The organism is Lysinibacillus sp. Y5S-8, from assembly GCF_036894365.1.
In the GTDB taxonomy this organism is placed as follows: Bacteria; Bacillota; Bacilli; order Bacillales_A; family Planococcaceae; genus Lysinibacillus; species Lysinibacillus fusiformis_D.
This window is the reverse complement of record NZ_CP145889.1, coordinates 1,158,084-1,215,754: the sequence shown is the minus strand read 5'-3', so window position 1 is coordinate 1,215,754 and position 57,671 is coordinate 1,158,084. Positions and strand designations below refer to the sequence as shown.

At 38.8% G+C, this 57,671-nt stretch carries 53 protein-coding genes (1 of these 53 only partly in view); 2 read left to right on the top strand and 51 right to left on the bottom strand.

The genetic code is table 11. The features are described from left to right. Window positions 1-95 precede the first annotated feature (95 nt). The 21 genes from recA to V6670_RS05555 all read right to left on the bottom strand — a co-directional run bounded on the left by recA (window position 96) and on the right by V6670_RS05555 (window position 22,967). Window positions 96-1,160 carry a recombinase RecA gene (gene recA / locus V6670_RS05655; RefSeq protein ID WP_036121272.1) on the bottom strand — a complete coding sequence of 355 codons (1,065 nt, stop codon included), beginning with the start codon at window positions 1,158-1,160 and terminating at the stop codon, window positions 96-98. A gap of 158 nt (window positions 1,161-1,318) precedes the next feature. Further along, window positions 1,319-2,578: a competence/damage-inducible protein A gene (locus V6670_RS05650; RefSeq protein ID WP_058843925.1), complete on the bottom strand. Its 1,260-nt coding sequence runs from the start codon at window positions 2,576-2,578 to the stop codon at window positions 1,319-1,321. A 17-nt stretch (window positions 2,579-2,595) separates the two neighbouring features. Next, the gene (pgsA, locus tag V6670_RS05645; RefSeq protein ID WP_330493462.1) at window positions 2,596-3,174 is read right to left on the bottom strand and encodes a CDP-diacylglycerol--glycerol-3-phosphate 3-phosphatidyltransferase; all 579 of its coding nucleotides are present in this window, start codon (window positions 3,172-3,174) and stop codon (window positions 2,596-2,598) included. Between the two features lie 47 nt (window positions 3,175-3,221). Continuing rightward, window positions 3,222-4,151, bottom strand: coding sequence for a RodZ domain-containing protein (locus V6670_RS05640; protein ID WP_186436101.1), 930 nt, complete (start codon window positions 4,149-4,151; stop codon window positions 3,222-3,224). Between the two features lie 16 nt (window positions 4,152-4,167). After that, window positions 4,168-4,953 (bottom strand): DUF3388 domain-containing protein, encoded by a 786-nt coding sequence (locus V6670_RS05635; RefSeq protein ID WP_008178931.1) that lies wholly within the window; start codon window positions 4,951-4,953, stop codon window positions 4,168-4,170. Between the two features lie 217 nt (window positions 4,954-5,170). Continuing rightward, window positions 5,171-5,428, bottom strand: coding sequence for a DUF3243 domain-containing protein (locus V6670_RS05630; protein ID WP_004224939.1), 258 nt, complete (start codon window positions 5,426-5,428; stop codon window positions 5,171-5,173). Between the two features lie 43 nt (window positions 5,429-5,471). Beyond that, a complete protein-coding gene (locus tag V6670_RS05625) occupies window positions 5,472-6,200 on the bottom strand; it encodes an SDR family oxidoreductase (protein ID WP_338653040.1) in 729 nt (242 codons plus the stop codon). Beyond that, a complete protein-coding gene (locus tag V6670_RS05620) occupies window positions 6,197-7,498 on the bottom strand; it encodes a pitrilysin family protein (RefSeq protein WP_338653039.1) in 1,302 nt (433 codons plus the stop codon). The genes V6670_RS05625 and V6670_RS05620 overlap by 4 nt, the downstream gene beginning before the upstream one ends. Beyond that, window positions 7,495-8,766, bottom strand: coding sequence for a pitrilysin family protein (locus V6670_RS05615; protein WP_058843927.1), 1,272 nt, complete (start codon window positions 8,764-8,766; stop codon window positions 7,495-7,497). The genes V6670_RS05620 and V6670_RS05615 overlap by 4 nt, the downstream gene beginning before the upstream one ends. 175 nt (window positions 8,767-8,941) lie before the next feature. Next, window positions 8,942-9,901, bottom strand: a complete 960-nt coding sequence (locus V6670_RS05610) for an ABC transporter permease (RefSeq protein ID WP_036121312.1) — start codon at window positions 9,899-9,901, stop codon at window positions 8,942-8,944. Window position 9,902: 1 nt separating this feature from the next. After that, complete coding sequence (locus V6670_RS05605; RefSeq protein WP_036121315.1) at window positions 9,903-10,949, bottom strand: ABC transporter permease; 1,047 nt, start codon at window positions 10,947-10,949, stop codon at window positions 9,903-9,905. After that, the gene (locus V6670_RS05600; protein ID WP_141903490.1) at window positions 10,949-12,496 is read right to left on the bottom strand and encodes an ABC transporter ATP-binding protein; all 1,548 of its coding nucleotides are present in this window, start codon (window positions 12,494-12,496) and stop codon (window positions 10,949-10,951) included. The genes V6670_RS05605 and V6670_RS05600 overlap by 1 nt, the downstream gene beginning before the upstream one ends. A 357-nt stretch (window positions 12,497-12,853) precedes the next feature. Beyond that, window positions 12,854-13,936 (bottom strand): BMP family protein, encoded by a 1,083-nt coding sequence (locus V6670_RS05595; protein ID WP_338653038.1) that lies wholly within the window; start codon window positions 13,934-13,936, stop codon window positions 12,854-12,856. A gap of 54 nt (window positions 13,937-13,990) precedes the next feature. Further along, window positions 13,991-14,719: a GntR family transcriptional regulator gene (locus V6670_RS05590; protein ID WP_036121324.1), complete on the bottom strand. Its 729-nt coding sequence runs from the start codon at window positions 14,717-14,719 to the stop codon at window positions 13,991-13,993. A gap of 201 nt (window positions 14,720-14,920) precedes the next feature. Further along, entirely contained in the window at window positions 14,921-17,209 is a 2,289-nt protein-coding gene (locus tag V6670_RS05585) for a DNA translocase FtsK (RefSeq protein WP_338653037.1), read from the bottom strand. A 154-nt stretch (window positions 17,210-17,363) separates the two neighbouring features. Then, on the bottom strand, window positions 17,364-19,031 hold the full coding sequence (locus tag V6670_RS05580; protein ID WP_036121329.1) for a ribonuclease J: 1,668 nt from the start codon (window positions 19,029-19,031) through the stop codon (window positions 17,364-17,366). 266 nt (window positions 19,032-19,297) lie between these two features. Beyond that, window positions 19,298-20,197: a 4-hydroxy-tetrahydrodipicolinate synthase gene (dapA, locus tag V6670_RS05575; RefSeq protein WP_058843932.1), complete on the bottom strand. Its 900-nt coding sequence runs from the start codon at window positions 20,195-20,197 to the stop codon at window positions 19,298-19,300. Window positions 20,198-20,210: 13 nt separating this feature from the next. Beyond that, window positions 20,211-21,248, bottom strand: coding sequence for an aspartate-semialdehyde dehydrogenase (locus tag V6670_RS05570; RefSeq protein WP_058843933.1), 1,038 nt, complete (start codon window positions 21,246-21,248; stop codon window positions 20,211-20,213). 82 nt (window positions 21,249-21,330) lie between these two features. Continuing rightward, on the bottom strand, window positions 21,331-21,921 hold the full coding sequence (locus V6670_RS05565) for a dipicolinate synthase subunit B (protein WP_089932009.1): 591 nt from the start codon (window positions 21,919-21,921) through the stop codon (window positions 21,331-21,333). Next, entirely contained in the window at window positions 21,915-22,694 is a 780-nt protein-coding gene (locus V6670_RS05560; RefSeq protein WP_036121339.1) for an NAD(P)-dependent oxidoreductase, read from the bottom strand. Before V6670_RS05560 ends, V6670_RS05565 begins: the two co-directional genes overlap by 7 nt. A 9-nt stretch (window positions 22,695-22,703) precedes the next feature. After that, window positions 22,704-22,967 carry a sporulation protein, YlmC/YmxH family gene (locus V6670_RS05555; RefSeq protein ID WP_036121342.1) on the bottom strand — a complete coding sequence of 88 codons (264 nt, stop codon included), beginning with the start codon at window positions 22,965-22,967 and terminating at the stop codon, window positions 22,704-22,706. A 141-nt stretch (window positions 22,968-23,108) separates the two neighbouring features. On the opposite strand from V6670_RS05555, the gene V6670_RS05550 reads away from it, so the two are divergent. Continuing rightward, entirely contained in the window at window positions 23,109-23,486 is a 378-nt protein-coding gene (locus V6670_RS05550) for a GntR family transcriptional regulator (RefSeq protein WP_338653028.1), read from the top strand. Between the two features lie 141 nt (window positions 23,487-23,627). Beyond that, window positions 23,628-23,939 (top strand): ATP-binding cassette domain-containing protein, encoded by a 312-nt coding sequence (locus tag V6670_RS05545; protein WP_338653026.1) that lies wholly within the window; start codon window positions 23,628-23,630, stop codon window positions 23,937-23,939. A gap of 958 nt (window positions 23,940-24,897) precedes the next feature. Here the strand turns inward: V6670_RS05545 and V6670_RS05540 are convergent. The 30 genes from V6670_RS05540 to V6670_RS05395 form a co-directional block, all read right to left on the bottom strand. Next, window positions 24,898-25,392, bottom strand: a complete 495-nt coding sequence (locus V6670_RS05540) for a pyridoxamine 5'-phosphate oxidase family protein (RefSeq protein WP_036121345.1) — start codon at window positions 25,390-25,392, stop codon at window positions 24,898-24,900. Between the two features lie 11 nt (window positions 25,393-25,403). After that, window positions 25,404-26,186 carry an ABC transporter ATP-binding protein gene (locus tag V6670_RS05535; RefSeq protein ID WP_089932007.1) on the bottom strand — a complete coding sequence of 261 codons (783 nt, stop codon included), beginning with the start codon at window positions 26,184-26,186 and terminating at the stop codon, window positions 25,404-25,406. Beyond that, window positions 26,186-27,178, bottom strand: coding sequence for an iron ABC transporter permease (locus V6670_RS05530; protein ID WP_036121351.1), 993 nt, complete (start codon window positions 27,176-27,178; stop codon window positions 26,186-26,188). Before V6670_RS05530 ends, V6670_RS05535 begins: the two co-directional genes overlap by 1 nt. 17 nt (window positions 27,179-27,195) lie before the next feature. After that, window positions 27,196-28,191 carry an ABC transporter substrate-binding protein gene (locus tag V6670_RS05525; RefSeq protein ID WP_141903483.1) on the bottom strand — a complete coding sequence of 332 codons (996 nt, stop codon included), beginning with the start codon at window positions 28,189-28,191 and terminating at the stop codon, window positions 27,196-27,198. A gap of 783 nt (window positions 28,192-28,974) precedes the next feature. Further along, window positions 28,975-30,198 (bottom strand): pitrilysin family protein, encoded by a 1,224-nt coding sequence (locus V6670_RS05520; RefSeq protein ID WP_141903482.1) that lies wholly within the window; start codon window positions 30,196-30,198, stop codon window positions 28,975-28,977. A 91-nt stretch (window positions 30,199-30,289) separates the two neighbouring features. Further along, entirely contained in the window at window positions 30,290-32,404 is a 2,115-nt protein-coding gene (gene pnp / locus V6670_RS05515; RefSeq protein WP_338653018.1) for a polyribonucleotide nucleotidyltransferase, read from the bottom strand. A gap of 900 nt (window positions 32,405-33,304) precedes the next feature. After that, window positions 33,305-33,820, bottom strand: a complete 516-nt coding sequence (locus V6670_RS05510) for a DoxX family protein (RefSeq protein ID WP_036121376.1) — start codon at window positions 33,818-33,820, stop codon at window positions 33,305-33,307. A 458-nt stretch (window positions 33,821-34,278) separates the two neighbouring features. Next, window positions 34,279-34,548, bottom strand: a complete 270-nt coding sequence (gene rpsO, locus V6670_RS05505) for a 30S ribosomal protein S15 (RefSeq protein ID WP_036121378.1) — start codon at window positions 34,546-34,548, stop codon at window positions 34,279-34,281. A 174-nt stretch (window positions 34,549-34,722) separates the two neighbouring features. Next, window positions 34,723-35,670 carry a riboflavin biosynthesis protein RibF gene (ribF, locus tag V6670_RS05500; protein WP_141903479.1) on the bottom strand — a complete coding sequence of 316 codons (948 nt, stop codon included), beginning with the start codon at window positions 35,668-35,670 and terminating at the stop codon, window positions 34,723-34,725. Window positions 35,671-35,682: 12 nt separating this feature from the next. Further along, window positions 35,683-36,594, bottom strand: a complete 912-nt coding sequence (gene truB, locus V6670_RS05495; RefSeq protein WP_338653013.1) for a tRNA pseudouridine(55) synthase TruB — start codon at window positions 36,592-36,594, stop codon at window positions 35,683-35,685. Window positions 36,595-36,705: 111 nt separating this feature from the next. After that, window positions 36,706-37,047, bottom strand: a complete 342-nt coding sequence (gene rbfA / locus V6670_RS05490; RefSeq protein ID WP_036121387.1) for a 30S ribosome-binding factor RbfA — start codon at window positions 37,045-37,047, stop codon at window positions 36,706-36,708. A 78-nt stretch (window positions 37,048-37,125) separates the two neighbouring features. Beyond that, a complete protein-coding gene (locus V6670_RS05485; RefSeq protein WP_036121391.1) occupies window positions 37,126-37,404 on the bottom strand; it encodes a DUF503 domain-containing protein in 279 nt (92 codons plus the stop codon). Then, complete coding sequence (gene infB, locus V6670_RS05480) at window positions 37,404-39,695, bottom strand: translation initiation factor IF-2 (RefSeq protein ID WP_338653009.1); 2,292 nt, start codon at window positions 39,693-39,695, stop codon at window positions 37,404-37,406. Before infB ends, V6670_RS05485 begins: the two co-directional genes overlap by 1 nt. A gap of 14 nt (window positions 39,696-39,709) precedes the next feature. Then, entirely contained in the window at window positions 39,710-40,018 is a 309-nt protein-coding gene (locus tag V6670_RS05475; RefSeq protein ID WP_036121397.1) for a YlxQ family RNA-binding protein, read from the bottom strand. Then, window positions 40,015-40,293, bottom strand: a complete 279-nt coding sequence (locus tag V6670_RS05470; protein WP_036121399.1) for a YlxR family protein — start codon at window positions 40,291-40,293, stop codon at window positions 40,015-40,017. Before V6670_RS05470 ends, V6670_RS05475 begins: the two co-directional genes overlap by 4 nt. 136 nt (window positions 40,294-40,429) lie before the next feature. After that, a complete protein-coding gene (nusA, locus tag V6670_RS05465) occupies window positions 40,430-41,569 on the bottom strand; it encodes a transcription termination factor NusA (protein WP_058843511.1) in 1,140 nt (379 codons plus the stop codon). Window positions 41,570-41,593: 24 nt separating this feature from the next. Continuing rightward, window positions 41,594-42,070 carry a ribosome maturation factor RimP gene (gene rimP / locus V6670_RS05460; RefSeq protein ID WP_036121405.1) on the bottom strand — a complete coding sequence of 159 codons (477 nt, stop codon included), beginning with the start codon at window positions 42,068-42,070 and terminating at the stop codon, window positions 41,594-41,596. 334 nt (window positions 42,071-42,404) lie between these two features. Beyond that, window positions 42,405-46,736 (bottom strand): PolC-type DNA polymerase III, encoded by a 4,332-nt coding sequence (locus tag V6670_RS05455; protein WP_089932000.1) that lies wholly within the window; start codon window positions 46,734-46,736, stop codon window positions 42,405-42,407. Between the two features lie 269 nt (window positions 46,737-47,005). Further along, window positions 47,006-48,712: a proline--tRNA ligase gene (locus V6670_RS05450; protein WP_338653006.1), complete on the bottom strand. Its 1,707-nt coding sequence runs from the start codon at window positions 48,710-48,712 to the stop codon at window positions 47,006-47,008. Window positions 48,713-48,843: 131 nt separating this feature from the next. Next, window positions 48,844-50,106: an RIP metalloprotease RseP gene (rseP, locus tag V6670_RS05445; RefSeq protein WP_141903475.1), complete on the bottom strand. Its 1,263-nt coding sequence runs from the start codon at window positions 50,104-50,106 to the stop codon at window positions 48,844-48,846. Between the two features lie 46 nt (window positions 50,107-50,152). Beyond that, complete coding sequence (gene dxr, locus V6670_RS05440; RefSeq protein ID WP_338653004.1) at window positions 50,153-51,298, bottom strand: 1-deoxy-D-xylulose-5-phosphate reductoisomerase; 1,146 nt, start codon at window positions 51,296-51,298, stop codon at window positions 50,153-50,155. A 63-nt stretch (window positions 51,299-51,361) separates the two neighbouring features. Continuing rightward, window positions 51,362-52,162: a phosphatidate cytidylyltransferase gene (locus V6670_RS05435; protein WP_036124178.1), complete on the bottom strand. Its 801-nt coding sequence runs from the start codon at window positions 52,160-52,162 to the stop codon at window positions 51,362-51,364. After that, window positions 52,159-52,953, bottom strand: a complete 795-nt coding sequence (locus tag V6670_RS05430) for an isoprenyl transferase (protein WP_036124181.1) — start codon at window positions 52,951-52,953, stop codon at window positions 52,159-52,161. The genes V6670_RS05435 and V6670_RS05430 overlap by 4 nt, the downstream gene beginning before the upstream one ends. A gap of 310 nt (window positions 52,954-53,263) precedes the next feature. After that, window positions 53,264-53,821 (bottom strand): ribosome recycling factor, encoded by a 558-nt coding sequence (frr, locus tag V6670_RS05425; protein WP_036124184.1) that lies wholly within the window; start codon window positions 53,819-53,821, stop codon window positions 53,264-53,266. Then, window positions 53,821-54,546 carry a UMP kinase gene (gene pyrH, locus V6670_RS05420; protein WP_036124188.1) on the bottom strand — a complete coding sequence of 242 codons (726 nt, stop codon included), beginning with the start codon at window positions 54,544-54,546 and terminating at the stop codon, window positions 53,821-53,823. The genes frr and pyrH overlap by 1 nt, the downstream gene beginning before the upstream one ends. Before the next feature lie 213 nt (window positions 54,547-54,759). Beyond that, entirely contained in the window at window positions 54,760-55,647 is an 888-nt protein-coding gene (gene tsf / locus V6670_RS05415) for a translation elongation factor Ts (protein ID WP_036124190.1), read from the bottom strand. 99 nt (window positions 55,648-55,746) lie between these two features. Further along, window positions 55,747-56,466: a 30S ribosomal protein S2 gene (gene rpsB, locus V6670_RS05410; protein WP_004269262.1), complete on the bottom strand. Its 720-nt coding sequence runs from the start codon at window positions 56,464-56,466 to the stop codon at window positions 55,747-55,749. Window positions 56,467-56,622: 156 nt separating this feature from the next. Continuing rightward, entirely contained in the window at window positions 56,623-57,207 is a 585-nt protein-coding gene (locus tag V6670_RS05405) for a hypothetical protein (RefSeq protein ID WP_141903473.1), read from the bottom strand. A 9-nt stretch (window positions 57,208-57,216) separates the two neighbouring features. After that, window positions 57,217-57,525 (bottom strand): hypothetical protein, encoded by a 309-nt coding sequence (locus tag V6670_RS05400; RefSeq protein WP_036124197.1) that lies wholly within the window; start codon window positions 57,523-57,525, stop codon window positions 57,217-57,219. 23 nt (window positions 57,526-57,548) lie between these two features. Then, window positions 57,549-57,671, bottom strand: the final stretch of a protein-coding gene (locus V6670_RS05395) for a FliA/WhiG family RNA polymerase sigma factor (RefSeq protein WP_036124200.1). It continues 648 nt past the right edge of the window; 123 of the gene's 771 nt are visible here — the last part of the coding sequence; its start codon lies off the right edge, out of view; its stop codon occupies window positions 57,549-57,551.

Genomic DNA, 57,671 nt, shown 5'->3' with positions numbered 1-57,671 from the left:
GGCATAGAGCCTCTCTCTTATTATGTGTAAAAATTGAAGATTATAGACAAAAAAATGCATTGTCCCCTTAAATAAAGCGGGAACAATGCAATCGTTTATTTTTCTTCTTCAAGAAGCAACATTAATTCGTCATCCATCTCTTCTTCATCATGTGCCGCAATTGTATAAGAAGAAGCCGCGATACCATAAGAAGCTCGAATTTTATTAGCGATTTCTTCTAAAACAGCTACATTTTCTTTTAAATACTGTTTAGCATTTTCTCGACCTTGACCTAGGCGTTCGTCACCATATGCATACCAAGAACCACTTTTTTGCACAATATCTAATTCTACACCTAAATCAACTGTTTCGCCTTCTTTAGAAATTCCTTCTCCATACATAATATCTACCTCAGCTGTACGGAAAGGTGGCGCTACTTTATTTTTAACAATTTTAATTTTTGTACGGTTACCAACAATATCATTACCTTGTTTAATTGCTTCTGCACGACGCACTTCTAAACGAACAGAGCTATAGAATTTCAGCGCACGTCCACCTGGTGTTGTTTCTGGGTTTCCGAACATGACACCAATTTTTTCACGAATTTGGTTAATGAAAATAGCAATCGTTTTTGATTTATTAATCGAACCTGAAAGCTTACGTAATGCTTGAGACATCAAACGTGCTTGTAAGCCGACATGAGAGTCACCCATATCGCCTTCAATTTCTGCTTTTGGCACTAAGGCAGCAACAGAGTCAATAACAATAATATCAATAGCACCACTACGCACTAATGCTTCTGCAATTTCAAGTGCTTGCTCCCCTGTATCTGGCTGTGATAATAATAGCTCATCAATATTAACACCTAATTTTTGTGCATAGATTGGGTCTAATGCATGCTCTGCATCGATAAATGCTGCTTGTCCACCTGTTGCCTGCACTTCTGCAATAGCATGTAGAGCAACTGTTGTTTTACCAGATGATTCAGGACCATATACTTCGATAATACGTCCACGTGGATAACCACCTACGCCTAATGCTGCATCAAGTGCTAGCGAACCACTTGAAGATGTCGCAATTTCTAAATCGGTTCTTTCACCAAGTTTCATGATGGAACCTTTACCAAAATTCTTTTCAATTTGTTTTAGAGCCTGTTCTAAGGCTGCTTTACGATCACTCATTCATTTTCCTCCTTCGAAAACTGTTCACTGTTTTTATCTATCTCTACTATACTTGTTTTTGAGAAAACGCGCAAGAAAAAAGCGAACATTTATTCGATTTTTCTTCAAAATAAAAATTTGGATAGTTTTCCTCTACCCAAATTTCTATTTCACTCTATTTAATATCGTTTTGTATAACCGCGTTCTTCTAAAAGCTGCATTAAATAATGACATGTAAATTTCACCGCACGTAGTCGATTTGTATTTCGCATGCCTGATAAATGCAGTAAATAAGTAAGTGGCTCCTCATCATTGATAGCAATACCAATCCAAACCGTACCTACTGGCTGGTGATCATGCGCTGTCGGACCAGCTTCTCCTGTAAGACCAATTCCAATATTAGTAGCAAACTTTTCGCGAACAGCACTTGCCATTGCCGCCGCACACTCACTGCTAACAACACCATGTGTATCAATTAATTCTTTTGAAATGCCAAGCTGTTTTATCTTTGCATCAGCAGCATAGGTAACAACGCCACCAATCAGTGCATTGCCTACCCCAGGAATTTCCGCAAGCTCGGATTGAAATAACCCAGCTGTTAAACTTTCTGCGGCAGCAATGGTTAACTGATTATCAAGTAGCATTTCTACCGTTTTAGAGGCAAGAGAGTCGTCATCTACACCATATTGATAATCTCCCACAAGTGCCTGTATCTCAGCAACCTTTGTAGCTATAAGCTGTTGAGCTTCCTGCTCTGTAGCCGCTTTAGCTGTAACACGTAATGTTACTTCTCCATCAGAGGCAAGTGGGGCAACTGTAGGATTTGTTTGGGCATCTAGAATGTCTTGAACTCTTACCTCAAGCTCTGCTTCACCAATCCCATAGAAACGCATCACATGTGATGCAATGATCCCTCCATCATTAAGCATCGCAGCAAGCTTTGGTTTCGCTTCAAATTGAAACATAGGTTCCAGCTCTTTTGGTGGTCCTGGAAGTAAAATATAGGTGCGATCATTTTTTGTGAAAATCATACCAGGCGCCATTCCATGGTGGTTGGCTAGCACTTCACTGCCAGCTAAAATTAATGCCTGTTTCCGATTATTCTCCGTCATTGGACGTCCTCGTTTGGCAAAAAATTGCTCAATATACGTTAATGCTACATCATCAGACTCAAGCGAAACACCAAGATGACGAGCAATCGTTTCCTTCGTTAAATCATCTTTCGTAGGTCCAAGTCCTCCCGAAAAAATAATTAAATCGGCACGAGTCTCCGCCACTTCAATAGCCTGTTCTAAACGTTTCGTATTATCGCCTACTACCGTATGATAAAAAACGTTGATACCAAGCTCGGATAATTGACTTGAGATAAATCTCGCATTTGTATTCGTAATTTGACCTAATAATAGTTCTGAGCCAACCGCAAGAATTTCAGCATTCATGATCCACAAGACCTTTCTTATTTAGACTCAAGTAAAACACGTCGATTTAGATAGAAATAATCCCACCCAGACCAAAGCGTAAAGAACAATGCAATATAGAGCATGATCGTATCAAATGGAATACCAAACAGTGTAAAGATTGTATTGTGTAAAAGAGCAGCAGCAATCGCTACAATTTGTGCCCAAGTTTTGATTTTACCGAGCTGATTAGCAGCAACAACTTCTCCCTCACCTGCCAAAATCAAACGTAAGCCAGTTACGGCAAATTCACGGCTAATAATAATGATGATTACCCAGGCAGGTGCCATATCAAGTTCTACCATTAAAATGAAGGCTGCTGAAACCAGTAATTTATCAGCTAAGGGATCTAAAAATTTCCCAAATGTTGTCACAAGATTATACTTACGTGCATAATAACCATCCACCCAATCTGTTGTTGAAGCAAAGATAAAAATAAGTGCACCTATAAAATGGTGGATCGGCATCTCAGCGCCAAATAGTGTCAAAGTTCCCCAGTGGAAATCAAACATCATCACGATGACAAAAAATGGAATAAGCAAAATTCGAGAGATGGTAATTTTATTTGGAATGTTCATTTTTCTAACACCTTTCATGATGAAAGAAAGTAGCCATCACCTGATGACTACTGTTCTTTATTGAAATTGATGACGATATTTTGCGTTACAATCTGCTGTGCATACGGTAGAAGTTCGTCATTAATATAGATTTTAGCCTGCGTTGAATTACCAAGACGGACACGTACATAGTTTTGTGTTGTAGCATCAAACTCAACTACTTCTCCAGCATTATAGACACGTGTGTCCGTTAATAATTCTTGTTGCTGTTGGTTGCGAATACCCACAAATGTAGGACCTGATACTTCGATTTTAATTTTCATTGTATCTGTACCTGTTAAGGTATAAGAAGTAGTCGCCCCATCCGCCTCAACCGTCCCTGCGGAAATTGTTTGCTTCATCTCTTCTGTTTGATCAGTTTGATCTTCATCAGTTGGTGTTTCCTCTGTAGAGTTTGTATCTTCTTTATCTTTTTTCTGTGCATCCTTATTTTCTTTGTCTTTTTTATCCTTTTCACTATCAATTGGTTTAATATTAGTATCATATTCCATTTCAGGAGTAGTATTTTCTACTTCGCTTGTCCCTGAACTATTTTTAGATTGCCATAGTATCCATATGGCCACAATGATTACAACGATAAATAAAGCTACAATGATTTTTGGCATAGCCTCCATCATTTTATTCGAAGGGCCTTTCGTTACTTTTCTTCTACTTGGACTATTCGTCATCGATTGACTTACTTGGTCATTTGGAGTACTCGGTAGTTCTTTTTTATAAGTCTCTAAAATTTCCTCTGCGTTCAAACCAACAGCTTCTGCATACTGCTTAATAAAAGCTCGTACATAAAACGAACCAGGCATAATGGAATAATTGCCTTCTTCAATTCCTACTAAATAACGCTTTTGAATTTTCGTTATTTCTTGTAAATCGTCTAAGCTGTAGCCTTTAGACAGTCTCGCCTCTTTCAGTCGAGTACCTAATTCTGCCACTAATAACACCTACTTTAACATCAAATTAAAAATTAAATCCTCCAAATGAATCGGATTCGGACATGTGATTTTTTTCCATTATTTCATAAGTAATTTCTTCATCCGTGTGATGACGTAATTCAATGATATAATCAAAATCCTCTATTTTATATTCTGAATGCTGCACAAACATATCTGGATGCTCAACAACTTTAATGCATGGCATATTCATCATTTCACGCACTAATTGCAAATGTCGCTCATCAGATGAACGCCGAGTCACAATACCATCTAAAATAAAAATATTGTTACGACTAAATTCGTCTCCCACAAGTTTATTACGAACAGTTTGTTTAATCATTGTAGACGATAAGAAAATCCATTTTTTATTGGCACAAACACTTGCAGCTACAATGGATTCAGTTTTTCCAACGCGTGGCATACCACGAATACCAATCAGCTTATGTCCTTCTTTTTTAAAAAGCTCTGCCATAAAATCGACTAAAATACCAAGTTCGTCTCTTACGAAGTGGAAAGTGTTTTTTTCGTCTGCATCTCGAGGAATATAACGACCATGCCGAATAGCTAGGCGGTCACGAAGTTTTGGTTGTCGAAATTTGGTTACGTTAATATGTTCCATTGTCGAAACAATTGTACGAAAACGTTCAATCGCCTCATCATTGTCTGTATGCACTAACATACCACGTCGGTCCTCATCGACACCATTTATTGATATAATATTGACACGAAGCATCCCTAAAAGTGAAGCAATATCTCCTAATAATCCAGGGCGATTCACCTGAATTTCATATTCAAAGTACCAATCGCTCAACACACTCGTTCCCTTCCTATTAGTTAACGTAAAAAATCCTTTATAAGTTCCATCATAGCTGATTTTTTATGTAATGGAAAGTTAGAATACATGGAATTACGGCGTTATTTACTAATTTTTTTTGATGCATGTAGATTAGGCTTACATACGTTCCCTTTTTCGTAGATAAATAGCTTTTTTATATAGAAAAAAGAGGAGATTGGCTCTCCTCTTTTATTTACTGCACATGCTTATTTTGTACAAGCTTAATGACACAATTCGCTAATGCATGCTTCTCATCTTCAGAGGCAACGCCCCATAAATCCGACAGCACTCGCTCTTGTTCGTTTTTAGGGTCGACATTTGTCGCTAAATATTCCCCAATTTGGACAGCAGCCGTTTGAATCATTTTCTTCGGCATACCACTCGATTCAGCTTGCATAACGTTTTGTCCTAAAAACGATGTCCATTTTTGCCAGTTTTCTAAAATGGTCATATTTCCTCCTCCTTTACACATGTAGTATGTGCAAAAAAGAATATTATATGTACCAACCGCCATTTAATCGTATGATTTGTCCTGTCACATAATCTGCTTTACCAGACAAATAAAAACGTATCATTTCAGCTACATCCTTTGTCTGACCAATAGTACCTAAAGGAATATCTTCTAAAATATAATTAAGTTCTTCTTGATTTAAATGGCTGTTCATTGACGTATTTATAAACCCTGGAGCAACAGCATTTACTCGAATACGGGATAGTGCCGCTTCTTTTGCATAGGATTTGACAAAAGCATGTTGTGCTCCCTTAACGGTTGCATAAAGTGCCTCACCCGCTGAGCCAGCCTCTCCCCAAATGGAGCCAATGAATAATACATAGCTCACCTCATGCTTACGCAGTTTCTCAGACAGTAAAGCTGTCAGTCGCATTGGATTTTGAACGTGGACACGCCATAAAGCATCCATATCCTCCACTGTTGTATCTTCGAGCAGCGAATAATGTGCCTGCCCATTTGCAAAGACAATGGCCTGCACATTAAAAATTTGCGCGGCTACCATTTCCGCTCCTGTTAAAATAGAAAAATCCCCCTGCACAAGCATAAACTCTTGTGCAGGGAAGGTTTTAGAAAGCGAATCACATAATTTATGTGCCGCATTTTTATTATTCGAATAATGCACATAGATGGACCATCCGTCTTCTGCAAGACTTTGACAAATGGCACGACCAATCTCACCTGATGCGCCTAAAACAAGGACATATTTTTTCACTGTGCTCCCTGCTTGCTTGGCAAAATTTTAAAGACTGTTTGTTGGGATTCTCCTTGAATAGAAGTAAAGGCTTTGTGTAAATCCTCTATTGTTAATGTTTCAAGAACTGGTACCACATCAAACAAATTCATGTCATTAAAGGAATAACGTGTAAATTGGTTTGCGATAAATTCAATCGAATTTAATGCTCGTAGGAAGAAGCCAATTTTTTTACGTTTTATACGTTCCAAACCAGCACTATCCAATTGGCTATTCCCCTCATATTTCGCTAATTCTTCTTTTATCGCTTGCGCCAATTTATCAGGCTCTGCTGAATCCGAACCAATCATGGCAAAACCAAAGCCATTTTCTAACGTAAAATCAAATGCATATGTCTCATCGATTAAACCTTCTTCATAGACACGTTCATAAAAATTAGATGTACGGCCAAAAATAAGTTCAAGCGCGATTTGAACAGACAGCTCATGCTTTAACATATCCTGTCCTGATAAATTCGTATCCTTTGCTTTCAAACCAACATAAATTTTAGGCTTTTGTACATCCATATTTAATGTACGTTCTTTAATCGCTACGTCTGTTGGTTCTGTATTAAAGAAACGTTGAATTGGTGTTGGCTCTGGGAACTCTTTTTTACCTTGATTGTCACGAATAAAAGTCATCATTTCCTCTGGCTCTACAGCGCCAATGACAAATAATAACATATTTGAAGGATGATAAAACGTATTGTAGCACGTATATAAATGCTCTGCTGTAATGCCGTCAATCGATTCAATCGTTCCTGCTATATCAATTTTTACAGGATGTTGATGATACATATTTTCAATCGTACCAAAATATAGACGCCAGTCTGGTTGATCATCATACATCGTAATTTCTTGCCCAATAATTCCTTTTTCTTTGTTGACAGTAGCTTCTGTAAAGTATGGCTCTTGCACAAAATTCAATAAAGTTTCTGTGCTCTTATATATATTGTCAGTAGATGAGAATAAATAAGCCGTGCGTGTGAACGATGTAAAGGCATTCGCCGAAGCACCATATTCGCTAAATTTTTGAAAAACATCACCATCTTCTTTTTCGAACATTTTATGCTCTAAAAAGTGTGCAATACCATCTGGCACTGTAATACTTTCCGTTTCACCGATTGGTACAAACGTACGATCAACAGAGCCGTACTTTGTTGTAAATGTTACAAATGTTTTGGAAAAGCCCTTTTTTGGTAAAATATATACATCTAAGCCATTGTCTAGTTTTTCATAGTAAAGTGTTTCATCTAGTTGTTTAAATTCAATTGTTTTCATTGTGCGGCTTGCTCCTTTCCACATAAGAAATAGACCGCTTCAAGCTGCACTTGCTTAGCCATTGCAACCACGTCTTCCTTTGTTACAGCTTTCCATTTATTTGCCCAAGCTTCAACAGAGAATTCCTCAGGTAAATCTTTATATTGGTCAAAAATTTCAATTTGTCCACGCGCAGAATCCAAGGACTCTTTTAGCTGATTTGTCAGCATAGCCTTTGTTTGCTCCAGCTCTAAATCTGTAATGTCTCCAGCCTGCATGACTGCAAGTTGTTCTTTAATTAAAGACAATGCTTTTTCTTCATTTTTAGCTTCAATCCCAGAAACAACAAACAGAAGACCGTAATGCGATGCATAGGAGCTTGATGCGTAATAAGCAAGACTCTCTTTCTCACGCACATTCATAAATAATTTAGCATGAGGATAGCCTCCAAAAATGCCATTAAAAATCTGCATTTTAGCAAAATCAGCATCTCCAAATCGGATAGGCGTGCTAAAGCCAATATGAAGCTTACCTTGTTTCATTTCATGCTGTTCTCTTACGTAATCATTGTCAGGATGCTGTTGTGGTAATACTGCTGGCACTTCCTCTGGTGTGCGATCATTAAATGGTAGCGCTTTTTTTAATTTCGCTACAAGTTCCTCTTCATTAATGTCTCCAGCAACATAAATATCTATTTTGTCGTTAGCGAGCATGGATTGGTATGCCTCAAATAAAGAAGCAGGCGTAATTTTTTGAATTTCTTCTACGCTACCATTAGCCGAAATCGATGCAGGCTCGTTTGGTCTCAAGATTTGTTGTAAACGGAACTGAGCAAAACGAGATTTATCATCAAAAATAGATTCAATCCGTTGAATGACTGTTTTCTTCTCCCGTTCTACAATCGATTCCTTAAAGACACCGTTTTCTAAATTAGGCTCAAAAATAGCTGTGTGCAATAAACCAAGTACGTCGTTTAAGACACTTGTATTTGCTAGATAATGATCATTCACAGTCTCCACATTCATTAGCACCGTATGTTCATTACCTCGTTTTGATGTATCAAAATATAAAACAGTACCATATAAATCATCTAAAAAGCTACGGAAAGCAGCAGTTGTTTTATATTTAGCATTACTATGCTGTAGTACATTGGTTAACACTGTACGTTCCGATGCACTTTTAGCAGTTAATGCTCTTCTCCATTTAATCGAAAAATTTACGGTTTTAAATTGGGTTGTTTGTCGGATATGCAAATTGACACCTTTTGCAAAAGGTATTGTTTTAAACATATGAAACCCTCCTATCCTTCTTAATATAACGATGTACTACACATACTATACATGTCTATTGTCTATAATTGCAAAAAGAATCCAAAGTATGTATGGGAAAAATTAAAAAATACACCAATTTCATATGTAAAAAAAGACTGAGCATCGTTCACTCAGTCTTTTTGATTCATTTTTCTTAACGTTTACCTTTAATATAAGGCTGTCCACTTGCTTTTGGAGCATTCGCTTTACCAATAAAGCCTGCTAAAGCAAGGATTGTTAAGACGTATGGTAAAATTTGTAGATAAACGGCTGGTACATTCTCGATGAATGGAATTTGACTTCCTGCAATACTTAATGTTTGCGCTAAACCGAAGAATAAGGCTGCTCCTAATGCACCAATTGGATGCCATTTCCCGAAAATCATAGCGGCAATGGCCATGAAACCTTGTCCAGCAATTGTTGCATGCGAAAAGTCATGTGTAATTGTTTGTGCATAGACTGCACCACCAAGACCACCTAATGCCCCAGAAATAACAACGGCAATATAGCGCATTTTATTAACATTAATCCCCATTGTATCCGCCGCCATTGGGTGTTCACCCACAGCACGTAAACGCAAGCCGAATGGTGTTTTATAGATAATAAACCAAGCACCAATGGCTACCGCAAATGCTAAAATAGATGTGCTGTAAACATCATGGAACAATAAAGGACCAAAGAATGGAATATCCTCTAAATAAGGAATACCGAAACGGTCGATTGGACGTGTAATCATATCCGTTTGACCTTTATCATAAATCATTTTAACTAAGAAAACTGTAGCAGCTAAGCCAAGTAAGTTAATGGCTACACCTGAAACTGTTTGATCGGCACGGAAAGAGATCGAAGCAACCGCATGGAAAAGAGAGAAAATCCCACCAATAATCATAGCTGCTAACATCGCTACCCAAATCGTTGCCACACCTAATGATGAAGCGAATTCTAAATTGACAAAAATACCAACAAAAGCACCAACAATCATTAAGCCTTCTAGCCCGATGTTGACTACACCAGAGCGTTCAGAGAATACTCCACCGATAGCAGTAAAAATCAAAGGTGTTGCATAAAGAATCGCTGAAGGGATGATGAAATATAACATTTCTAAAAAGCTCATGTTATTGTCCCTCCTTTTTCTTGCTCAGCTTTTGTAAGCCTACTCGAATAATATAGCCTGATGCAACGAAGAAGATAATCAATGCGATGATAATCGATACGATTTCTTCTGGAATACCCGCAGCATTTGGCATATTTAATGCACCATATTTTAATGAACCGAATAGTGATGCCCCAAACACTACCCCAAGTGGTGTATTCGCACCAAGTAGCGCAACGGCGATACCGTCAAAACCGATTCCTGTAAAGCCAGGTTTAATAGATGCGTTTTGGAATGTACCTAAAGCTTCCATCGCACCACCTAGACCTGCAAACATTCCTGAAATCGTCATAGCTAAAATAATATTTTTATTAACACTCATACCTGCATAATCGGCAGCATTTTTGTTAAAACCTACTGCTTTTAGCTCGTATCCACGTGTTGTTTTTTCTAAGATGAACCACATAACTACTACCATTAATAGTGCAACAATGATCCCATAGTGAAGACTTGAATTGTCTGTAAGCTCTCTTAAAAACGGAGAACGTAAAGAAGCTGATTCATGTATACGTTCTGTTTTAAAGCTTCCATCGGACAATTTTTTAATCACTGCGTTGGCAATATAAAGCGCAGTATAGTTGAGCATAATTGTCGCAATAACTTCATGGACTTTAAATTTCGCTTTTAAGAAACCTGCAATAAAGGCCCAAAATGCACCTGCAGCTGCAGCAGCAAGTAATGCCAATGGTAAGTGAATGACTTTAGGTAGCTCAAATGCGTACCCTACCCAAGCTGCTGCTAGCCAACCTAAAATCAGCTGACCCTCAACCCCAATATTGAACAGTCCTGTGCGGAATGCAAATGCTACTGCAAGACCTGCCAAAATATAAGGTGTTATTTGACGAATTGTGTTCCCAATTGAATATGAATCTCCAAAAATACCTGTCCAAAGAGCAATATAACCTTCTACTGGGTCATAGCCACTGACTACCATAACGATAGCCCCTACAATTAAACCGATAATGATAGAGATGATAGGAACGAGTAGATTAATGACACGATTTGACATTAGTCGTTCCCCTCCTTCGCATCATGCTTATTATTTTTTTTACTTTGCCCTGCCATAAGTAAGCCTAGCTCTTGTTCTGTTGTTTCTTTTGGATTTAACTCATCTACTATTTGTCCATCATAAATAACAGCAATACGATCCGATACATTCATGACCTCATCTAATTCAAATGAGATTAACAGAACAGCTTTTCCTTTATCACGTTGCTCAATGAGACGAGAGTGAATGAATTCAATAGCCCCTACGTCAAGTCCACGTGTTGGTAGAGCAGCAATTAATAAATCTGGATTACGGTCGATTTCACGACCGATAATAGCTTTTTGTTGGTTACCTCCAGATAATGCACGAGCTGGTGTCATTTCACCATTACCTGTACGCACATCATACTCTTCAATGATTTGACGAGCTTTTTCCGACACTTTTTTATAATCCATGACAAAGCCCTTTGCAATTGGAGATTGGTAATACGTTTGCAGTGCAATATTATGACCAATCGGGAAATCTAACACTAAACCATGTTTATGACGGTCTTGTGGGATATGACCAACACCTTCCTCTGTAATTTTACGAGGCTTCATATTGGTAATATCTTTGCCATTTAACTTAACTGTCCCACTTTTGATTTTACGTAGTCCTGTAATGGCTTCGATTAATTCGGACTGACCGTTACCATCGATACCAGCTATACCTACGATTTCACCTCTGCGAACATTTAAGTTCAAACCTTTTACCTTATCAATATCTCGGTAATCCGTTACTATCAACTTTTCAATCGATAGCACTTCTTCAGTTGGGTTTGCGTCAATTTTTTCTGTTTTAAATTCAACTTGACGGCCAACCATCATTTCAGCCAATTGATCAGGATTTGTGGCAGCGGTTACAACAGTGCCAATCCCTTCTCCTTTACGGATAATCGTCACACGATCTGAAACTTCCATAATTTCTTTTAGCTTATGCGTAATTAAAATAATAGATTTACCTTCTGCAATCAGTCGACGCATAATTTGAATTAATTCTGTAATCTCTTGTGGTGTTAATGAAGCCGTGGGTTCATCAAAAATTAAAATTTCGGCACCACGATACAATGTTTTTAATATTTCAACACGTTGTTGCATACCAACTGTGATGTCCTCGATTTTGGCATTTGGATCAACATCCAATCCATATTTTTCAGAAAGTGCGTGTACTTTCTTCGCCGCATCTTTTATATTGACAATCCCCATTTTAGTAGGCTCCGTGCCTAAAATAATGTTTTCTGTAACTGTAAAGTTTTCTACCAACATAAAGTGCTGATGCACCATGCCAATTCCTAAATCATTGGCAACATTCGGGTTTGTAATTTTTACAGCCTTCCCACGAACGCGAATTTCGCCACCCTCTGGTTGATATAAACCAAAAAGGACGTTCATCAAAGTCGATTTACCTGCACCATTTTCACCAAGCAATGCATGGATTTCGCCTTGTTTCAGTTGGAGGGTGATGTTATTATTCGCCACGAAACTCCCGAATTCTTTACGGATTCCAAGCATCTCAATCACATATTCCAAAATTGTCACTCCCTTAATAGGCACTTATTAAGTATTTTCGCCTTAGCGTATAGTATCTGCTGCTACATGATTGATGGTACAGATAAGCCATACGTCCAGTAGTAAATTTCTACCAGAGGCTAGAATTATTGCTTGATCTAAACCCACCTATAGAGGTAGTTGTTTTGCTAAATTAATACAGGAAAGGTCATCGTTAGAAACCTTTCTTCTATTAACTTATTACCATCATAATTTACCTCTATAAGATTTCTATAAATCTAGTTAAATAGAGTATTGCGAATAATCTAAATATAACGATAGATTGAAAAATCATCATAAGGTCCTTCTAAAAGTCCCTTATGATGATCAAGAGTTGAATTATTTTTCCACTTTTTCTGGAACTTTGATTTCACCCTTAGCAATTTTCTCTTTATATTCATCAATTACTTTTTGTACATCTTCTGGAATCGCACCACGAGAATCTGCAAGTTTAACACCGTCTTCAGCTAAACCATAAGTAAGTGTTTCTCCGCCTGGGAAATCACCATTCTTCGCTCTATTTGAAATATCTACTACTGCTGTATTAACACCTTTTAACATAGAAGTTAATGTTACGTTTGTTTTATCGTCTACTTTACCTTCTTCATATTGGTCAGCATCTACACCAATTACCCAAATATTTGCTTCAGGATCTTTTTTCTTACGTTCTTTTGCTTCAGAGAATACACCGTTACCAGTCGCACCAGCAGCGTGGAAGATTACATCAACACCTGATGAGAACATACCGCTTGCTGTAATTTTACCAACATCCGCTTTATCAAATGCACCTGTGTATTTATCTTCGATGATGATATCTGGGTTTACAGCTTTCGCCCCTTCAAGGAATCCAGCTTCAAAGCGATTAATAACTGGGATATCTACGCCACCTACGAAACCGATTTTACCTGATTTAGACATTTTCGCTGCCGCTACACCCGCTAAGAAAGCACCTTCTTGCTCTTTGAACAATACTGATACTACGTTGTCTGCTTTTACTTCAGCATCAATGATTGCAAATTGGCCATCTGGATTTTCCTCAGAAATTGCAGCCATTGCATCTTCCATCATATAGCCAATACCGAAAATTAAATTGAAGTCACGACGTAATAATGCATTTAAATTTGAATCATAGTCTGCATCTGATTTTGATTGTAGGTAATCAAAACCATCACCTTTTGATAAGCCGTGCTCTTTACCGTAAGCTTGTACACCTTCCCATGCAGATTGGTTGAATGATTTGTCATCAACGCCACCTACGTCAGTCACCATTGCTACTGAGAAAGTTTCTTCTGTGTTGTCGCCGCCTGAAGCATTGTCATTGTCTTTTGCAGGTTTTTCGTCGTCTTTCGTACCACAAGCACCTAAAATAGCACTTGCCGCTAATACTGATGTTAATACTAAACCAAATTTACGTTTTTTCATTTAATTAACCCCCCAAAGGTATTGTAATTAGCAGGAAAAAAATTTAGAAATGTTCTACACCCGTTTACGAACTACATGGAAGCTGAATTTATCAGCTCGGAAATAATTTTTTGAATAGAGCACTACTTGATCATGATCATCGTAATGCAACTGCTTTAACACTAAAAGAGCTGTTTCACGTCCACAATTTAAAATCGGTGAGGCTTGTTCATGATACCCAATTGGATCAATATACGTTACAGCATAGGCTACATGAATTTTGCCTGATTGCTCTAAAGCAGAGAACAGTGAAACTTCTTTTTTTTCGACAAAGTCAGTAGGCAGGAAGCTTGCCGGTAGCCTGTCTATGCAGTAAACTACTGGCTCACCATCCGCTGTTCTGACACGTTCAATCGTGAGTATTTTATCGTCGCCATCACATTGGAAGCGTTTTAAATCTTCTTCAGAAGGTGTGTGCTCAGTTGCCTTTAAAAAACGGGAACCCGGCTCCATACCTGCTGTTTCGATCATAGAAGAAATGCTCGATAGATGCTCGATGCCTGATGTAAACAACGGCTTAGGATTGACAAAAGTCCCAACCCCATGTCGGCGCACAATCACATTTTCCTCTTCCAACAGTCGAAGAGCTTCTCTAAGAGTAGCTCGACTGACTCCTAGTGATTTCGATAATTCAAACTCTGAAGGCAGCTTTTCATTTTCTTTAAAAATGCCAGCCTCAATGTCAGATTTTAAACGATCGATAACTTGAAGATAGAGATGACGATGATCTGCTTTAATAGTCACATATATCACCACCAAATCAGAGATCAGACATCTGATGTACAACATTCCTACTAATCGTTCATAAATATAACATTTTTGCAGAATGAAATAAACAGTTTTGAATAAAATCTGTTATAGAATTCATTCTTTCTTCATTTTCTTTGCAAATATTTGGACAAATATACAGTAGTTCTCACCATTTTGACATTCAGCTTTTTTTGCTTAGTTATCATATTGGTGAATAAGTACTTGACGAGGCTTACTGCCCTCTGGTGGCCCTACAACCCCACGTTGCTCCATTTGATCGACAATACGTGCAGCCCTTGAATAGCCAATACGGAAGCGACGTTGCAGCATGGAAACGGATGCTGTTTGCATATTGACAACTAATTGGACAGCTTCATCATATAATTCATCCGTTTCCTCTAAAATGGTTTCTTCTTCGGTAGGAATCATCTCCTCCTGATACTGCGCTTTTTGCTGTTCTATAACAAAATGAACGACTGCCTCCACTTCTTGATCCGATAAAAAGGCACCTTGCACTCTTTTCGGTTTGGAAGCGCCCGCAGGTAAAAATAACATATCACCCCGCCCAAGTAGGCGCTCAGCTCCACCCATATCTAAAATCGTTCTTGAATCGATGGCTGACGAAACGGCAAAAGCAATTCTCGATGGAATATTCGCTTTAATAACACCTGTCAAAACGTCTACACTTGGTCGTTGTGTTGCAATAATCAAATGAATCCCTGCTGCACGTGCCATTTGAGCTAATCGTGTAATAGAATCCTCAACATCACTTGATGCGACCATCATCAAATCTGCTAACTCATCCACTATGACTACAATATAAGGTAGCTTTGGATTTTTTTCCTCTGTTTGTTCATTCACTTTTTGAACATGTGCATTGTAGCCCTCAATATTTCGTGTACCTGTATGAGAGAATAAGTCATAGCGACGTTCCATTTCAGATACCACTTTTTTCAGTGCTTGCGAAGCTTTACGTGCATCTGTTACGACAGGAGCCAATAAATGAGGAATGCCATTATAAACGTTGAGCTCCACCATTTTTGGGTCGATCATCATAAGTTTTACTTCATGCGGTTTTGTACGCATTAGTATGGATACAACGATGCCATTTATACAAACACTTTTCCCACTGCCTGTTGAACCAGCTACAAGTAAATGTGGCATTTTATTGAGTTCGGCTAGTACAGCTTGTCCTGTAATATCACGCCCGAAGGCTACTTGTAATAATGCTTCTGGTTTCGCACCATCCTTCGATTCTAATACCTCTCGAAGCGTGACAATGGCTACTTCGCTATTAGGTACTTCAATACCTATCGCCGATTTTCCAGGGATTGGGGCTTCCATCCGAATATCTTTAGCCGCTAGTGCTAACGCAAGGTCATCTTGCAGATTGACAATTTTACTTACTTTCACACCTATATCTGGCAAGATTTCATATTTTGTGACAGCTGGTCCTAAATGCACTTGTGTTACCTTTGCTTTTACACCAAAGCTTTGTAATGTTTGCTCAAGCTTTTTGGCATTCGCTTGGATAACTGAATATTCACCACTTTGATCATGTTGAGGTGGTAGTTGTAATAGGTTATAAGACGGTAGCTGATAGTCTGCATTTTCCACTGCATCTGTACCTTGGATATGAACCTCATCCGCTGCTTCTTCTACTTCATTTTCCATCACAGGCGTATCATACACAGCTCTTTCCTGAGAGACATTTTGCGTAAAAGCGGAGATAATCGGCTCATGAGGTATTTCCTCCTCTTGTTCAGGCACATCCGTAATTTGATTTACAGCCGCAACCTCATCTCCACTTTCTACCCTTGAGCGGCGATTGTTTGGTTTTTTCGGTGTGTTTTTCTTTTTATCATGATGCTTTTTTTTCCATTTGCCAAATAGATCTGGTGTTTTTTCTGCTAAATATGGCACTAATGCTTTGCCAGTGACAAGTATGAGCCCAATAAAGAAGATTACCCAAGCAACAACTTTTGCACCCGAGGCTTCAAATAATACATGAAGCCCACTAAATAAAAGGGCGCCAATCATCCCACCTCCCAGAGCATTGCTGCGATGAATAATGCCATCTGTATTGATTAATATTCGCCACGATTCACGTAGCACAGAATCAGATAATAGACCACCTGATTTCGATAACTGTTCAAATAATATGCCATGACTAAAAATCGTTAAGCTCATAATAATGAGTACCATGCCAAGTATTAATCGATCCTTCATACTGACTTTTTTACGGCCAATCATCATTAACAATGCAACAAATATAAGCATAAATGGAACAGCAAAGTGTAAATTACCTAAAAGAAACATTGCGATATTTTCTAGAATCCGACCAATCATGCCAAATTCAAAAATCATAATGACTGCTAATGCGATTAAAAGCAGTCCTAAAATTTCATACATAAGCGGATGCATATCTTTTTTTTCAGTTGTCGCTTTACTTTTAGTCACTTTTTTTCTTTTACTAACTGCCATCTATTTCACCTTCTTCTGCAATCCATTTTATATATGTAGCGAATCATAACATGTAGAACTTGCGTATTTCAAAAAAAGGATTTTCCACCGCAATTGGGAGAAAATCCTTTTTCATCTACTTTTTCCTCAAAGCCTTTACGATGAGCTCGTTCAATTAATATTCCATAATAATTGGAATAATCATTGGACGACGTTTTGTTTTTTGGAATAAATACGTATTGAGTGTATCTCGAATTTCTTGTTTAATATTCGTCCATTCAAATGTATCTTTCCCAACATATTTTTCAATCACATTTTTTGCAATGTCAGATGCCTCAATCATTAATTCCTCTGATTCTCGTACATAGACAAAGCCTCGTGATAAAATTTCTGGGCCAGAGGCAATTTTCTTTTGTGCTCGATTTAATGTCACGACTACAATGAAAATACCATCCTGCGATAATAATTTACGATCACGAAGTACAATATTTCCTACATCGCCTACACCGATACCGTCAATTAATACGTTACCAGCTTGTACACGACCACTCATGCGCATTTTATTATTTTTGTATTCTACGATATCCCCTTTATCGGCGATAAAGATTTGTGATTTTTGCATACCGAGCTGTTGCGCTAACTTCGAGTGGGCAATGAGCATACGATATTCACCTTGGACAGGAATAAAATACTTTGGCTGCATTAAATTCAGCATCAGCTTCAAATCTTCCTGACTACCATGTCCTGATACGTGGACATTTTTGCTAGAAGTCAAAATTTCAGCGCCGGCTTTTGACATAGAGTTCATCGTATTAGCCATTTGTACTTCCATGCCAGGAGAAGGTGTAAATGTAATTAACACCGTATCACCTTGTTTAATTTTAATGTCACGATGGTGCTTACGGACAATTTTTTCTAATGCATCTAGAGGCTCTCCTCTATTGCCAGTTGTAATAATGATAATTTCATCATCTTGATATTTTTGCATTTCTGAAATTGGAATAATTGTATCTTCTTCAACTGTTAAATAACCAAGCTGTACACCTAAATCAACAGCTTTTTCCAATGGCTTACCAACAATCACAACTTTACGGAATGATTTTTGGGCTTGGGCAAAAACTTGCTGAATACGAATAAAATTCGATGCATAGACAGCTACTAAAATACGACCTGGTGCTGAGTGGAATGTTTTTGATAATTGCTCTTCAATCACAATTTCCGATGTCGTATAGCCTGGTCGTTCAGCTTCGCAAGACTCAGATAATAGAATAAAGACGCCGTCTTCCCCTAACTGTGCCATTTTTGCTAAATCAGGTTTAAATTTACCTGTCGCTGACTGATCGAATTTAAACTCTCCTGTATGAACAATCGCGCCTTCAGATGTATGGAACACTACCCCTAACGAATCGGGAATACTATGTGTTGTGTGGAAGAATGTTACATACGTTGAGTTAAAATTCATACGACTACGGTTTGTTACTTCGAAAAATTTCACCTGATGTGGTGCAGGTAATTCTTTTAAATGTTCCTTTGCTAATGCAATGGTTAATTTCGATCCGTACACAGGTGCCTTTATTTTTTGTAAAACATAGGCAATAGAGCCGATCGCATCTTCATGACCATGTGTTAAGAAAATACCTTTCACACGTTCTTTATTTTCTTCTAAGTACGTAATGTCAGGAATCACGATATCTATACCTAGCATCTCATCTTCTGGGAACATTAAGCCACTATCCACTACAAATAGCTCTTCATCAATTTCTACTACGTACATTGCTTTCCCAATTTCGCCTACACCCCCAAGAGGGATGATACGAATCAATTCATTTTTCTTTTTTGTCAATTTATTTCCTCCTAAAAAATATCCCGAACAGCAACCACTTAACATTTATTATACGGTTTGCAAAGCTTTTGCACAAATTAAAAATACATGTTTCACGTTGGAAATAGATTTTCTTATGATTTGCTTATTGCTAGTAGATGGAAAAACAAATATTGGATACCTTGTACGAATAGAGTCAATCAAGTATTTTTAAGGATGAGAAGTGATGAATGGATGTTTATAGCATACAAAAACGAGGCCGATAGAGTTATCAGCCTCGTTGCTCATTATCGAAAATTTTTCGCTTTTTCTTGGTACGTATCCCAAATTCGGTCAAAGTTCTCTTTTTCTTCATCTGTCATTTCCATCATTGGCAGACGTACATTGAGTGTATCAAAGCCTAACTTTGTCATCGCATATTTAATAGGCGATGGGTTCGGTTGAGCGAACAGCGCACGTACTAAAGGTAATAATGCTCGGTGAATTTTGGCTGCTAGCTTATGATTTCCTTCTTCAAACGCTTTAATCATTAATTGCATATCGTTGCCTACAACATGGGCTGCTACAGAAATAACGCCTGCTCCGCCTATGGCCATTAACGGTAATGTTAAACCATCATCCCCACTATACACTAAGAAGTCATCATCTGGATCAATGTTCTCTATAACATCTCCCATCTGATCTAAGTTACCACTCGCTTCTTTAATCCAAGCAATGTTTGGAATCTTGCTTAAAGCAACAGAAGTTTCATAGGCAACATTGACACCTGTACGCCCAGGGACATTATAGAGCATAACAGGTAGACTTGTTTGTTTAGCGATGGTTTCAAAGTGAGCGAAAATACCACGTTGATTCGGCTTATTATAGTATGGAGCTACAAGCATAATACCGTCTGCTCCATTTTCTTCTGCTTTATGAGTCATCGCTATCGAGTAGGCTGTTTCATTGTCCCCTGTACCTGCAATAACGGGTACGCGCCCTGCTACTTTCTCCACTGTAAAGCGCACAACCTCGATTTTTTCCTCAGTAGACATTGTTGGGTTTTCAGAAGTCGTACCACAGGCAACGATACAATCTGTACCGTTGTCTATCAAATGATTAATAATACGTTCTAGTTCTGGATAATTAATCGTGCCATCATCTTTGAACGGCGTAATCATAGCCGTTCCAATTCGACCTAAATTCATCCTTACACCCCTCTTATAGTAAGTTATCCTCAAGCATTGCTTCTGCAATTTGGATAGAGTTTAATGCGGCGCCTTTTAATAAATTGTCAGAAACGATCCATAGATGGAATCCTTTATTGTTGTCTAAATCTTGACGGATACGTCCTACAAAAGTAGCGTCTTCCCCTTCTGCATAAATAGGCATTGGGTAAGTTTGTGTTGCAATATCATCTTGTAATACTACACCTGGTGCATTGCGTAATACGTCAAAAATCTCTTGGATTGACGCTTCTTTCTCTACCTCAATATAAACAGATTCAGAGTGACCTGAAACGACTGGAACACGAACGCAAGTAGCAGCTACTTTTAGCTCTGGTGCATGCATGATTTTTTTCGTCTCATTAATCATTTTCATTTCTTCGTATGTAAATCCATTATCTGTGAATTTATCGATTTGTGGAATGACATTGCGTGCTATTGGGTAATGACGTTTATCACTACCAGACGGCAAAATAGTTGCTTCTACATCTTTACCTGCTTCCCAATTTGCGCTCTGTGCCTTTAATTCTTGAATAGCAGAAATACCTGCTCCTGAAACGGCTTGATATGTTGAAACGATTACTTTCGTTAAACCAAATGCTTTACGAATTGGCTCAAGTGCAGCCACCATTTGAATTGTAGAGCAGTTCGGATTCGCAATAATCCCTTTATGCTTCGCTAAGTCGCCTCGATTCACTTCAGGTACGACAAGCGGTACCTCTGGATCCATACGGAAATGGCTCGTATTATCAATAACTACTGCACCACGCTTAGCTGCCTCTGGTGCAAGCACAGCTGATACTGACCCACCAGCTGAGAATAAAGCGACATTGACGCCTTCGAAAGCTTCAGGTGTCGCTTCTTCAATTGTATATGTTTGACCATTAAATTCGATTGATTTTCCCGCTGAACGAGCAGAGGCTAGAAATTTAATATGCCCAATCGGAAATTTACGTTTAATTAATTGCTCCATCATTTTCGAACCTACTGCTCCTGTTGCCCCAACAACCGCAACTGTTAACTGCTTTGTCATCTGTCATCTCTCCTTGAATACATGTTCCATAATGTGTGCTATTGTATCACAAAAATACTGAAAATTGTGTGTAATCTATGATTTATTTGAAATATTGTATCAACAGCGGTTGTAATTGCTTTTTCTGCGTAATTGCTGCATGAACAGTATCCACCATTTGATCAAAATCAGCAATTAAAGAATTCGGTTTGGAGAGGGGGGCATCCTGACCAAAAGGAATAAAATAAATATTTTTGGCATTCAACAGCTTCATAATGTTTATACCATTTAAACCAAGTGCATCATTTGTTGAAATACCTAATACAACAGGCGATCCATTACGCAATGTTGCCTTCGCTGCCATTAATACGGGACTATCTGTTGCTGCATTCGCAAACTTACTTATGCTATTGCCCGTCATTGGCGCAATCACCATTGCATCTAATGGATTGGATGGACCAAATGGTTCCGCCTCTTTTATAGAAGAAATAACCTTTTCTCCTGTTAATGCTTCTATTTTGGCAATCCACTCCTCTCCAGTACCAAAGCGAGTAGCTGCATGTAAAACGGAGTGAGTAATAATTGGCACAACCGTTGCTCCGACATCAATGAAATTTTGAATTTTAGGTATGACATCTTCATACGTACAATGTGAGGCTGTAATACCTAGCCCAATTCGTTTCCCCGTTAACAATCTTCTTCCTCCTCTATTGCCTTGCACAAGATTGTAGCAGCGTCATGTGCAAAGTATTTCCCAGGCAATGATGGCAATAGTACATACGTTTGTAATTGCTCCGCATCTATATCTAAACAGCCTGGCTCTGAGGCCAAATCATATAAAACTGCTGGAACATGCTCTATAAATGATTCTGTAATCCATTTTGCTGGAATTGTATTGATGAAAATATCATCCGTAATAGACCATCGACGATCATCTAAATTCGTAGCTTTATAGCCATATGCTTTTGCCTCGCTCACTTGTACAACAGAACGTGCAACAATGTGGACATTCGCCCCCATCTTAACTAGTAAAGAGGCGAGCATTTTGGCGATGCGTCCAAAGCCTGCGATTGTAAAATTTTGTCCGTAAATACATTTTTGCTCGAGTCCGTAAAACGTGGCGATAAATCCCTCCGCTGTTAACCGAGCATTTTGCCATATAAACGATTCTTGTTGCAAATAGCAAATGGATTCATTTTTCTCTAGTAATTGCTTCCAATGCATCGTTAATCGGCCTGTATAAAATTTAACTTGTGATATTCCATAGAGCTGCTCAACTTCTATTTTTAATGGAAGAATTGGTAGGATAATTTTATTTGGTTGGTATTCTAAAACCAGTTTATTTAACTCCTCGTTCCAAACGGTCGTTCTTTTATAAAACACTGTTCTCGATGGACTTCTTAGCATTGTCGCTAATTCCTTTAATCGTGAGTCCTCACCGATAACAAGCCATTTTTCGTTTTCCAAAAGCTCACCTCACTGTAAATATTCTGACTGTACTGAAGATGTCTTATTAAATAAAATCCGATCTTCACCAATTAAGATAATTTCGTGCCAAGGTATCATTTCACTAACTTTCATTTTCTTTTTTTGGAATGGTAGTTTATCTTTCACAATTTCAAAGCCATGTATTTTCCCTGTTTGCACATCTAATAGGCATTCTGTATGTGCCAAGATGCCAAAATGTACGCCACCCTCAATTTGAATTAACTCCTTATCCACCATCTCAGATAGTAGCATGCCTCATCTCCCTCCTTGTGCCATTACCTCAATATATGCGAGTTTTTGCAAATCGTGCCCCCTACCAAAAGTAGGAATGTGGTGCATTTCCATCGACATCTGTACGTAGTGTATATACACCGTTATAACGGGTGAGGATTTGTGCATATCCATTTAAGTAATGCCCGTGATAAACCTATCTATGAGCAAATCACGATACAGCTCATAGAGGCCATTCTAGCGAATAAATTACATGCAGGTGATGCACTATCATCTATCCGTGCTCTAGCAAAGGATTTAAAGATCAGTGTCATGACGACCAAATGTGCATACGCCGATATAGAGCGAGATGGCTTCATCAAAACAGTTGCAGGCAAAGGAAGCTTTGTTACAGAGCGCAATCAAAATTTTCTACGCAAGGAACTTCTGCGACAGCTTGAGGAGCATTTGCAAAAGGCCGTAAAAATAGCGAAAACAGCCGGTCTTTCTAATGAAAAATTGCAGGAACTCCTATCTTTAATAGTAGAGGTGGACAATTAAGAGGAATGCCATTGAGATTCATGATTTACATAAGGTCTTTGAAGGCTTTTCTTTAAAAGATGTAAGCTTTTCAGTCCCTCAAGGAACCGTGTAGGCTTTATCTGAGAAAATGGAGCTGGAAAATCCACAACCATAAAATGCATGCTGAACTTACTGAAAAAAGAATATGGCGAAATAATGCTTTTTAATAAAGATCATGTCGAACATGAATTATCGATAAAAAACGACAGCGGAGTCGTATTTGACGATTTACATGTAGCGGAAACGCTAAATGCGACGCAGCTCGACAAAATCATGAAAAGAGTATTTCAAACATGGGATTCAGACTATTATTTTGAACGATTAGCTCAATTTAATGTGCCAAAGAGGAAGAAGGTCAAGGAACTATCAAGGGGCATGAGGATGAAGCTGTCGATTGCATTAGCAATGGCACATCATCCAAAATTATTGTGATTTTAGATGAACCAACAAGTGGATTAGATCCTACTCTTTCGGGATGAAATTTTGGATTTATTTTTAGCATTTATGCAGGATGAAACACATAGCATTTTATTTTCTTCCTATATTATAAGCGATTTAGAAAAAAATGCTGACTATATTAAGTTGATTCATAAAGGTGAAATTTTATTGAGCGAAAGTAAGGATACCCTCTTATAAGATTATGGGATTTTCAAAGGGAATAGTGAGGAAGTAAGGGATTTGCATGCCATTGTGAGAAGACGTCAGGGAGCGTTTGGAATCGAGGCTTTAGTACTTAAACATGAAGTAAATGAGGCTTTCAGGCTTGAAAAACCTTAAATGGCTTCATTTATATACGACGCGAGAAATTTGCTAATCATTCCATCAAAAAATAAAACTATCAATAGCATTTTTGTGAAAGCTGAAAATGGATTTCCGTTGCAGGCTACTTGCTTTCCTGTGGGCGAGCGCCGAGCCGCTTCCTCCGCTACCGCTCCGTTTAGAGGCTCGCCTGTCTCGCTATCCCACGGGAGTCAAGTAGCCTTCCATTCCAACCCACAAACTATTGACTTTTTAGCACAGGTTTTCAAATAAAATATAGGTATTCACTACTTATTTTATGGAGTGGTGTTGTCACTTATCACTTCTTTACATTGAAAATAAGAGCCTAACCTTTCTTTAATCATACAAATAATTTATGGCTAGTATAAAAGATAAAGAAAAGACACTTTTGCACATGGTTGATTGGAGTGGAGCCAGCGTCACTCCTAGGGGATTTAGCGTCACAGGTGAGACCCTGGAGCGAACGCAGTGAGTGAAGCGGCTCATCGGACGCCCCCTGGAAAGGACGCTGACGGAACGGAAATCACCCCCTCACACTGCCAAAGGTTCTTTCCTGCTAGTGACATCACCTTTTTCAACAACATGAAAAAATAGGCTGCCTATTGGCAACCTATTTTTTATCAATTACAACATGGATTAATGTGTCATTGGCAATATCAATCGTAAAGGCTTTGCCAAATCCAACTACATAGCGTCCGTCTAGAGGTGTTAATTCAAATAATGAGAAATCGAGTGAACGTAACATTTCCATCATTTTTGCATTAAATAGTTGATCGAAGGCAGCAAAAATCTCCTCATGACCTTCATTTCCTAAATTTTTAGGCTGACATTGCCAGCGTGCTCTCTCTGTGGCAAATGGATTGGCTGTCACAGCTTCATCTGCTACACAAATTAAATCGACTACTTCTGACTGCTCCATTAACTGGTAATGCTCGGCAATACGACTAATATACACATAAAATTTCCCATTCAAACGTATAAATGGCGTTGTACTACTAAAAGGCTTGCCTTCCCCATCTACAAAGCTTAATACACAATTTTTTTTACCTTGAATAAATGCTTCATAGTTTTGTTTTACTTGTTCAATATCAATTGCTTTTGGCATGCTGTTTCCTCCTATACTTTGACCGTATTTTTTAATTGAATCCGTGGGGCATTGTCCCATGTGACATATTGAATTTCTGCTTCCATACGATAAATTTGTTGGATCATTTGCTCCGTCATGACCTCATCCGGTGTACCCATTTGTGCCCGTAAGCCGTCCTTTACAACAACGATTTGATCGCTATAGCTAGAGGCTTGGTTTAAATCATGGAGCACCATCACAACAGTCATGCCCATATCACGATTAAGCTCTCGCACTAATTCTAGCACTTCATGCTGATGGGCAATATCTAAGAAGGTCGTGGGCTCATCCAATAATAGCACTTGGGGCCGTTGTGCCAATGCCATTGCAATCCACGCACGTTGCGCCTCCCCACCAGATAAAGCGGCAATAGGCTTTTCTTTATAATGTGAGAGGTAGGTTTTTTCCAATGCCCAATCAATTATGGCCTCGTCCTCTGCATTGAGACGCTCAAACCATTTTTTATGTGGATAACGACCATAGGCGACTAAATTTTTGACGGAAATATCGCTCGGTGCTTGATTTTGTTGACTCAGCATACACATTTTGCGTGCGATTTCCTTTGAGGATAATTGACGCATATTTACACCATCAAATAGGATGGTTCCTGCATGATACGGCTGCATCCGTGCGATCGCCTTTAAAATCGTTGACTTACCGGAGCCATTCGGTCCAATAATGGATAAAATTTCGCCCTGTTTCACTTCAAATGAAAAATTATGGACAACTTCCTTTTGTTCATAGCTGATGGATAGCTGATCAATTGTTAACATTAGAACGCCCTCTTTCTCATTAAATATAAGAAGTAAGGTCCACCGAGAACAGCCATTAAAATACCTGCTGGAATATCAAGTGGTGCAAATAATGTCCGTCCACCCGTATCGGCAATCAATAAGACAATAGCCCCCATAGCCATACTCATAGGCAACATGTACTTATAATCGGAGCCAACTAGTAGCCTAGCCATATGTGGGACGATTAATCCGACAAAGCCAATCATGCCAACTGCTGCAACCGAAATTGCTGCTAGAAAGACAGCTAAAATAGATAACATAATACGAATACGGGTCACACTTTCTCCTAAATTGGTTGCGACCTGATCGCCTAAACGAATAATATTAGCTTTTCGAATGGCAAAAATGGATAGAATCCAGCCGATAATGGCATACACATAAATCATATGCAGTGATGCATTTCCTTTTGCTGCAAGACTACCATTCATCCATTGCACAGCTGATGGTAAACGATCACTGTAAAGAATGGATAAGAATCCAATGACTCCACCACACAATGCATTTACGGCTACCCCTGATAAAATAATGGTGATGGGTGTAATGCCTGTACGTCTCCATGCAAGAGCATATACTATGGCTGCTGCAATTAAGCCACCAACAAAAGCTGCAAGCGGAATCAAATGCGTTAGCTCTGGATTAGCTAAAAGAATAAGTAACACAAAGGCCGCTGCCCCACTCGTTACCCCTGTTAACCCAGGATCGGCTAATGGATTGCCCATAACTGCCTGCAATAAGGCACCCGAAATGGCGATACTAGCACCAATAATTAATGCGAGCAGCACGCGCGGTAGGCGAATATCCCAGATGATGGTTGTATAAACACCCTCTTGATCACGTCCATTGATCAGGGTAGATAAAATATCAGGTACGGAAATATGAACACTGCCTAACCCGATCGCTACAATGGCTGCTAAAATCGTTACCACAAAGGTCGTGATAATAATCATGCGACTTCTTGCTGTATGAATCATACCTCTACCTCACGAACTTATTTATAAAAATAATCTGCAATTGTTGTTAGTGCTTTCTCAGCATTTGTAATGGATGTGACACCGAATGTACTATAATCAAGCATATAGATTTTGTCATTTTTATAGGCTGATAATTGTTGCCATGCACTATTCTTTTTAATCTCTTGTTTAAATTTATCTTCATTTGCTCCATGATCACCTGATGCTAAAACAAAAACGATGTCCGGATCAGCTACAACAATATCTTCTAAATTCATTGGCGAATACGTTGATTCTGCTTTTAGCACCGATTTCGCAATATTGTCTGCACCTAATCGTTCTACTAAGCTTCCTAAGTAGGATTGGTCGTTCATTACCATAAAGGAATCAGATGTACCGATGACAAGCATCACAGATGGTAATTCTTTTCCTTGTGCTTTCTCTTCCAATTCTTTTTCTTTTGCTACGAGATTTTGTAAAACCTCATTCATTTTTTCTTCTTTACCAAAGTACGTACCGAGCACTTTAAAGCTTAATTTTAAGTCTTCATATGAATCTGTTGGTAAATAAGCTGTCGGTAAATTCATTCCCTGTAGTGCTTGATCAAGTGAGCTTTGTAATGATGATGCCCCAAGGATTAAGTCTGTTTGTAAGCTTGAAATAACCTCTAAATCGGGCGACATTGGCGAGCCGATTTTTGTAATAGAATCAAAGTCTGCTGGGATAGGGTTTGTCGATGTTGGCACTCCTACTGGTGTGATGTCCAAAAGATGTAACATTTCTGTTAAAGGCACAGATGTCGTGACAATTTTTTCTGGTACTGTTGTTGGGAAGCTTGCTAATGCCTTTTGGAATGCTTCCTCATCGACACCATCTTGAAATGCATCCTTTTGCACATCAGCTGTATCTGCTGTTTCTTGTTGTGTTGTTGCTTCTTCTTTTATTTCTTTGTCAGTACTCTTTTCTTCCTGATCTGCACAACCAGCTAGTGCTAGTGATAATGTCAGGGTACTGACAGCAAGCCATTTTTTCATAAGATAAATATCCTCCAATTTAAATGCGAATGATTTTCAATATCATTCATACTATCAAAGTTAATTGAGAATTTCAATGCTTAATTGAGAGGAAAATAAACATTAAAAAAGGAGAACTTTGAAAATATTCAAAGTTCTCCTCATGTTGTTGAAAAAAGATCATGTCAAAGGCAGAAAAAGCAACTTTGCAAGGGGAGGGGTTGATTTCCGTTCCGCCAGCGTCCTTTCCAGGGGGCGTCCGATGAGCCGCTTCACTCACTTACGCTCGCTCCACGGTCTCACCTGTGAAGCTAAATCCTCTAGGAGTGACGCTGGCTCCACTCCAATCAACCATTCTGCAAAGTGTCTTTACTTTTTTTCATAGTAACATAGCGATTAAATAGTCCGTTATTTGTATTCTTAGAGGGAATAAGCTCTTATTTTCAATGTGGAGAGGTGGTGCGTGACAACACCTCTCCATAAAAAGTAGTGAACACCTTCACTTTATTTGAAAACCTTTGCTAAAAAGGTAACACTTTTGGGGGTTGGAGTGGAAGGCTACTTGACTCCCGTGGGATAGCGAGACAGGCGAGCCTCTAAACGGAGGAATAGCGGAGGAGGCGGCTCGGGGTGCTCGCCCACAGGAAAGCAAGTAGCCGGCAACGGAAATCCATTTCTACCTTTCAATTGACTGTTTTGTTTTTCAACACTAAAAGGAGAACCTTGGAAATATTCAAAGTTCTCCTTTTTACTATAATGAATAAATTGTTATAACTTGGATAATTAGTATCATTTTAAGCTCTTTTATTCGCTTGGGCCAATAATCGAGATAGCTGGTTCGGCTTTTAAAATTTTGGCAATTAGTCGATCTACTGACTCCATGGATACAGCATCTATAGATGCAAGTACCTCGTCTACAGTACGATGCTTACGATGCACCAGCTCACTTGTCCCATTGCGATTCATACGGGCCCCTGTGCCTTCTAAACCAAGGACAAAGCTACCTTTCAGCTGCTCTTTTGCATTATCAAGCTCTTCTGCTGTGATGCCACCAGCGACAATGTCCAGTAAAGTAGCATCAATGGTATGCTGAAGCTGAGCTAATTGCTGGCGACTAGTACTACCATAAATCGTAAACGCGCCAACATCGGCATAACAGGATTGGTAGGAAAAGATAGAATAAGCTAACCCACGTTCCTCTCGTACTTCTTGAAATAATCGAGAACTCATATTGCCCCCAATAATACTATTCAGTGCAATAAAACTATACATATCTGGATCTTTCACACCAATTGCTGGATATGAAATCGCAAGATGTGCTTGCTCGGTATCACGAATTTTCGTCATTTCTCCTGGATAAAATGCAGGATTTGTCAGTACAGGCGCAATCGCTTGTGGAGAAGGTTGGTAGTGTCCAAATAAATCTTCAATCGTTTGCATAAGCTGAGCTGAAATATTCCCCGCAATGGATATAACAACAGATTCTGGACCATAATGTTTGTCCATATAATGTCGTATGGCGTCAGCTGTAAAAGTCTTTAATGTCTCAGCAGTTCCTAATATCGGACGACCAAGTGCATCATTCGGATACATGACACTCCACAGTTTTTCATGAACATCATCATCAGGCGCATCTTCACTCATTAATATTTCTTCTAATACCACTTGTCGCTCTTTTTCTAATTCTTCTTCCGCAAACGTAGAATGAAAAAACATATCTGCTAGTATTGTGACAGCAAGCTCTGCATGATGATCTAAAACTTTTGCATAATAACATGTATTTTCTTTCGATGTGAAGGCATTTAACTCTCCGCCAATTCGATCAAATTCTTCAGCAATTTGACGGGCTGAGCGAGTTGTTGTTCCTTTAAACAACATATGTTCAATAAAATGTGTGATGCCATTTTCTTCTGGTAGCTCATAGCGAGAACCTGCATTCACAAAAATACCTAATGCAACAGACCTCACATGATCTATATGCTCTGATACTAGCCGAACACCGTTTTGACATGTATGTACTTGAACCAAAAAATCTCCCCCAATTATAAAAATTCTCTACTAGTCTTTTTGCTACTATTTAAAAAGGCTGCGCAATCATACGCAGCCTTTGGAATCATTATTATTTTTCTTGTTCAGCGCGTTCTTTTTCCTCTTGTATTACTACTTTACGAGATAAATTCACACGACCTTGCTTGTCAATTTCAATAACCTTCACAAGTAATTGATCGCCAAGTTTTAAGACATCTTCCACTTGCTTTGTACGTTCCTCTTGAATTTCGGAAATGTGTAGCAAACCATCTTTTCCTGGGAAGATCTCACAAAATGCACCGAATTTTTCAATACGTTTCACAGTCGATAAGTAATATTCCCCTACTTTTGCTTCCCGTACGATATCTTCAATAATTTGTTTTGCACGTGCATTCATTTCCTCATTTGCAGAAGAAATGTAGATTGTACCATCTTGTTCTGTATCAATCTTAACGCCTGTCTCTTCAATAATTTTGTTAATTTGTTTACCACCAGGTCCAATCACATCACGAATTTTATCTGGATTAATTTTCACGATGACAATTTTCGGTGCAAATTCAGACAATTTTTCACGAGGTTCAGCAAGTGTTGCAAGCATTGACTCTAGAATATGCATACGACCAACTTTCGCTTGTGTCAGTGCTTCTTCTAAAATATTGCGAGATAAACCGTCGATTTTAATGTCCATTTGTAGTGCTGTTACACCTTTAGCTGTACCAGCAACTTTAAAGTCCATATCCCCTAAATGGTCTTCCATCCCTTGAATATCCGTTAAAATGGAATAGTGCTCGCCTTTTTTGATAAGACCCATTGCAATACCTGCAACTGGTGCTTTTAATGGTACACCTGCATCCATCATGGCTAATGTAGATGCACAGATAGAAGCTTGTGAAGTGGATCCGTTTGATTCAAGTACTTCAGATACACAACGAATTGTATATGGGAAAGCCGATTCATCTGGAATAACAGCTTCAAGTGCACGCTCACCTAACGCACCATGACCAATTTCACGACGGCCTGGACCACGGATTGGACCTGTTTCCCCTACAGAGAATTGAGGGAAGTTGTAATGGTGCATAAAGCGTTTTGATTCTTCAACACCTAAGCCATCAATAATTTGTACATCACCTAGCGCCCCTAGTGTACATATAGATAGGGCTTGTGTTTGTCCACGTGTAAATAGACCAGAACCGTGTGTACGTTGTAATAAGCCTGTTTCAGAAGAAAGTGGTCGAATTTCGTCGAGCTTACGACCATCTGGACGAATCTTATCTTCCGTGATTTGACGACGCACTTCTTCTTTTACCATTTTATCAAGAATGTTATACACTTGTTTCATTGTTTCATCGTCTGCTTCTTGTTCTTCATAGGAAGCGATAACACGATCTTTTACAGCTTGAATGGCCTCATCACGCGCATGTTTCTCCGCAGTTTGAATCGCATCATGCATATCAGTCTCACAAGCTGCTTTTATATCGGCTTGAATCGCTTCGTCAATCTCAAATAATGTCACTGGTAACTTTTCTTTACCTACCTCTGCCACAATTTGTTCTTGGAAAGCAATGATTTTTTTGATTTCTTCATGACCGAACATAATAGCTTCTAACATGATTTCTTCTGGCACTTCAAGTGCGCCCGCTTCAACCATATTGATAGCATCTTTATTGCCTGCTACAGATAAATGAATTGTTGAGTGATTCGATTGCTCCACTGTCGGGTTAACGATGAATTCTCCGTCAATATAACCTACTTGTACACCTGCTATTGGTCCATCAAATGGAATATCAGAAATAGCTAATGCTAATGATGAACCTACCATCGCTGCCATTTCAGATGTACAGTCAGGATCATTGGACATAACCATCGAAATGACTTGTACCTCGTTACGGAAACCATCTGGGAACATCGGACGAATTGGACGATCGATTAAACGGCTTGCTAAAATCGCCTTTTCAGATGGACGCCCTTCACGCTTAATAAAGCCGCCAGGAATTTTACCTGCAGCATATAGACGTTCTTCATAGTTAACTGTTAATGGGAAGAAATCAAGTGGTTTTGGTGATTTTGACATTGTTGCTGTAGCAAGTACAGAAGTATCGCCATAGCGTACTAATGCGGCTCCGTTTGCTTGTTTTGCTAACTGTCCAACTTCAATTACAAGTGGACGGCCAGCCCATTCATAGGAATAGACTTTCTTTTCGTTCATTCAATGAACCCCTCTCTATTATAAAAACACTTACTTCGTCTGTATGTACTAATAGTAAGTGTACCAAAAATGCTTGTTCTATGCTAAATAATATTTCATGAAATAATCATACATTTAAATTCAGTTATTGCCAATTTATTTAAGATTTATTTCTATATTTTATTGAAAAAGCATTTTTTACATTGGTATACGGATTTTCAATGGATTCCTACCAAAAGGTACAAGCTTAAATATCAATTTATGATAACATTGCGCTCATCATACAACATCTTATCAGTATAAAGAAAGTCACATAGCAAGTAAAGCTAAAACAAAAATAGAGGTACTATCAATCATACCCTGTAACGATTTGCTACAGGGTATTTGATCTTAGTGTTGAAAAACAAAACCATCCATAGAATTTTTGTGAAAGGTGAAAGTAGATTTCCGTTGCAGGCTACTTGCTTTCCTGTAGGCGAGCGCCAAGCCGCTTCCTCCACTCCAATCCATAAAAATGTTCACTTTTTAGCGAAGGTTCGAGTGAAGATGTTCACTACTTATTTTACAGAGAGGTGTTGTCACGCATCACCTCGCCACATTGAAAATAAGAGCCTATTCTCTCTAATAATATAAATGAAGGGCAATTTTGTTCAGGAAAAGACACTTTTGCAGAATGGTTGATTGGAGTGGAGCCAGCGTCACTCCTAGGGGATTTAGCGTCATAGCTGAGACCCTGGAGCGAACGCAGTGAGTAAAGCGGCTCATCGGACGCCCCCTGGAAAGGACGCTGGCGGAACGGAAATCAACCCCTCGCCTTGCGAAAGGTTCTTTTTCTGCTATTGCTATCACCTTTTTTCAACAACATAATCAAATACCCTGTAACGATTTGCTACAGGGTATTTGATTTTATGAAATCGTAAGTTATGTAGTTTTCGTCATGGAGTGCATTGTATTTTTTTCTAGCTTCATTTTTTTGCTTATGATAGGCATTACGAAGCGGTCAAGTCCAAATTTCCCAGCATTATAGCCTGCCACAACGATAAAGATCGCCAATAGAATATCAAATGGATTACTAGAAATCGTACCAGCTAGCAAGAAGGCAAAATTCATAACCATTCCAAAAAATGCTGCATATGTAGTTAAGCACCCTAGTATTAAGCCAAGACCGACAAGGAATTCTCCCCAAGGAATGACCACATTAAATATTTCAGCATTTGGTAAGGCAAATGACTCTATAAATTTTACATATGTAGGATATACCACTTTTTCTCCACTCATGACAGGATTCTCTGATGCAAATGTTAAAAACCCTGAGGCATCAAATCCATTCGTCAATTTACTCCAACCTGCTGTCAGCCAATGCCAGCCCAAGTAAATACGCACGGCTGTTAGAATAGCAGCAACAATGTTATTCTCTCTTAAAAATGTATTAAACATTAACCAATCCCTACTCTCCATTTTTTACTTTTCACAACGGTCTTCAATAAATCTATAGAGATCAGCTATTCTCCACACTTACACCCTGTTGTCCTTCGTAGATTGTGAACATTTTATAACTGACTATTCATTCGTAAACGAAAAAACAACCACTATTCAATTCGTTCAATGCATTGAGCAGCAACAAAGATAGACTATCGCATAGTTTTTGAATTTGGTTGCGAAATGTGATTAGAATATACCATCCTTTTCAACCATACTAAATTGTTTTGGTGATTCGTTCATCGTTGTGTAATAAAGTTATGGCTTATTGTTGAACAACATAAAATAATAGACGAGAATAAACCTGCATTATGAACAATACGCTGCATATATGTCGCAAGTTTCAACCATAAAAAAAGACTGTAGACAAACTAAAATTTGTCTACAGTCTAATACAGCTATACTTACGCTTTGAATTAGCGACGTAAGCCTAAACGGTTGATTAGTTCACGGTAACGTTGTACGTCTGTTTCACGAAGATATTTTAATAAGTGACGACGACGACCTACCATTTTAAGAAGACCACGCTCAGAGTGGAAATCTTTTTTGTGTGTACGTAAGTGAGCATTTAGAGCGTTGATTTCCTCTGTTAATACTGCAACTTGTACTTCTGGTGAACCAGTGTCACTTTCGTGAGTACGGTACTCAGCGATAATTTCGTTTTTACGTTCTTTTGTAATAGCCATTTGAATGGACCTCCTAAAATATAATGAATCCCCATTAGCACAGTAAACGTTGGAGTCATCGATATACCGAGCTAAGGTTAAGCATTTATGCACTTATGAATGTTACCATAAATCATTTGATCAAGCAAGTAAAACGTCATCTAGAACGTTGTCATCACAATCATGCTGTGACGCTTACAAATCGTTAAAGTATCGGATAGCTTCTTGTTTATCCTTTTCGATTTGCGCTTTCAACGCCTCAATCCCATCGAATTTTCGTTCGCTTCGAATCCGTTTGTACCAAGCTACATGTACTTCTTCACCATAAATATTTTTATCAAAGTTTAAAATATGGACTTCAATCGATAATTGCTTATCATTTGGATCTTTGAAAGTTGGTTTGTAGCCAACATTACAAACACCGTCATACCAGTTATTTTGCACGAGTAGACGAACAGCATAAACACCACTTGCTGGAATAAAAGTGCCTTCTAAAGCTTGGACATTTGCTGTAGGGAAGCCAATAGTACGTCCTCGTTTATCACCATGTACAACAATTCCATTGATTTCAAATGGTCTGCCTAGTAGTATTGTAGCTTCTTCCATATCGCCCTCTTGTAGTAGCTTGCGGATACGGGTAGAGCTGATTTTCTCAACATCGTCTGTTTTCTTCTCCACAATGGTTACACCATACTCACCATTACTTAATGCGCGCATATCGTCCATAGTTCCTTTTCCGAATGCCCCAAACGAATAATCAAAGCCAGCTGTAACATGTTGAATATTTAATCCACGAATAAAAGTATCAATAAATGCTGCTGGTGAAAGCTTAGCAAAATCAGAGGTGAAATGGACAACAAACACCGTATCCACACCCTGTTCTTCAAAGAGCTGTAATTTCTGTTGTAAGAGTGTAATATAAAAAACTTTTTCATTACGTCCACCAAGAACTAATGAAGGATGTGGATCAAATGTCATCACTGCAGTCGGAATTTGCCGCTTATTTCCCTCTTCCTTCGCTGTCTTGATAACTGCCTGATGCCCTCTATGTACACCATCGAAAAAGCCAAGAGCAAGCGAATATGGCTGCATGCTTTCTCGTTGCTGTAATTGATGTGGGTATTTTAAATGAATGACCTCCATTGAAAAATCCTCCTACTCTATCGTCGGAAACATCTTGTGTGGCTTCATCAAACCATCCTTCGTAGGGTGAGCCTGATAAACCGCCACTGCCTTTCCATTGATTCCAAACACAATTTTATCATGACTCTTTAATAATGCATCTGCTGGAAGCACTTGTCCATTGAAAATTTCTTTTTCATTGGCGGCAGTAATCTCAATATATGGATAGTCTGTTAATGCATACTCGACAGGTAAAATACAGGTAGTTGCTTGCTCTGCATCCATTAGCTCAGCAACCTGCGCTAATGTAAAGCAGTTATCACGAGTAAAGGTGCCTGAGGTTGTACGTACGAGCTCCTTCATATGTGCCGGATAGCCAAGAGCTTCACCAATTTGCACAGCTAGTGTACGAATATAGGTCCCTTTACTGCAAGCAATACGGACCGGAAATGTAATCTCTTGCCCCTCATATTGTTCAATCTCATCAAGCAGCTCTAAAGCATAAATCGTTACTTGACGTGTTGGTCTTTCAACCGTTTCACCTTTTCTGGCATACTCATAGAGACGTTTTCCATTTACTTTTACGGCTGAAAACATTGGTGGCGTTTGTTCAATAACACCTGTTAATGTAGCTAACACCTCTAACAGCTGCTCACGAGAAAAGCTTTTTGTGGTCTGATCTTGCGCAACCGTTTCGCCTTCTGCATCCTCTGTTGTTGTAGTACGGCCGATTGAAATGATAGCTTCATAGACCTTTCCTGCATCGGTTAAATATTCAGCAATACGCGTTGCTTGGCCAATACAAATAGGTAGCACACCCTCTACTCCTGGGTCTAGTGTCCCTGTATGCCCAACTTTTTTTGTGCGCAAAATTTTCCGTAATTTAAAGACACAATCATGGCTTGTCATGCCTCTTTCTTTCCAAAGTGGTAAAATACCGTTCATATTAGTGCCTCCCAATTACCTTCTCTATCATCGACTACGTATTGACATAATCTTTTTCCATAAAGATAAAAGTCTGCCTGCATTAACATGCATGTGGCAGACTTTTTTAGCTTATTCTTTGTGTAAACCTCTTAACAATGAATCAATACGGTTACCATATTCAATCGATGAATCAAATTCAAAGAGTAGTTCTGGTGTACGTCGTAAACGAATGCGTGATCCGATTTCTGATCGAATGAAGCCAGAAGCTTTTACTAAAGCTTTAAGCGTTTCTTCACGTTCACGCTCATTGCCTAAAGATGTAATATAAATTGTCGCTTGCTGTAAATCACCCGTTACATCAACACCTGTAACAGTCACAAAACCAACACGCGGATCTTTTATTTTACGGCCAATAATATCGCCAAGCTCTTTTTTCATTTGCTCAGCAACACGGTTTGAACGTAGAGACATAATTTGTCACCTCTATTTCGATGTACAGATAGCTGTGCATTTCATTGCTGTATCAAGCTTACAACTATCTACTATTGCTTATAAATAATCTCGCCACACATCTAGCTGTTCCCATGATGGATTTGACTGCAAATAATGGAGCGCATGATTTATTTCCCGTTCAGCTGCATCTTTTGATGAAGAAACAGCAACAAGTCCTAATTTCGTACGCTGCCATACATTTTGATGGTCAATTTCCGCAATAGAAACATTAAATTTCTGCTTTGTGCGGGTAATCATACGCTGTAAGACAGCGCGTTTTTCCTTTAACGAATGGGCAGTTTGAATGATGAATTCAACCTCTGCATAAACGATCATTAGACGCGTTTAACTTCTTCCATAATATAGGCTTCAATAATATCGCCTTCTCTAATATCGTTGAAGTTTGTAATCGTAATACCACATTCGTATCCTCTTGCTACTTCTTTCACTTCATCTTTGAAGCGTTTAAGCGTATCTAGCTCACCCTCAAATATAACTACATTATCGCGGATTACACGTACACCTGAATCACGCGTTACTTTTCCTTCTGTTATATATGAACCAGCAATTGTACCAACTTTTGATACTTTAATTGTTTGACGAACTTCTGCTTGACCAATAATTTTTTCTTCAAACTCAGGATCAAGCATACCTTTCATCGCTTGTTCAATCTCTTCAATTACTTTATAGATGATGCGGTGTAAGCGAATATCTACACCCTCTTCTTCTGCTGCACGTTTTGCGTTAACATCTGGACGTACGTTAAATCCAATAACAATCGCATTGGAAGCTGCTGCAAGAGAAATATCAGATTCTGTAATAGCACCCGCACCTGTGTGAATAATTTTCACATTTACGCCTTCTACATCAATTTTCATTAATGAGGCAGCCATTGCTTCAACAGTACCTTGAACGTCAGCTTTCACAATTAAGTTAAGCTCTTTCATTTCGCCTTGGCTCATTTGTTCAAATAAGTTATCCAACGTAACACGTTGTTTTTCTGAACGCTGTGCTTGAATTGCTGACATGGCACGAGTTTCACCAACTTGGCGTGCTGTTTTCTCGTCTTCAAAGACTACGAAGCGGTCACCAGCTTGAGGTACATCATTTAAACCTGTAATTTCTACTGGTGTCGATGGGCCAGCTTCTTTTACACGACGACCTTTGTCATTCACCATCGCACGTACACGACCATACGTATGACCTACAACAATTGGATCTCCTACTTTTAATGTTCCATCTTGTACTAATAGCGTAGCAACAGAGCCACGTCCTTTATCAAGCTGTGCTTCAATAACTGTACCAAGCGCTAAACGATCCGGGTTCGCTTTAAGCTCACCAACCTCGGCTACAAGTAAAATCATTTCTAACAATGTATCAATGCCTTCACCTTTTAATGCAGAAATCGGTACGAAAATTGTTTCGCCGCCCCATGCTTCAGGAACTAAGCCATGCTCTGTTAATTCTTGCATGACACGATCAGGATTTGCTGATGGTTTATCCATTTTATTCACAGCTACAATAATTGGTACTTCGGCTGCTTTAGCGTGATTAATCGCTTCTACTGTTTGCGGCATGACACCATCATCAGCAGCAACTACTAAAATGGTTAAGTCAGTTATTTTTGCTCCACGTGCTCGCATTGTTGTGAAAGCAGCGTGTCCTGGTGTATCAAGGAAAGTAATTTTCTTGTCGCCTTCCGTTACTTGGTATGCCCCAATATGTTGTGTGATACCGCCAGCTTCTCCTGCTGTCACTTTCGTATTACGAATAGAATCCAATAATGTTGTTTTACCGTGGTCAACGTGACCCATGATTGTTACAACTGGTGGACGTTCTGATAATACTGCTTCGTTCACTTCTTCTGTTTGCTCGAAGTGTGTTTCTAAATCCGTAATATCTACACGAATTTCTTCTTCCACTTCTACACCGTAGTCTGCGCAGATTAATTCAATTGCATCCTTATCTAATTCTTGGTTAATTGTTGCCATTACACCAAGCATAAATAATTTCTTAATGATTTCAGATGGCTCACGGTGTAATTTTTTTGCTAATTCCGCTACTGATAATGATTCAACAAAAGTAATTTTTTCTGGCAGTTCCTTTTGTTTTACTGGTATAGACGGTTGATGCGTTTTTGGATGGCGACGTTTGCCTCCATGAATGCCTGGTTTTGGACGTTGGTTGTAACCACCGCCACCTCTACGATTATTATTATTATTGTTATTATTATTATTTTGTGTCATATTTCTATTTTGATTACCTTTTGTATTCTTAGATTTTTCGTTAGACGAATTTGAGTTTTGCTGTGTGTGTTGCTGATTGTTTGCTTTAGGCTTAGAAGTAGCAGATTGCTGCCTTTGTCCTTCTTGCATTTTCACCGAATGCTGTGGTTTTTGCTGTCCATTCGATTGAGGTCTTTGCCCCATATTTTGAATGGCTTTTTTTGCTGCTACATTTTTCTCAGGTGTTGCTTTAAATGATTGGTTTAACTTTGCCACAATATCTTTTTCCAACATCGACATATGGTTTGTTACACTCACATTTAATTTACTTAGTGCTTCAATAACCTCTTTACTCGTTTTATTCACTTGCTTCGCATATTCATGAACTCTGATTTTGGTCATCTGCTCACCCCCGATTAGTTTTCGTTGAGTAGACTAGACAATTTACGTGCAAAACCTTTATCGGTAATAGCTAAAGCCACTCGGGCCTCCTTACCTGTAGCATGTCCTAGATCATAACGATCTCCAATTACATGATACTCAACGTTGTAGTACGTGCACTTATCTTGAATTTTCTTACTAGAGTTTTTAGAGGCATCGTTTGCAAGCAATACTAGCTTAGCATTGCCATTCCGAACTTCCTTTACTACTAACTCTTCTCCTGAAATCACTTTACGTGCTCTTGCTGCAATCCCAAGCAAATTAAATATTGCTTGATTTATCATAAAATTGACTCCCTACGAATCAGCAAAATAAGTTCCTCATAAATTTCTTCAGGAATTTTAACATCAAGCTGGTGCCCTAATACATTTTTTTTGCGCGCGATGTCGATTGCATTCTCTGATTTAGATACATATGCACCACGCCCAGGTTTTTTTCCGGAGATATCTACACTTACTTCGCCCTCTTTTGAACGAACAACACGTACCATCTCTTTCTTTGGTAGCATTTCTCCAGTTGCTACACATTTACGAAGAGGTACCTTTTTGTTTACAGCCATAAGAATCACCATTCCTCTCTGAAGCTTGTCGTAAGAGGTGGACAAGTCATGCTCTACTTGACGCTCTGACAGTATTCAGTCGGCGTAGGGGGCCCACTGAATACTGTCAGCTAACTCGTCACACGGGCTTTCTTACTTATTCTTCGTCGTCTTGATATAAGTCAACTGCCACGTCATCAAAATCACTTTCTTCATCTTCAGCAGGGATGAAAGTGCTTGTAGCAGAAGGATAAATACCTAATTCGCGAGCATCTGTTTCACTCTTAATATCAATTTTCCAACCAGTAAGCTTTGCAGCTAGACGTGCATTTTGCCCACGTTTACCAATTGCTAATGATAATTGATAGTCTGGTACGACTACCGTAGTTGATTTTTCTTCCTCGTTCACTTGAACATCTAATACTTTCGATGGGCTTAATGCATTGGCTACGAATACAATTGGATCTTCAGACCATTCTACGATATCAATTTTTTCACCATTTAGTTCATTGACAATCGTTTGTACACGAGCACCTTTAGCTCCAACACATGAACCTACTGGATCTACTTCTTCATTATGTGCATGGACAGAAATTTTAGAGCGATCTCCAGCTTCACGAGCAATCGATTTAATTTCTACAATGCCTTCATAAATTTCAGGTACTTCCATCTCAAATAATCGACGTAATAAACCAGGATGTGTACGAGACACAATCACTTGTGGTCCACGTGTCGTACGCTCAACCTTTGTAATATATACTTTGATACGATCATGTGGATGATAAGATTCGCCTTGAATTTGTTCATTAATTGGCAATGCAGCTTCTACTTTCCCTAAACCTACATAGATATTTCGAGCATCCAAACGTTCCACGACACCTGTTACGATATCATCTTCACGGTCTACATATTGCTCATAGATTAATCCTCTCTCCGCTTCACGTACACGTTGTGTGACAACTTGTTTTGCTGTTTGTGCAGCAATACGTCCGAAGTTGCGTGGTGTTACTTCCTGTTCCACGATATCTTCTAGCTGATAAGCTGGATTAATGACTTTTGCATCTTCTAAAGAAATTTGCAAACGATCATCTTCTACCTCTTCCACAACATCTTTACGTGAAAATACACGAATAGAGCCCTTATCTAAATTTAAGTCCACTCGAACATTTTGTGCTTGATTAAAGTTGCGTTTGTAAGCTGTAACTAATGCCGCTTCAATGGCTTCAATTAACACATCTCTTGAAATTCCTTTTTGTTCTTCTAGCGCATTCAACGCATCTAACAAATCACTACTCATTTTATTTTCACTCCTAAATATGCATTATGCTGAAAAATCAATGGCAAGTCGTGCCAATGCGATTTTTTCTTGTTCAATTGTTACTGTCATTTTACGTGTTTTAATACGTACTTCCACCACTAATGTATGTTCATCGTATGACGTTAAGTAGCCTTGGAATTCCTTCATGTCCTTAATGGGTTCATAGGTTTTTACATAAATAAATTTGCCAATTGCTTTTTCAAAATCCGTATCTTTTTTTAAGGGGCGCTCTGCTCCAGGTGAAGAAACTTCTAAATAATAGTTTTGTGTAATTGGATCTTTTTCATCCAATAACAGGCTTAGTCGTTCACTAACTTGAGCACATTGGTCAATGTCAATGTCACCCTCAGGCGTATCGACATAAACACGTAAAAACCAGTTACGTCCTTCTTTGACGTACTCAATATCCACTAGCTCAAGATTTAACTCATCCACAATTGGTTTAGCGAGCTCTTCAATTAAAGATGGTACTTTGCTCATTGTTGCCTCCTGTATTTATCAAATTCTAGCGTATGAATTGTTCATCACTGTAAGTTAATGCAGTAATGAATCATAATAAAACAGAAATTCCACCAGTTGCTTTGGTGAAATTTTACGGTCTTACCTGCTGTTAGTCAAAATTTGTTTTGCTACGGTATAACAACAGAAAAGAGCGGGTATGCCCCACTCTTTTGCTGGAAAAATATCAACAAATTATTACCATAAGGATAGCACAGTTCTCGGCACAATGCAAATTTCCTTCATGACAGTTAACCATATTGTGTCAGGATTTTGAAATTCTACAGTGACCTTTCGCCACGACACAAATCACTTACTAAAAAAGTGATAACTGATTGGCATCAGGCATGCCTTCTAAGCAACCAAGTTGGTCCATGTATTCGATAAGTGTTTTCGATACACGCCCACGTTGCTGTAAATCTTCCTTGGATAAAAACTCTCCCTCTTCCCGAGCGGCTACAATCGTTTTGGCAACGTTGGTTCCAAGTCCTGGAATCGCATCGAACGGAGGAATTAATGAATTGCCATCAATGACAAATTCACTTGCTTGAGAACGGTATAAGTCAACTTTCTGGAAACTCATGCCTCGTTCACACATTTCCAATGCAAGCTCCATCACCGTTAATAAGTTCTTCTCTTTAGTGGATGCATCTAAACCTTTCATATTGATTTCATCAATACGTGCTCTAATCATTTGCGACCCTTGAACCATCGCAATTAAATCAAAGTCATCTGCACGAACTGTGAAATACGCTGCGTAATAGAGGATTGGGAAATGTACCTTGAACCAAGCAATACGTACAGCCATTAGCACATATGCTGCCGCATGGGCTTTCGGGAACATATATTTTATCTTTTTACAAGATTCGATATACCAGCCTGGGACTTTATTAGCGAGCATCTCAGCTTCAAACTCCTCAGATAAGCCTTTCCCTTTACGTACAGACTCCATGATTTTAAAGGCCAGTGATGGCTCTAGACCTTGATAAATTAAATACACCATAATATCATCACGACAACCAATTACTTCTTTCAGCACACATGTACCGTTTTGAATTAATTCCTGTGCGTTGCCTAGCCATACGTCGGTTCCGTGTGAAAGTCCAGAAATTTGGACAAGCTCTGAGAATGTGGAAGGCTTTGTATCTTCGAGCATTTGACGTACGAAACGTGTACCAAATTCCGGGATACCCAATGTTCCTGTCTTACAGCCTATTTGCTTTTCTGTGACTCCTAACGTTTCTGGAGAACTAAAAATTTTCATTACGACAGGATCATCGGTTGGGATTGTTTTTGGATCTATTCCAGATAAATCCTGCAACATCCTGATAACCGTCGGATCATCGTGTCCAAGTATATCAAGCTTTAAAATATTGTCATGAATAGAGTGGAAGTCAAAATGGGTTGTCCGCCATTCTGCATCCTGTGCATCTGCAGGGAACTGCACTGGAGAAAAGTCATAAATATCCATGTAATCAGGTACAACGATAATTCCCCCAGGGTGTTGCCCAGATGTACGTTTTACTCCTGTACAGCCTTGCACTAAACGGTCGACTTCCGCACCTCGGAAATGTAAATTATGATCATTTGCATAGCCCTTTACATAGCCATATGCTGTTTTCTCTGCCACTGTACCAATAGTTCCAGCACGATAAACATAATCCTCTCCAAATAGCACCTTCGTATAGTTATGAGCTTGTGGTTGGTATTCACCAGAAAAATTCAAATCAATATCGGGTACCTTGTCACCTTTAAAACCAAGGAAGGTTTCAAAAGGTATATCTTGTCCATCTTTTTTATAAGGTGTGCCGCATTCCGTACAGTCTTTATTTGGCAAGTCAAAGCCTGAGCTGACCGAACCATCATCAAAAAACTCAGAATGCTTACAATTAGGACAAATATAATGAGGAGGTAATGGGTTAACCTCTGTAATTTCCATGAAGGTTGCGACTAATGAAGAACCAACCGAACCACGTGAACCAACTAAATAGCCATCAGCTAATGACTTTTTCACCAGTTTGGCTGAAATTAAATAAATAACACCAAAGCCGTGTCCCAAAATCGATTTTAATTCTTTTTCAATTCGAGCTTTCACGATTTCTGGTAACTCCTCACCATAAATACGATGGGCCATTTCGTACGTTAAATTGGTTACCTCATCATCCGAGCCTTCAATTTTTGGTGTATAGAGGTCATCCTTAATCGGTTTTACATCACCAATACTCTCTGCAATTTTTTGCGCATTCGTTACAACCACTTCTTTTGCAAGATCTGGTCCTAAAAAATCAAATTCCTTGAGCATTTCATCCGTTGTTCTAAAATGAACCTCAGGTAGCTTTGATCGATTTAAAATATTAGCTCCACCCTGTGAACCAATAAGTATTTGCCTAAACATGGCATCTGTTGGATCTAAATAGTGGACATTTCCAGTGGCAACAACAGGTTTATCTATCTTCTTTCCAAGCTTAACAAGCTTACGAATAATATCCTCTAACGTCCATTCATCACGTACAACATTGCGTTCAATTAGTGGCGCATACACAGCTTTCGGTTGTACCTCGATATAATCATAGAATCGAGCAACTTGCTCTGCTTCCTCAGGTGACTTATTCATCATCGTTTCGAAGAGTTCACCATTACTGCAGCCTGAACCTACTAATAAACCTTCGCGATACTGCTCGAGTACAGCCCGTGTCACTCGAGGAACACGATAGAATGTTTTCGTATGAGAATGTGAGACGATTTTAAATAAGTTTTTTAAGCCCACATTATCAACGGCTAAAATCGTACAATGCATTGGTCGACCTTTTTTATAGGCATCGCCACCACCAATATGCTTATTGAAGTCGTCATGGTAATTAATCGCTAGCTCATCTGCATCTTTTAATAAATGTAATAGTAGATAGCCTGTCGCCTCTGTATCGTAAATCGCTCGGTGATGTTGTGTTAATTCAATATTGAATTTTTTACACAGTGTGTTTAAACGATGATTTTTCATAGTAGGATAAAGCAATCTTGCAAGCTCTAATGTATCAATGACCGGATGGGTTGTTCCTTCAAGGCCAAATTTCTTATAACCTGTATATAAGAAACCTATATCAAATGATGCGTTATGAGCAACAACTATTGCGTCACCAATAAAGGCATGAAATTCTTTAATCACTTGCTCCACTTCAGGTGCATTTCGAACCATATCATCTGTAATTCCTGTTAATTCAATAGTAGTAGCCGAAAGTGGATGATGTGGATTGGCAAAGCTTTCGTATTTATCTATGACATGCCCGTCTTTAATTTTTACTGCGGCCAATTCAATAATCGTATCGTAAGCCGTAGATAGCCCTGTTGTTTCTACGTCAAAGACAACATACGTTGTGTCTGCTAATAAACGATGTTCAGGAGCATAGGCAATCGGTACACCATCATCTACTAAATTTGCTTCTAGCCCATAAATGACCTTGATCCCATGTTTTTTTCCTGCTGCATATGCTTCAGGGAAGGATTGCACAACAGCATGATCCGTAATAGCTATTGCTGGATGCCCCCATTTTGCGGCCTGTGCAACAAGCCGGTCAACAGGTGTAACAGCGTCCATTTGGCTCATCGGTGTGTGCAAATGTAACTCAACACGTTTTTCGCCCTCTGGTGCTAAATCTTGTCGTGTTTCTTTTTTGATTTCATTAATATCATTCGCCATGACAATTAAATCACGGATGAATGTATCCGTTTGAACAGAGCCTCGCACTTTAACCCACATGCCCTTTTTCAGATGCTGCATTAATTCTGCATCATCATTATCACGAGAGAACATTTTAACGATGATGGAATCTGTATAGTCGGTAATTTTAATTTGTAATAAGGAGCGTCCACTTTTTAGCTCTTTAATCTCCGTATCAAAAACAAACCCTTCAATAATGACACGGCGTTCTTCCTCGACAATCCGTTTAATTTCCACTATTTCATCATCTTTAATATGCATTCCAAGCTGGAATGGACGGTCACCAAGATTCGCCAATGCCGGGTTATCCTTTTTCTCTTGCTCACGTTTTTGGAAATCCTGCATCGCTTGCTGCGCTAGGGCCACTTCTTCCATACGTTTCTGCTCCATAAACGCCTCTTGTGCCGCGATCATTTCTTCCGTCTCTTCTTGTAGTACAAAGTCGATTACCATATGGGGAAAGCCGAATTGACCATAGCTTTCGGAAAGTTTGTCAGCATACTTTGTTTTCAGCATCATAAATTCCATTTCCTGCATGCAGGACAAAGTAATTTTTTGGCCATTCCACATTGGCACTTGAGATATGAGACAGCTTTTAAGCGTCGGTGCCATCTCATCAATTTGTTCCACAACACTTAACCAGTAAGCTTGCACCAGTTCCTCTGTCACATTTTTCTCTACCGTTTCAAAGGTAGTATTAATTTGTGCAATTGCTGAAAATTTCTCCGTTAAATGTGTACGGAAAAGCTGATATAAAGGAAACGGCAGTATATCTTGTAATTTAATGGTGAAATGCCAAAGTCTAACCTTTTTATGGACTGTTAGGCGTGATAATTCACCTTCCTCAAAAAATGACATGTATACATCATCTGTTAATTCTAATTGTTGCAAGAGCATTCGAAGTCTCATTCTTGCCTCTTGTTGCTGTTCCAATCTAACGACACCTACTTTCAGAAAGAGGTAGGTTGTTAAGCCTCCTCCTCTAATTCGTCTCAAAGACACGAGAGAATTCAAGAAAAAAATTCGCTCCCTCACTGCGGGCGCTCTTCAAGCTTAACAGAGTTTTACCATCTGTTGTTTCTTGCTTGGCTCACTGTCCCGCAGAAGTGTCGCGAATTATTTATCTCTATCTTATCAAAATTTTACGAAAGCCTCTATCAAAAGCATTAACTTCTAATTATAACCAACCTCTTAACAAGCCATTAGTTTTTACGGAAAAATTCGTTAAGGCGATCAATGACCTCTTCTTTTTTCCATTCAAATGTTTCACCAGTTTGACGGAATTTCACTTCTACCATACCTTCAGATGCTTTTTTACCAACCGTTACACGCACAGGTAAACCAATTAAATCAGCGTCTGCAAATTTTACACCTGCACGCTCGGCACGATCATCTAAAAGTACATCATAACGATATGATTTTAATAAACCGTAAAGTTCATCTGCTAATGCCACTTGCGCCTCATCTTTCGTGTTAACTGGCACAACATGAATATCATATGGTGCTAATTGTATTGGCCAAGTAAATCCATTATCATCTTGGAAGTGCTCAGCCACGGCAGCTAGAATACGAGATACCCCAATACCGTAACAGCCCATAATAAACGGTTGAGCCTTCCCTTGCTCATCTAAGAAAGTACCATTCATTTTAGCAGAGTATGTAGTACCTAATTTGAAAATATGACCAACTTCGATACCTTCTGCGAATTTAATAAACCCTTGTCCGTCTGGGGAAGGATCTCCCTCTTTAATAAAACGAATATCTAAGTAGTCATTCACAGCAAAATCACGCTCTGGGTTGACATTCACTAAATGGAATCCATCTACATTTGCACCTGCAATACCGTTACGGATAGATTTGATAGCTTGGTCTGCTACTACCTTTACGTCTACTGGTAATTTCACTGGCCCAATTGAACCAACGCCACAGCCTAATAATTCACGGATTGCTGCTTCACTAGCCAGCTCCACAGAACCTGCATCAAGTGCATTTTTCAGCTTGATATCATTAATTTCATGATCCCCACGTGCAAGGACAACCACAAGCTCCCCGTCTACATCAAACACTAAAGATTTGATCACATTAGCTGGCTCTACATTTAAGAACGCTGATACTTCTTCAATTGTTTTTTGCTCTGGTGTTGCCACTTTTTCAACTTCTTTTAAAGCGTCATCTGATGGTTGATAATCCGCAATGACTTCAGCCATTTCGATATTTGCTGCATAGTCAGAAGTATCTGAGTAGGCAATCGTATCTTCTCCAATTTCAGATAGCACCATAAATTCATGTGTACCTTTACCGCCAATTGAACCTGCATCTGCAATGACAGCGCGGTAGTTTAAGCCAAGGCGGGAGAAAATATTTGAATACGCACGATACATATCTTCATATGTTTCATCTAAACTTTCACGTGACGCATGGAAAGAATAAGCATCCTTCATTATAAATTCTCTTCCTCGTAATAAGCCGAAGCGAGGGCGCTTTTCATCACGGAATTTAGTTTGAATTTGATACAATGTTAACGGCAATTTTTTATAGGATTTAATTTCATCACGTACTAAAGTTGTAATCACTTCTTCATGAGTTGGTCCTAATGCAAAATCACGGTCGTGACGGTCTTTTAGGCGCATTAATTCTGGTCCGTATTTTTCCCAGCGACCTGATTCCTGCCAAAGCTCAGCAGATTGTAAGGATGGCATTAGAAGCTCAATAGAGTTGATGGCTTCCATTTCTTCACGGATAATTGTTTCAATTTTTGTTAAGACACGTTTTGCAAGCGGTAAATACGAGTATACCCCACTTGTATTTTGACGAATAAACCCTGCTCGTAGTAATTGCTTATGTGATTTTACCTCAGCATCCGCAGGTACTTCACGTAATGTTGGGATAAATGTTTTACTTTGCTTCATTCAGTGTTCCACCTTTTTTAATAGATAAGTTTATACTCTCAATAGCATAAACAAATTTAGCTTTGAGCGCAATGTTTCATAGTAATTGCGCTCAAAGCTAGAAAATGAAATTTCATTTAACTGTCATTGGTTTAAAAGAAGAATCGTTGAATATCGTTCCATGTCACGACAACCATTAAAATCATCAGTAGGACAATTCCTACGAAATGGACAATTCCCTCTTTTTGACGATCGATTGGTTTACCACGTAAAGCTTCAAAACCAAAGAATAATAAACGACCACCATCAAGTGCTGGTAATGGAAGAAGGTTCATAATCCCTAAGTTAATACTTAACATCGCGGCCCAATTCATTAAGTTCATAATACCATACTGGGCTACCTGCTCTGTTGCTTTATAAATGCCAACAGGTCCAGAAAGTGCATCTATTGTGAACTTACCAGTAATCAACATACCAAGAAGCTCAAATATTTTCATGGTCATATTATAGGTTTCTTGTGCTCCATAAACTACAGCTTTTAATGGATTAAATTCTCTCGGACTGTCATAGCGCACACCAATTTGACCATATTTTTCGCCATCCTGCTGGATTTCTTTCACAGTCATATTTAAGTTCATAGATTGTCCATCACGTTCCACAGTCACTGTAATTTCTTCGTTTGGATGATCTTGAACAATAGCGGCTAAATCCTGCCATTTTTCAACGGCTTGTCCGTCAATGGCTGTTACTCTATCTCCCGCGAGCATTCCTGCCTGTGCAGCTGGATCATTTTCTACTACTTCAGTGATAATCGGCTCGTATGTTGGGACACCGTGGATTAACCCAATTACCAAGTAAATCACAAACGCAAGAATAAAGTTAAACAAAGGACCTGCAAAGATTGTCATCGCACGTTGACCAACTGTTTTTGCATTAAATTGACGATCATGTGGTGCAATGACTAATTCACGACCATTTTCCACAAGAACACAATCTCTTGCTACGTCATAACGAACTAGACGTTCTTCTTCATCATAGCCTTCTACAAATAAATTCTTCTCTAAATCAGCACGCTCAACTTCTAAAAATAATAAATCTGGTAGCTGCTTATTACTTTGATTGAAAATAATTTTTTTCACAACATTATCTTCATCGACAATTAGCCCTATTCGATAGCCTGGCTGTAGTTCAGTGCCATCCATATCCTCGCCGGCCATACGAACATACCCACCGATAGGCAATAATCGAATAGTATACATTGTTTCTCCATGCGTTTTCCCATAAATTTTGGGACCCATTCCGATAGCAAATTCACGCACTAAAATACCTGCACGTTTAGCAAATAAGAAATGTCCAAGTTCATGGAAGAAGACGAGCATCCCAAATATTAAAATAAATGCAATGGCTGTTTGCATAATACCCCACCTTTAATAGCGATTAGTTAACGATACAGCACTTTCGTTATTTTACCATGTCTAACACTATTTTTCTTGTCTCACTGTCCACATGTAAAATCGTTTGTAAATCTGGTACTGCAATGTTTTGATGTGCATGCATTACTCGTTCAATCGTCTCATCAATTTCAAGGAATGTAATTTTCCCTTGTAAAAAGGCTGCAACTGCCGCTTCATTTGCTGCATTCATCGCTGTCAAAATGGTACCACCTGTACGACCAGCCTCATATGCTAAACGCAAAGCCGGGTAACGCTCAAAGTCCATATCTTGAAAATGTAGTTGTCCAATTTGCGCTAAATTTAGTCGCTGACCATTATGTAATGGTATACGATCAGGATAGCTTAAAGCATATTGAATCGGTACGCGCATATCTGGCGTGCCTAGCTGAGCAATCACACTAGTATCATGATACTCAACAAGAGAGTGAATAATACTTTCTCTATGCAAAAGTACATCTATTTTATCATATGGCATATCAAATAAAACATGTGCTTCAATGACTTCTAATCCTTTATTCATCATTGTTGCGGAGTCTATCGTAATTTTTGCGCCCATAGACCAGTTCGGGTGATTCAATGCATCTGCAACCGTCACATGCTGTAATTGGTCACGTGTTTTATCACGGAAGCTACCACCTGAAGCTGTAATAATTAAACGCTCAATATTTTTGGGATTTTCGCCATTCATTGATTGGAAGATGGCTGAGTGCTCGCTATCAACAGGTAAAATCGTGGCCTTATATTTTTTGGCTTCTGCCATGACTAAATGACCAGCTGTAACAAGTGTTTCCTTGTTAGCAATGGCAATCGTTTTGCCCATGCGAATAGCTGCTAATGTTGATTCCAGACCAACACTTCCTAGCACAGCATTGACGAGTACAGTTGAGTCTGGATGTGTAGCAACTTCTACAAGACCTTTCGCCCCAAATGTAAATTGGATTTCAGGATAATCTTTCGCAAGGTCTCGTGCATCCTCTTCTAGCTGCACAGAAACTAGCTCGGGTTTTAATGTTTCAATCATTTCTCGTGTTTTCTCAATGTTTTTCCCTGAAGAAAAAGCCACTAATTGAAACGCATCACGTTGTTCTTTTAAAATATCGTAGGTTTGCCAACCGATTGAACCCGTTGCACCTAATAAACTAATTTTTTTCACAACAAATTGTCCCCTTTTTCTATCTAAGCAAATGATTTAGCAAGATGTCTTTTAATATACAGATTAATTACCAAACAAATGTAAAAAATGAAGGAGAGGCACGACAAATAATAGACTATCGAAGCGATCTAAAATTCCGCCATGCCCTGGTAAAATATTGCCCGAATCTTTTACATCAAAATGACGTTTGATAGCTGATTCTACCAAATCTCCCATTTGTCCAATAATAGAGGCAAAAATCGTGACAAAAACAAGTGATATATAACCATTTGCAAATGGGTAAATGAGTTGCATACCAACTGCAAAAATAACCGCAATGACAATTCCGCCTAGAAAACCTTCAATCGTTTTCTTCGGTGAGATTTCAGGCCATAACTTATTCTTCCCTAATTTTCTTCCTACAAAATAGGCACCTGAATCTGTTGTCCAAACAACTAATAAACAATAGACAACATACTCTAATCCAACATTTCTTGTTTCAATTAAATAATGGAATCCTAACCCCACATAAAATGCACCCAATAAAATAAAGCCCACTTCGTCAAAGGTTATTTTATTTTTTACAAGGACCACGTAAATCAGTAGTAACATCATTAGACCATAAACAACCATTAAATTGGATGAATAGCCTATTGTCTCTACAACTTTTTCACTCCAATCTTTCGGTATAACAAGTAATACTAATGTTATTAACCCTAGAAAACCAGGCACAGAAAAAATGGAAATCCCTTTCATTTTTAAGATTTCATAAAAACCGACAATAGCCATTGCAAGCACAAGTATGGTAAATGGTACTTTGCCATAAATAACGAACGGAATAAAAAGTGCTGCTGCGATTATTGCCGTGATAATTCGTTGTTTCAAGTTGTTTCTTCTCCCTTCAACCCACCGTAACGGCGATTACGCTTCTGATAATTTTCCACCGCTTCCAGTAAGCTTTCCTCACTAAAATCTGGCCACAATGTATCTGTAAACCAAAATTCTGTATAGGCGAGCTGCCATAACATAAAGTTACTTAATCGTACTTCACCACTTGTACGAATTAGAAGATCTGGTTCAGGCAAATGGGCCGTCATTAAATGAGACGTTAAGCATTCTTCTGTTATGTCTTGCATCGTTAATTGACCGTCCTGCACTTTTTGCAGCATCGTTTTCATGGCATTGACCATTTCAGAACGACTCCCATAGTTCAGCGCAAAATTTAAGACAAGCCCTGTATTATGCTTTGTTTCTTCCATTGCCTCATACAACGCCTTTTGCGTATGAGCAGGTAATAAGGATGGATCACCAATCATTTCGACACGTACATTACGCTGCATCATTTCTGGTAAGAAAGAACCTAAAAATTCAACAGGTAGACGCATAAGAAAATCAACCTCTGGTTTTGGTCGCTTCCAATTTTCCGTGGAAAATGCATATACGGTTAAAACTTTAATTCCTAAATCCGACGCAAACCTAGTTACCTTACGTACGGTCTTCATTCCTTCATGATGACCAGCAACTCGTGGCATAGCACGTTTTTTCGCCCAACGTCCATTTCCGTCCATAATAATCGCTACATGGGCAGGAATCGGCTCGCTTTTAGTTAGGGCCACACGCTCCTCCAATGATAGTGTATCCATATTTATTTGTTTTCCTAATAGCTTTTTAAACATGCTAACTCCCCCACTACAACTAATCGGACGTATACTAACCTATCATAACAAACAAAAGCGCTTTTTGTCTTTTTTTTCCCTCTAAATTGACTATGTATGTACTAGCTTATTTTAGAACTATACACATAATAAAGAATAAGTTTGTTAGAAAATCGATGATGGTGTTATTAATGATCTTTTCGCATTCATGTATGCTCTTTATATGACGAAGCAATTGATTATGAACAATAAAGCGAAAAGACGTCCTGTTATGTATAGGACGCCTTCATCTCATCAAAAAGTTCCATCATAGACATGTAAAACGTCTTGTTTACACCTCTAAAATTTCTTTTTCTTTATCTTTCGCTACTTGATCTACTTTCACAATGAATTCATCTGTTAATTTTTGAATATCGTCACCATAGCCACGTAGATCGTCTTCTGTGATTTCGCCAGCTTTTTCAAGTTTTTTCAAATCATCGTTTGCATCGCGACGAACGTTACGTACAGCAATTTTTGCGTCTTCCGCTTCTTTTTTCACTTGCTTTACTAGATCCTTACGACGATCTTCTGTTAGTGCTGGAATCATTAAACGAATGATCGAACCATCATTTGTTGGTGTAATCCCGATATCTGATTTCATAATTGCTTTTTCAATATCACCTAAAATTGTTTTATCGTAAGGTGTAATGACTAGTAAGCGAGCTTCTGGTACAGAAACACCTGCAAGTTGGTTAATTGGTGTTGGTGCCCCATAGTAGTCCACCATGATACGATCCAATAAAGATGCGTTCGCACGACCTGCACGAATAGATGATAGTTCACGTGAGAAAGCTGTGATTGTTTTGTTCATTTTTTCTTTTGCTTGTTCTAAGACTTGTTTAGCCATTATACGTTCCTCCTAACAACTGTTCCGATTTTTTCGCCTTGTACAGCACGTTTAATGTTACCTGGCTCCGTAATTGAGAAAACAATTAGCGGGATATCGTTATCCATACATAAAGTGGAAGCCGTTGAATCCATTACTTGTAAGCCTTGTTGGATAACTTCTAAGTATGTGAGTGTATCATATTTAATGGCTGTTTCATCCACTTTTGGATCTGCCGAATAAACGCCATCGACATTATTTTTAGCCATTAAAATCGCATCTGCGTCAATTTCTGCTGCGCGTAATGCGGCAGTAGTATCAGTAGAGAAGAACGGATTACCTGTCCCTGCTGCAAAGATAACGACACGTTTTTTCTCTAGATGTCTAACTGCTTTACGACGAATGTATGGCTCCGCTACTTGAGTCATCACAATAGAAGATTGAACGCGTGTTTCAATACCTAATTTTTCAAGAGCATCTTGTAAAGCTAGTGAGTTCATAACGGTTGCTAACATGCCCATATAATCGGCTGCAGCACGATCCATTCCCATTTCACTACCTATTTTACCACGCCATATATTACCGCCACCTACAACAACAGCAACTTCTACATCAAGATCTACTACTTCTTTTACTTCTTCTGCAACAGACTTGATTATTTTTGGTGATAAACCGAAGCCCGCTTCTCCAGCTAACGCTTCACCACTTAGTTTAATAACTACTCGTTTATATTGCGGTACACTCATTGTAAACCTCCGTAAGACTTTATTTAAAACCTTTCTATTCCCTTTTCCATTATAGTATATCTAACAATAATTGCTAGTTGTGAATAAGGCAGAATAGAAAATTATATCCGTTTTTCGTTCATTTCGGAAAAATAGGGAACACGCTATGTTGTGTTCCCCATTTTAGTCTAGATAATCTAGATATTATTTGATTAGAATCAAATGCAAGCGAAATTAGTTACCTTTAACTTGGCTCATTACTTCTTCTGCAAAGTTATCTTCACGTTTTTCGATACCTTCACCAACAGCGTAACGTACAAAGCCGTTTACTGAACCACCAGTTGAAGCTACGAAATCACGTACTTTTTGATCTGAGTTTTTAACAAATGTTTGATCAAGCAAGCAAACGTCTTCGAAATATTTACCAAGACGGCCTTCAACCATTTTCGCAACGATGTTTTCTGGTTTACCTTCGTTAAGAGCTTGCTCTGTTAATACTTTACGCTCACGTTCAACTTCTTCAGCAGAAACTTCATCGCGAGAAACATATGTTGGGTTGATTGCTGCAATGTGCATCGCAACATCTTTAGCTGCTGCTGCATCAGTAGAACCTTCTAAAGTCACTAATACACCAATACGGCCGCCCATGTGTAAGTAAGCTCCGAATGCATCTGCATCAGATTTTGATTTAATTTCGAAACGACGAAGTGTAATTTTTTCACCAATTGTTGCAACAGCTGTTGAAATTTGATCTTCAATTTTTACACCTTCAGCATTTGTAAGCTCTAAAGCGGCTTCAACTGAAGCTGGTTTAGCAGCAAGTAATTGCTCTGCTAAAGAAGAAACTAATACTTGGAATTTGTCGTTTTTCGCAACGAAGTCAGTTTCTGCGTTTACTTCCACGATAATTGCTTCGTTACCTTGTTCTAAAATGTAAGTTGTACCTTCTGCAGCGATACGGTCAGCTTTTTTAGCAGCTGAAGAAAGACCTTTTTCACGTAGGAAGTCGATTGCAGCTTCTAGGTTACCATCAGTTTCTACTAACGCTTTTTTACAATCCATCATACCAGCGCCAGTTTTTTCGCGTAATTCTTTTACTAATTGTGCAGTAATGTTTGCCATTTAGTGTTTCCTCCTCAAATTGGTTGAACTATTTAATGATAGGTTCTAAAAAAGGTGATAAGGGTTTTGAGCCACTTATCACCTTTTTGTAAACGTGAATTACTCAGCAGCAGCTTCTACAGCTGGAGCTTCTTCTTCACCTTGTTTTGACTCGATTAAAGCGTCAGCCATTTTAGCAGTTAAAAGTTTAACAGCACGAATAGCATCATCGTTAGCAGGGATTACGTAGTCGATTTCATCTGGATCACAGTTAGTATCAACAATACCTACTAGAGGGATGTTTAATTTACGAGCTTCTGCAACAGCAATGCGCTCTTTACGTGGGTCAACCACGAACATTACGTCTGGAAGATCGTGCATATCACGGATACCGCCTAGGAATTTGATTAGACGTTCGTGTTCTTTTTTAAGTTGGATTACTTCTTTTTTAGGAAGAACTTCGAAAGTTCCTTCTTCTTCCATTTTTTCGATTTGTTTCATACGTGCAACACGTTTTTGAATTGTACCGAAGTTTGTAAGAGTACCACCTAACCAGCGTTGGTTGATGTAGTAGTTGCCTGAACGTTCAGCTTCATCTTTGATCGCTTCTTGTGCTTGTTTTTTCGTACCAACGAAAAGAACTTTACCACCGTCTTGACCAACTTGACGCATGAAGTCATAAGCTTCCTCTAATTTTTTAACCGTTTTTTGTAAGTCGATGATGTAGATCCCGTTACGTTCAACGAAGATATATTTCTTCATTTTTGGGTTCCAACGACGAGTTTGGTGACCGAAATGTACACCAGCTTCAAGTAATTGTTTCATAGAAATTACTGACATGTGAATTTCCTCCTAGTATGTTTGGTTTTTATCCTCCGCATTTATCATCTGCAACAAGCTACCCTAAACTTAGAGCACCACTTACTACATCAAAATGCGTGTGTAGTAATAACACCATTTGCAACTATATCATAGCTTTGATTGATTCGCAACAATTTAGTGATGAAATTTCAGTAAAAGCTCGATTTCTGTTTTCCCCTTTTGCAGTTGTTTCGCTATCTCCTCTGCTGATTTTCCCTGCTTTGCTAATTCTAGCGCTTGCTGTTCCACCGTCAGCACTTTTTCTTTTTCAGGTAGGCTTGCCATCTCCTCTTTTGGAGATGGCGCTGCTTGTGCCTTTTTTGCACCAGTATGTTGCTGACGTGAATAAGCATTTGCTACAATTTTTTTAGGTACGTAGATACGAGAATCTTTATCTAAACTTAGCGAACTATCACTTTTAGTCCCTTGGGTTAAATCCGAAGAAGACTGTTCCATTGGTGTCACACTTTGTTCTATTTGCTGCAAGCTACTCGCCGCTATTTCGGGCTGTTTGACATTTTGTAACTCTTTAATGAGACGGTCATTTTCATCTTTCATTTCTGCTAAATAAGCCGTAATGGTATCGTCCATTTCCCTCATTAAACGTTCTTGCTTCTTTTCTAAATCCTTAAATTTTGCGAGCTTTGTATTTAAAATAATAAGGAAGTAAAATGAAAGTAGCTGTAAAAAGAATAGTAACGCTATTAGTATGGTTGTCATTGTAAACTCCTATCCACTAAAATCCACGAAATTCCCTTTAAACGGATGTTGTGCCTGTTTTTCTTGTTGACCCTGCTTCTTTTTCTTCTTTTTATGAATACCTGTTAAATATTCGCCACCTGCATCCTCATCCTCACTAATTTCATCCATACCTTCTGTTGTATTGACAATTTTTTGCTTGCGCTCTACTTCTTTTTTTAATGCTTCATTTGCGTGTGCCTGTTGGGCTAATGCTTGTTGCTGTGCCTGATCTGCCATTTTCCCCGCTTCAAATGTTTTTGGAATAGCAATTTGTAATTCGACACCTTTTAAACTCATTGGAATCTCTCCCTCAAGGATATTTACGCATTAATCATTTCACTTGATAATAGCTTTCGTAGCTTTAATAGCGCTTTTGAATGAATCTGTGAAATACGTGATGTTGACAGTTCAAGCATTTCACCAATTTCAGTCAAAGTTAATTC

Excerpts from the sequence above, each read along its gene's own strand:
- V6670_RS05525 (WP_141903483.1), bottom strand. The coding sequence starts at position 28,191 with ATGAAAAAATGGCTTGCTGTCAGTACCCTGACATTATCACTAGCACTA.
- dapA (WP_058843932.1), bottom strand. The coding sequence starts at position 20,197 with ATGAATTTAGGTCGAATTGGAACGGCTATGATTACGCCGTTCAAAGAT.
- pgsA (WP_330493462.1), bottom strand. The coding sequence starts at position 3,174 with ATGAACATTCCAAATAAAATTACCATCTCTCGAATTTTGCTTATTCCA.
- recA (WP_036121272.1), bottom strand. The coding sequence starts at position 1,160 with ATGAGTGATCGTAAAGCAGCCTTAGAACAGGCTCTAAAACAAATTGAA.
- V6670_RS05570 (WP_058843933.1), bottom strand. The coding sequence starts at position 21,248 with ATGACAAAGCAGTTAACAGTTGCGGTTGTTGGGGCAACAGGAGCAGTA.
- V6670_RS05485 (WP_036121391.1), bottom strand. The coding sequence starts at position 37,404 with ATGATCGTTTATGCAGAGGTTGAATTCATCATTCAAACTGCCCATTCG.
- pnp (WP_338653018.1), bottom strand. The coding sequence starts at position 32,404 with ATGAACGAAAAGAAAGTCTATTCCTATGAATGGGCTGGCCGTCCACTT.
- V6670_RS05630 (WP_004224939.1), bottom strand. The coding sequence starts at position 5,428 with ATGACCATTTTAGAAAACTGGCAAAAATGGACATCGTTTTTAGGACAA.
- V6670_RS05535 (WP_089932007.1), bottom strand. The coding sequence starts at position 26,186 with ATGTTAACAATTGATCAGCTATCCATCAGCTATGAACAAAAGGAAGTT.
- frr (WP_036124184.1), bottom strand. The coding sequence starts at position 53,821 with ATGGCTAAACAAGTCTTAGAACAAGCAAAAGAAAAAATGAACAAAACA.
- V6670_RS05585 (WP_338653037.1), bottom strand. The coding sequence starts at position 17,209 with ATGGCAGTTAGTAAAAGAAAAAAAGTGACTAAAAGTAAAGCGACAACT.
- rseP (WP_141903475.1), bottom strand. The coding sequence starts at position 50,106 with ATGCAAACAGCCATTGCATTTATTTTAATATTTGGGATGCTCGTCTTC.
- V6670_RS05615 (WP_058843927.1), bottom strand. The coding sequence starts at position 8,766 with ATGTTTAAAACAATACCTTTTGCAAAAGGTGTCAATTTGCATATCCGA.
- rpsO (WP_036121378.1), bottom strand. The coding sequence starts at position 34,548 with ATGGCTATTACAAAAGAACGTAAAAACGAAATTATCGCTGAGTACCGT.
- V6670_RS05475 (WP_036121397.1), bottom strand. The coding sequence starts at position 40,018 with ATGATAAATCAAGCAATATTTAATTTGCTTGGGATTGCAGCAAGAGCA.
- nusA (WP_058843511.1), bottom strand. The coding sequence starts at position 41,569 with ATGAGTAGTGATTTGTTAGATGCGTTGAATGCGCTAGAAGAACAAAAA.
- rpsB (WP_004269262.1), bottom strand. The coding sequence starts at position 56,466 with ATGTCAGTAATTTCTATGAAACAATTACTTGAAGCTGGTGTACATTTC.
- rimP (WP_036121405.1), bottom strand. The coding sequence starts at position 42,070 with ATGAGCAAAGTACCATCTTTAATTGAAGAGCTCGCTAAACCAATTGTG.
- V6670_RS05595 (WP_338653038.1), bottom strand. The coding sequence starts at position 13,936 with ATGAAAAAACGTAAATTTGGTTTAGTATTAACATCAGTATTAGCGGCA.
- truB (WP_338653013.1), bottom strand. The coding sequence starts at position 36,594 with ATGAACGGTATTTTACCACTTTGGAAAGAAAGAGGCATGACAAGCCAT.
- tsf (WP_036124190.1), bottom strand. The coding sequence starts at position 55,647 with ATGGCAAACATTACTGCACAATTAGTAAAAGAATTACGCGAAAAAACT.
- V6670_RS05405 (WP_141903473.1), bottom strand. The coding sequence starts at position 57,207 with ATGACAACCATACTAATAGCGTTACTATTCTTTTTACAGCTACTTTCA.
- V6670_RS05610 (WP_036121312.1), bottom strand. The coding sequence starts at position 9,901 with ATGAGCTTTTTAGAAATGTTATATTTCATCATCCCTTCAGCGATTCTT.
- V6670_RS05510 (WP_036121376.1), bottom strand. The coding sequence starts at position 33,820 with ATGTTTAATACATTTTTAAGAGAGAATAACATTGTTGCTGCTATTCTA.
- V6670_RS05450 (WP_338653006.1), bottom strand. The coding sequence starts at position 48,712 with ATGAAGCAAAGTAAAACATTTATCCCAACATTACGTGAAGTACCTGCG.
- V6670_RS05620 (WP_338653039.1), bottom strand. The coding sequence starts at position 7,498 with ATGAAAACAATTGAATTTAAACAACTAGATGAAACACTTTACTATGAA.
- rbfA (WP_036121387.1), bottom strand. The coding sequence starts at position 37,047 with ATGTCTCTACGTTCAAACCGTGTTGCTGAGCAAATGAAAAAAGAGCTT.
- pyrH (WP_036124188.1), bottom strand. The coding sequence starts at position 54,546 with ATGAGTGTACCGCAATATAAACGAGTAGTTATTAAACTAAGTGGTGAA.
- V6670_RS05555 (WP_036121342.1), bottom strand. The coding sequence starts at position 22,967 with ATGCTACTATCTGAGATGGTGGATAAGGAGTTAATTCAAATTGAGGGT.
- V6670_RS05530 (WP_036121351.1), bottom strand. The coding sequence starts at position 27,178 with ATGATTCATACAGCAAGAAGTCGCATGATTATTATCACGACCTTTGTG.
- V6670_RS05400 (WP_036124197.1), bottom strand. The coding sequence starts at position 57,525 with ATGAGTTTAAAAGGTGTCGAATTACAAATTGCTATTCCAAAAACATTT.
- V6670_RS05545 (WP_338653026.1), top strand. The coding sequence starts at position 23,628 with ATGCTGAACTTACTGAAAAAAGAATATGGCGAAATAATGCTTTTTAAT.
- ribF (WP_141903479.1), bottom strand. The coding sequence starts at position 35,670 with ATGGAGGTCATTCATTTAAAATACCCACATCAATTACAGCAACGAGAA.
- V6670_RS05540 (WP_036121345.1), bottom strand. The coding sequence starts at position 25,392 with ATGCCAAAAGCAATTGATATTGAACAAGTAAAACAAAACTATGAAGCA.
- V6670_RS05605 (WP_036121315.1), bottom strand. The coding sequence starts at position 10,949 with ATGTCAAATCGTGTCATTAATCTACTCGTTCCTATCATCTCTATCATT.
- V6670_RS05430 (WP_036124181.1), bottom strand. The coding sequence starts at position 52,953 with ATGTTTAAAAAGCTATTAGGAAAACAAATAAATATGGATACACTATCA.
- infB (WP_338653009.1), bottom strand. The coding sequence starts at position 39,695 with ATGACCAAAATCAGAGTTCATGAATATGCGAAGCAAGTGAATAAAACG.
- V6670_RS05650 (WP_058843925.1), bottom strand. The coding sequence starts at position 2,578 with ATGAATGCTGAAATTCTTGCGGTTGGCTCAGAACTATTATTAGGTCAA.
- V6670_RS05470 (WP_036121399.1), bottom strand. The coding sequence starts at position 40,293 with ATGGCTGTAAACAAAAAGGTACCTCTTCGTAAATGTGTAGCAACTGGA.